This window comes from Myroides guanonis, from assembly GCF_900114085.1.
Classification (GTDB): domain Bacteria; phylum Bacteroidota; class Bacteroidia; order Flavobacteriales; family Flavobacteriaceae; genus Flavobacterium; species Flavobacterium guanonis.
In genome coordinates, this window is the sequence record NZ_FORU01000008.1 from 57672 (window position 1) to 115342 (window position 57671).

Sequence of the window (57671 nt, forward strand, 5' to 3'; positions counted from 1 at the left end):
TTGAAAAGTTCACACAACTCTCACAACCTTTCCAAAAAGTTTCATCTGTAGTTAGTTCAGAATATGGAACAGGTTCATAACCTAATTCGGAATTGATTTTCATAACAGCAAAACCCGTTGTTAAACCGAATATTTTTGCCTGAGGATATTTAGCTCTAGAAAGCTCGAAAACACTTTTCTTTATTCTTTTTGCTAACCCTTCTTTTCTATAAATAGGATTAACAATTAGACCAGAATTAGCTACATAAGAACCATGACTCCAAGTTTCAATATAGCAGAAACCAGCCCATGTACCATCTTGATTTAAAGCAATTATTGCTTTACCTTCTAGCATCTTGTTAGCTATATATTCGGGAGTTCTTTTGGCAATACCAGTTCCTCTAGCTAATGCTGAAGCAGCCATTTCATTGCAGATTTGATCTGCATACTCAATATGTAATTCACTCGCGGGAAGCACATTAAAAACTTGTGTATTCATCTAGTAGTAGAGAATAAACCGATAGAAACCTCAGAGTAATTTAATACTCACAGTCCCAATTCGATGACGTTAAAAAATAATAAGATAACTGGAAACTGAAAAAGCACAGAAAGCCTTAACAGTTATAAAAGTGGGGAAATAAGATTATCCCCGGATCCGTAGTGTCCGCAAAACAACTGTAAAAATCCCCATAGAAAAGTCAGTAGAAGCATTTGCTCCACCAAAATAAGGGGTTATTTTTGACACATTGTTTTTCATCGTAGTTCGCTACTTTATTTTAAGTAGCATTGCAAATATTTGAAATAAATTTTCAAACCTCCAAATAAATTTGGAAATATTTATGATTACTTTTTTTCGATTACTTGTATTTCAACAAGCTTTTAACCTCATAACCTTCTAATTTTTCACGACCGTTAAGGAATGTAAGTTCCATTAAAAAATTGACTTGCAAAATAATACCTCCTAGCTTCTCTACAAGCTTACAAACGGCTTCCGCTGTGCCACCAGTAGCTAACACATCATCGTGAATCAAAACTCTGTCACCTGGTTGTATAGCATCTGAATGCATCTCTAGAGTATCAAAACCATATTCCAAACTATAAGGTTCAGAAATAGTATTAAATGGAAGTTTATTAGGTTTTCGTACTGGGATAAAACCAGCCCCCAATTTAGAAGCCAATAAGGTTGCGAAGAAAAACCCCCTACTCTCCATACCTACCACTTTATCTACTTGATGATTACCAACTAGATCAAATAATTGCCTTGTAGTTTCCTGCATTGCCGCATGGTCCATTAACAAAGGTGTTATATCTTTAAATACCACTCCTTGTTTTGGGAAATCGGAAATATCTCTTATATAATCGGCTAAGTTCATACTTGATTATTTTGAAGATAAGTTACAAAATATTATTTGGTTTCTTCATTAACCACTTCGACAATTTTATCCACTACTCTTAGAGGATCAATACTACGCATAGCGTTTTCATAACCCTCCACAACCTTGTTTCCATAAATAGAAGTAGGTAATAAAGGATATTGTTCACGGTCAGAAGTAATGCAATAGTCCATCGGTTGGTTGAAAGGCGCAAATCCAGCATAAGGATGTGTTGCACCCCATAAAGTGATTACTTTCTTACCATACATTGCAGCAATATGGGCGTTTCCAGAATCCATAGACAACATAAGATCTAAGTGCTGAATAAGATTTAATTCAGCATTTAACTTTACTTTTCCCGCAATCACCACTACATTGTAATTATCTCTTTTTAACTGATTTAGCATGGCAATTTCTTTCTCACCACCACCAAACAAAAAGATTTTAGATCGTTCGCGTTCAGACAATATATCGATTACCTCTTGCATTAAATCAAGTGGATATACTTTAGAATCATATTGTGCGAAGGGAGCAATACCTATCCAAAAACAGTCTTTCTCACCAGTATGCTTTTTCAATTCAGGCAACAAAGGTGGTACACTAGCAAAAGTCGGATTATCTAAAGATACATCAAACCCAAGTTTTCTTAAAGTGTTAAGATGATTCTCAACCATAGACTGTACAGGTTTAAAAACCTTATTCTCCACTCGTGTTAATTCTTTTTTTGCAGCTCTACCTTTATCAAGAACAGCTACAGGAGTTCCCCCTAATTTAAAGAAAGTTCTTACGATTTTTGATCGCAATACATTATGAAAATCAGCAAAATAATCTACATCCAATTTTTTCAAATCTTGGTATAAGCACCAGAGCCCAGCAAGACCTTTATGTCTCCTTTTTAAGTCGACCCCAAAGAAACTAACGTTTGGAATACCCTCGAAAAAAGGTTTGAAAAACGGTCTTGAAACAACAGTAACTTTAACATCTGAATGTTGAGAAACCAATGCTCTAATAACAGGAACAGTCATTGCGACATCTCCCATAGCTGACAATCTAAAAATTAGAATATGCTTACTTTTACTCACTAGTATTACAGTTTTAAAATATACCTAAAAAGGTACTTAAGTAAATACAAAACTACGCGTTTTATTCATATTATTCTCAGATAGCCCACATTGAAATACAAATATAAGAACAGTCATACTTTAACTATAATTAGTCAGATGACACCACTATTATTTCATGCTATTACAAACACCTAAAAACAAAAAAGCCATCTTATCGATGGCTTTTTAATATACTTATAAATAATACTTATTTCTTATTTTGATACAAAACTGGATTTAACTCCTCATCATTATACATTTTCATTTGCTTATACACTTTCATGTATTTATCACCTTGAGAAATATCATTTAATAAATCATCAATCGCCGTTGTCAAATCTTGCTTTTGCTCTAACAACACATTCAATTTCTCTTGACATTTTGCTCTATGATCCTCGGAAGCTTCTACTCTCGTTGCTTCTTCATTCATATGATAAATTTTTAAAGACAAGATAGAAAGGCGGTCTATAGCCCAAGCAGGACTTTCTGAATTAATTTTAGCACCTTCTTTTACAACTACATCCTTATACTTTTGCAAGAAATAACTGTCGATATACTCTACCATATCCGTACGTTCTTGATTCGATGCGTCAATACGTCTTTTCAATTTTAAAGCCTCAATCGGATCTATGTGCGGATCTCTAATGATATCTTCAAAATGCCATTGAACCGTATCAATCCAGTTTTTCAAATACAAAAGATGCTCAATTTGATCTTTTGGATATGGATTGCTAATTGGCTGGTCTACATTGTCATATTTATGGTAATCACGAATACTCTCTTCGAATATAGGGAATGCTATTTTTGAAAACATGCTAATAATTTTATTTACAAATATACTTTTTATACTTTTATCGTACTAATATTACTTCTATGAAAATTCATTACATCTCTAAAGAGAACAGTATACTCAATCACTTTTTAACACAATTACGCGACGTACATATTCAAAAAGACAGTATGCGTTTTCGAAAAAACATAGAGCGAATAGGTGAGATTATGGCCTATGAATTAAGCAAAACTCTATCTTACAAAGAACTTGATGTTCAAACCCCATTAGGCATTAAACGCACTACTTGCATTGAAGACAAAGTAGTCTTATGTTCTATTCTAAGAGCAGGTTTAGCTTTACACACTGGTTTTATGAATTTTTTTGATGACGCCGAAAATGGTTTTGTATCAGCATATCGCCGTCATGGTGAACCTGGTCAAGAAAGTGAAATACTAGTCGAATATCAAGCGGCTCCTTCATTTCAAGACAAAATAACGATTCTAATAGACCCTATGTTAGCTACAGGTCAATCTTTAGTAGCTGTATTTCAAAAACTAATGATGCATGAGACCCCAAAAGAGATTCATATTGCAGTAGTAATAGCAGCTCCAGAAGGAATAGCGTATTTAGAGAAACAACTACCGGACTATTGCCATCTATGGGTAGCAACACTTGATGAAGGTTTAAATGAAGACAACTATATATTGCCAGGACTTGGTGATGCAGGAGACCTCGCTTATGGTCAAAAATTATAAGATTAGTTGACTAACAAAAAAGAAAACAGCTATTCCGAAAACACTATAAACAATTGCTTCTTTCCTCCAGTTTTGTGGAACCATTTCAATATAATTTGACCCCAAAATTGCGAGAGGGAAGAAAGTAAATAGCAAACTGCCTTCGTTCTTACCATTAGAAACAATGTATATAGCCACTGCAATTATGAAGGACAGAATAACCTTCTTATAAGAGCTTTGCAAATTAAACTGTTTCTTTTTAAAATGGATTAATTCTGCAAAGAAGAACAATAGTGCAATAGAAGCAAAAACAGCTAATGCGAGATTTATAAAAAGATTATCAAATTGGGTGAAATCAAAACTTATTACTGTCTTGGTTTGTATCCACTCTAGATACGTTTCATCTACCAAAATAAGGTAAACACTTAAAAATATAAACACCACAAAAAGAGCGATAAAAGGAATCAGCCAATTTTTGTAATCTCTTGAAACATAAGATGCAACAGCATAAAATATCAACACAATATAAAAAACACTCCAGAAGTGAAATAAGGTAGCGATTAATATCCATAAAGAAGCATCAAAGAGTTTTTCTTGAGGATTTTTCAACGAGTGTAATGAATACAATCGCCTTAATGCTAATAATATAAAAAAGTTAGCAACAACCAACCTTGCATTAAGCATAATGTTGGGAAACATCAATATGAAGCTCAAAAATAATAAAGGAACGTAAGCATTATCCGAAACTAATCTATTCCTTAACACTATAAATTGAATCAAGAAAACGGTAAAAACCAGTATTCCTAAAACTCCAACAGTTTTCAATAAACTATAAACAGATGTGGCTTCCAAATGCATAAATTGGAACAAAACAAATGCTAATCCTAAAAGAACACTAACTAATATATAGTTAATTGGTTTTGTTTTACTAAAAAGACTTGCTAACATCTATATATTTTATATTTTTGTAGGTGATATTTTGTACCTTAACGCTATATAAGACGCTTCAGGTCGAATCATATTAAAACATAATTCTTAAAATAAAGTACAATGACTTCATTTTTTAATGGCATCGCTTTCCTTTTTGAGAAAATTCTTTTCGTTCCTATGAATTTCATTAGAACTTTAGAATTATCAAATTGGTGGACTGCAAACATCATCACATGGATCTTTATTATCATCTGTTCAGCTGCATTTGTTTACTGGTGCAAGCAAATGAAGATATTCAAAGACAATAAAGAAGACGACCAAGACACTACAGCCCACTCATTTTTGAAGTAGGTTTTAGAGATCGAATCCGATATCTTTTCTAAAATACATCTTGTCAAAAGATAATTTTTCTATATTTTGATAAGATGTATTTAATGCTTTATGGAAGTCCTCTCCGTAAGATGTTACCGCTAATACTCTACCACCATTCGTAACTACCTCTCCGTCCTTTAATGCAGTTCCTGCATGAAAGACAATCGATCCTTCTACTTGGTCAATACCCTTTATAACTTTACCTTTTTCGTAATCCTCTGGATATCCTCCAGAAACAAGCATAACAGTCGTAGCACTTCTACTGTCTAATTCTAGTTCTTCATTTTCTAGCGTTTCATTTGCAACCGCTTTGAATAAAGAAACCAAATCACTCTTAATTCTAGGTAATACCACTTCTGTTTCTGGATCTCCCAAGCGAACATTATATTCAATAACGAAAGGATCGTCACCAACTTTAATAAGTCCAATAAAAACGAATCCTTTAAAGTTTAACTCGTCTTTTTTAATACCCTCAATAGTTGGGATTATAACACGTTCTTCAATTTTTTTCATCAACGCTTCATCAGCAAATGGTACAGGTGAGATCGCACCCATTCCTCCAGTATTTAAACCTTTGTCTCCTTCTCCGATACGTTTATAATCTTTAGCTGTAGGTAATACTTTATAAGATTTACCATCCGTTAAAACGAAACAGCTCAACTCAATTCCATCTAAAAACTCTTCAATCACAACCTTAGAACTAGCATCTCCAAACTTAGCATCCACTAACATGTCTTCTAATTCAAGTTTTGCCTCTTCTAAACTATTTAAAATCACTACACCTTTACCAGCTGCAAGTCCATCTGCTTTTAAAACATAAGGAGCTTTCAAGGTTTCTAAAAACTGCTTTCCTTCAGAAACAGTATCTTTAGTAAAACTCTTATACGCCGCAGTTGGAATATTGTGTTTTTGCAAAAACTCTTTCGCAAAATCCTTGCTACCCTCTAACTGAGCTCCTTTCTTAGAAGGACCAATTACAGGTATATGACTAATTGTAGAATCGGATAGAAAAAAATCAACGATACCTTTCACTAACGGGTCTTCTGGCCCTACAATTACCATATCAATATGGTTCTCTATGACAGCAGCTTTTACCCCTTCAAAATCATTTGGATTAACTGTGGCTAAATTGGTAGCTATAGAAGCTGTTCCTGCATTACCAGGTCCAACAAATAATGCCTCACAACTTGGACTTTGCAATAATTTCCAAGCTATAGCATGCTCTCTTCCACCAGAGCCTAATAGTAAAATTTTCATGAATTGTGTTGTTTGTAATTTACAAGCTCAAAAGTAGTTATATTTTGGCTAAAAAAGAAAATATCCCAAGGCAATACAAGTATTGGAAAGTTTATATAATAGAATATTATATAAAAAAACAGTCTAGAATTCACTTGCAATCACATATTGACTCCGCATAAAAGATACTTACAGAGTCAAACAAAAGTTGTCTATAAAATATCTAGAGACATCAATAATTTAGGCAACTTAGTTAATATGCTTTCTCATCACCTTTAAACACATTATAAATGGTCAAGTAAATAATCTTTAGATCCAATGCAATTGACCAGTTTTCTAGATAAAATAAATCATATTTAAATCTATTTATCAAGTCTCTATCACTCTCTATCTCACCTCTATAACCATGTGTTTGGGCCATCCCTGTAATCCCAGGTTTCACCAAATGTCTCAACATAAACCTATTGACCTTTTTAGAATATAATTCAGTATGCTTAATCATATGAGGTCTAGGTCCTACAATAGACATATTTCCTAAGAAAACATTTATAAATTGGGGAAATTCATCCAAACTAGTCCTCCTAATAAATTTACCGATTTTAGTAATCCTATCATCAGAACGAGTAGCTTGCTTTAAATGTGAATCCTCATTTATACGCATAGAACGAAATTTATAACAAGTAAACTCAGTATCATTAAGCCCAGTTCTCTTCTGTTTAAATAAAACAGGACCTTTCGACTCTAGTTTAATCAAAATAGCCAACAAAGGAACTAACCAAGACATAATACAAACAATCACAACTATTGAAAAGACAATATCAAATATCCTCTTCAAAAACTTATTATAAGTTTTATCCAACGGAATCTTTCTTCTAGGGATTATAGGAATAACATCATAATAATCAGCCTTAGAATTGATATTCAACAACTCTTTCCTTGTTGGAACATATTTTAATAGAACCAAATTATTATCCGAAAAAGTCAATAGCTGATTTACATTTTTCTTATCGATATAACTATAACTCAGGTAAATTTCATCAATGTTTTTTTCCGTTATAAACGCTTCAATTTCATCAACATTATCTAATGAATCAAATACTTTTAGACAACGATACCCAAATTTTGTTTTCTCTTGAAATAACTGCTCTAAAGATCTTATCTCTGAACTATCTCCAATTAAAATAACATTTCTAAAATTACCCCCATGCTTTTCCCTAAAGTAAATAAGAGAAAAATATATCGACAGTTTAAGGAATGTTATGCTACTAAGAATCATTATTCCAAACAGAATAAAATCCTCCTTTTCCGCAAATCGTGGAAAAAAACCGTTGTATGCTATAACAAGTACAAAAATTGAAACAAACTGTTTGAAAATTTTCTCTAAAATCTTATAAATACCAGTATGTCTATAAACATCGTAAAACTCCGAAGCCCAAGCAACGAACAACCACGTAATTGTTGCAAAGATTAGAAAAACAATCTTACCTGAGAAATTAGGAAAAACAAGACTAGCCACCGTATTAATAACTAATAAATCGGCAACGATAGTAATGGGTCTTAAATATTTAGAAAATCTTCCTTGTTTGCTTGGTAACACTAATATATATATTTAGAAAAGTCTTTATGTTCTTCTTTCAACAACTCCTCGTTAGTAAAGTCTTTAAAATAATTATAGGTCTTCATCATCCCTTCGGCACGTCCCACTTTAGGCGTCCAATCTAATAACGTTTTAGCCCTATCAATATTGGGACAACGTTGCATTGGATCGTTCTCAGGCAACTCTTTAAAAACAATGTCCTTAGAAGCTCCACTCAGGGAAATTATTTCTTGTGCAAAATCTTTAATAGTTATCTCATCAGGATTTCCAATATTAACTGGCAAATGATAGTCTGACAACAATAACCTATAAATTCCTTCTACTTGATCATCTATATAGCAAAATGACCTAGTTTGATTACCGTCTCCAAAAATTGTGAGAGGTTCTCCTCTTAGTACTTGCCCTATAAAAGCAGGAATAACCCTCCCATCATTCAAACGCATACGGGGACCGTAAGTATTAAATATGCGTACAATTCTAGTTTCAAGATTATGAAAAGTATGGTAGGCCATAGTAAGAGATTCTTGAAAGCGCTTTGCTTCGTCATAAACTCCTCTTGGGCCAATTGTATTCACATTTCCATAATATTCCTCAGTTTGAGGGTGTACTAATGGATCTCCATAAACTTCTGATGTAGAAGCAATAAGTATCCTCGCATTCTTTACCCTTGCTAATCCTAGAAGGTTATGGGTACCTAAAGAACCAACTTTTAAAGTTTGAATAGGAATTTTTAAATAATCTATTGGGCTAGCAGGTGAAGCAAAATGTAGAATATAGTCTAACGATCCAGGAACAAATACGAACTTTGTTATATCATGGTGATAAAACTCAAAAAACTCATTCCCAAATAAATGTTGAATATTTTTTAAATCTCCAGTGATTAAGTTATCCATACCAATTACATGGTAACCTTCTGAGATAAATCGATCACAAAGATGTGAGCCGATAAAACCAGCTGCACCTGTAATTAGAATTCGTTTCATATTCACTTGAACTTTTCTTGCATTACCATAGCAATAAACTTGCCATTATCTATAAAACTTCTTTTCCACATCCTTTTTGGTTCCTGCAAAAATCTGTAAAACCATTCTAATCCAGCTTTTTGCATCCATTCAGGCGCTCTCTTCACCTTCCCAGAGATAACGTCGAAACTACCACCTACTCCCATTATAAATCCAACAGAACTCAACTCTTGCTTATAACGAGACAAAAAGATTTCTTTCTTAGGAGAACTCATTGCGACATATAAGTAAGTAGCTTTACTATCTACTATCTGTCTAACTAGTTTATCCTCATCTTCTTTAGAAAAATAGCCATGATGATAGCCAGCAATAATTCCTTCCCCAAAATCCCTTTTAAAAGTTTCTGCAACCTTATTCACCACCTTCTCTTCTGCTCCTAATAAAAAGATTGTTTCATTTCTTAACTGTGCATTCTTAACCAAATTCAAAAATAAGTCAATTCCAGACACTCTTTCCTTCAAAGGTTTACCTAACAATTTAGATGCCCACACAACCGCCATACCATCAGCATTCACCAAATCAGCATTCTTAATACTTTGAAACAACTCCTCGTCTCTTTTCATATGAACTAATTTTGCAGCATTGACAACAATATGCATAATAGGTTGTTTAGAATCAATTGATTTATTGATTATATCTATCGATTCTTGCATCGTTAAGTTGTCAACTCCTATCCCAAAAAGATCTCTTTTTTCTCCCACAAAACTTTAATTTATTTCTTTTTGATTAACGCTAAGCTTTATTAAGTAAAATATCCAACCTATATAAACCATAGATGAGAAATTAATAAATAATTGCCCCGCAAAAATACTAATAAATAAAACAATCAATATTGCAAAAGTTACGAAATACGAATCTTGTCTCTCCAAGAAGTGTAAAATGCATAAATAAAAAAAATAGAGGTAGAAAAGTAAACCAATAGCTCCAAAGAATACAAACATATCAATAAGTGACATCTCAAAAAGCCCTATTGCATCCATTTTACCACCAAAAAGATAATTCAAAACAGTCCAATTCTCCAGATAATAGCTTGCCTTCTCAATTAGGATTTGATCTCTAAAAGACATCAATGTTGTTAGAAATCCATGTTCATTGTACACATCGATTAAGACGTCAAAAGTTGTGAAAAACGCGGCCTTATTCAAGTAAGAAACAGTTATTACCAACAAGCTAACAAATAGAATAAGACTATAATATGATTTTTTTTTGTAAAGTCTGAATGTAAAAACATGGTAACCAAACAAACAAACTAAAAACAAATAAATAGCCTTAGTCCCCACTAAAAGTGCAGTTATGGTTATCAGCCAAAAAAACACCTTAGAATATGTTTTTTGAACAAAACTAATGTAGTACACATACAATATACTACTTACAAAAAAATAAGTTGCAACAATAGATTTATGTAACACCCCCATATAGCCAAAACGAAAGTGGTACGTTTTAAAAAAGGACAAATCAAAGATTGCACCTATTAAAACCGTACAACATATCAGTCCTATCAATATTAAAGTTACACTTGAAAATGTTTTGTATATATTTGTTTTTAAAGGAAGTATATTCAAAAAATAGAAATATAGATAACTTGCAAAATAAAGTCCTAGTTCTCTTATTTCATTTCTACTATCATAAAAATCTATCTCTTTCGTAAGCGCCAAACGCCCTATTATGAAAATTAGGAAGAGGAGAGAGAAATTCTTTAGTAAACCTATGTGCTGTTTCACTTTGAAAATGTAAAAAAATAAGCATCCACAAAAAAGTATCTTAATCAACTTCACAACAATAGTAAACGATTGTTGCTCTTCAAGTCCTATAAATCGTTTCAAAACGAAATCAAGACAAAATTGCAAACATATAAATACAAAAACGATCCAACCTACACTACTTCTTTCCTCCATGCCATATAAGTAAACAGGTTGAAGAAAAATGCAACAAATATAATTAGAGTATTTAAATACAAAATAGAATCAAACAAGCAACCTATAACAATAAACAAAACTAAAAAGAAATAAACGCGGTTTCTAGATTGCCATGCAAACTTAAACTGCGAATATAGAAAATACAAGAACAAAACTAAGCCAAACAAGCCATACTCAACGAATATGGATAAGTATTGATTATGTGGTCCATACTCTAATTTTCTTGCGTAGTGTAACTCATGTTTCTCGTAAGCAATCAATGAAATTCTATCCTCACTTCCTGATCCATATCCAAAAAAAGGTTTTTCCATGGCAACATCAACTATGGCCTTCCACCTCGTAAACCTACTGTCATTATTCATATCTCCTTCATAACTTGTTCCAGCATTTTCTGTTAACTCCCATTTTAGCTGATTCGTAAACCTCTCTTCCATATAAGTATTGTTCAGGGAATACAACAAAGCACTCAACAAAATACCTCCAAATAATGTAGCAGTAATTAACTTTTTGAAACTCCCTTTAGCAAGGGCTACTTCTCTAAATTTCAGAATATAACTAATTACAAAATATATAAAAAAGCAAAACAATGCACTTCTAGAATTTAAAAAAAGTAAACAAGCAACTAAAACAACAATTGCGGTATATCTAAAATATTTGTTGAAAAATTTAGGGAGTTCACGAATAATTAATATTGAAAACAAAATATAAATCCCTAACAAGGTTGGATGAAAACGAAGCAATTCAGTAAAAACATGATAAGTATAGTCGTAAGAAAACAAATCACTCTCAACAACAAACCCTCCTTTACTTTTAAAGTATCGTATAAAATTATAACTCATTAATATTAAACTACACAATACGCTTCCATAAACAAAAAAGCGCATAGCTTGCTTAAACATCCTATCCAATAAATCCTTACTAACAAATGAGAATAACAAAGGCAGCAATAAATAAGAAGAGTAGTTCTCATAATAGTGCATTGCAGACTTCAGGTTATCTGTAAAGAACAATCCAACAGTTAAAAGAATGATCATACTAGCTGTTGTAGCAAATAAAATTCTAACAACATTTTTCTGGGTTAGATTTAATTTGGGTCTTTGTTTTACTATGTAAAACAATAAGGATACCACTAAAAGTCCTATAGCAACATTTCCAAGCTTAGTGTAGATTGGCATTAAAAAGCAAAAAATTGCGGTGCAGATAACAACTAACCTTTGTTCCATGTAACTTCTTTAAAACTTAAAGCAAAAATAAAACCAATATAAATTCCAGAGAGACCTGAGTTAAAAATATGTCCTGACATACAAGACAAAACACTAAGAAGTATTAACATCAAAATACTAAGTCGTGCATAAGGAAAATTATTATTTTTTGAATTTCTCCTTATCTGTAAGTACAATAAAAGTAGTAAAATTATGAATACAAAAACTCCAAGATATCCATTACTAAAAAACAAGTCTAAAACATCAATTTCAATAATCTTACTAGCCAATTGCTCGTAGTGATAATTCCCAACACCAATAAGTTTATCAATTAGAGAATACTCTTGAGAAAAGATTACCAGCATCTCTTTAAAAAAAAGATTCCTACTCGATAACACAAAGGTCAATAGATCCATTTTGTGCCAAAAATAGGTATATCGCTCATAAATTGCAGAATTTCGAATAAAGAAAACAATCCCACCACTTATCAATATAAACACCCCGATTAGATACTTTATTACCCCCCTATGCTTTGAATTATTAAGTCTTAATTTCCCAGAACTCAATAATATAAGTATCTGGATTAAAAAAACACCTACCATACCCGTTTTTGAACTAATAAGAAAACCTAAAAGCAAACTACCAATCCCATAGAGAATGTAGATCAACACGCTGTTTTTTATTACAAGATAGTAATAACCTAAAAAACCAGATAGTATTAAGAGAAGAGCAGAAATCTCATTTCCGGCTATGAAATAGCCTTTAGATCCAATATTTCCAGTTTCGTACATAGGTGTACCCAACCCAACGAACTTCAAACAAAGATTAATCGCAACTATCCAAAACGAGACTTTAATCCAAAAAACATAATGATAAAACAACTCTTTCTTGGAAGTTTCAAATATCATTCTAAAATAATAAAAGGAAATTGCAAGAGTTAAATACTTGAATACCTTAATAATATCTTGAACAAAACCACCAATACCAATTCTTTCTACTGCGAATGAATGCAAGGAAGGCAAAATTAATAAAGCAAATATTATTGCTATGTATTTTAAATATCTTGGAGTAATTAATAATCTGAAAAGCAATAAAAAAACAACCCCCAACTTATAAATTTGACTTACAGAAATAGGCAATAAAATATCATTATAGTCAAGAATACCATTCAGTGTATCTACCAAAAGTAAAAACACTAGTAGTATCCATATAACTAAATCAATGTACTTTACTTTTACCACCATTCTTTCAATGTTATTTTTATAAAGATTGTAGAAGCTTCAGTTCCTTTTCTCCTTGCAACTTCCAGTTTATTTGTTGCATTGACTCTCTTGCATTTGCTGTTATATCATCAAATGCGGTCTTATCTTCACAAATAGCGATAATTCTATTTGCAAAGTCTTGAATACTCTCGTTCTCATTAAGCAACAAACCCGATGTACCATCACTGATAAACTCTGGTATAGCTGTTTTATTTGTACTTAGGACTAACATCATTGACGATAGGGCTTCACACATAATAACACCTTGGGTATCAGACCTTGAAAAAGCATTAAAAATTCCATAATTCTGAAATAATTTAGGCAATTCCTCTCTGTCAAAAAAACCATTAATGATCTGTACACGATCACTAAGCCCTAGATGTTCGATCAACTGTTTTATTCTTTCGTAATTCTCTCCTTCACCGTAGATATCCAATGTAAAAAATTCTGGAAGATAACTCATTAACCTCACACAATCTTCCACTGGATATTCACTATTCAGAGGTCTTATACAGAGCATTTTATATCTGTTTTTATACCCCCCACTGCTTTTGAAAAAATCTGTATCAATTCCATTAGGAATAACTTTGATAACTCCTTTTTCAATTCCATAAATAGCTTCGACTCTATTTGCTAACCATATAGAAGGTGTTAGAATAAGACTGTTAGTATTGAGCAGTTGGTTTAAGAAGCGAGACATATAATACTTTTTCCAAACATTAGTATATAGCACTTTTGATATCCCTTTTAAATTCCATTTAAAATCAAAGAATCCATTAGGATACGTCAATGTATCTGCTCCATGTAAATAAATAGCAGTCTTGTACTTTGCTTTAACTATTTCATTATAAATTTTAAATCCACCATCTATAAGTGGATATTGATTTAGTAAATGCAAATACAAAACATCATATCTAGACAGTATAGAAACAATCGAACTTGAAGAATCTTCAATAACTCTTATACCTTGAAAAGTATATGTTTCATTTTTTTTTGCAGGTACCAATATTGTAACATCTACCCCTTTAGATTGAAAATACAACGCTCTAACATGAACAAACATATGGTTATAAGGTTGTGTTTCTTTGGGGTATCTGGAGGTAATTATTGCTAACTTCATTTAAAAAACATCATTTAATCAAATAATAAAGAGACAAAAGAGTAAAAATTTGTTTCTCTCTATTATAACCAGCCTTATGTTCCTTAAAGACATTTAAAACTGCATTCTTATCAAAAACATCAAAATAACCACTTTTATTGTTGTTATTCAATAAATCAACGTAATAATCTCCCAAATCCTCCCTAAACCACTTTTCTGTTGGAGATAAAAACCCCTTCTTAGGACGATTAATTATTTCCTTCGGTAAAATTTCCTCAGCGAATGCTTTGTGAATTCTTTTCGTCTGGCCGTTTTGTATTTTGTAATCTACTGGAAGTGATTCTAAAAACTTTATCAATTCAATATCCAACATGGGAACCCTCGTTTCTATTGTAAAGTTCATGGAAACCTTGTCCGTATACATCAACAAATCATCAGCTAGATTCATTCTCATATCAACCGCCATCATACCCTCTACCCCTTTTTTATTCTTACAATCTAGCAAATCATAAAAATACTGGATTCTTTCCTTGCTTTGAACATCTTTAATATTCATCAAGGACATAATCTCTTTATCAGTAAACAAAGCATAAATATTTTCCCATCTACTAACAGGGTTAGCAATAGATAAAGATTGAGACGCTCGAATCCATCTTTCTTTCTTAGACAATTTAGCAATTGGCTTCATAAGATCGAAAAGAAAAGCAGGATACTTATTAGCCATCATTTCCCCTTGATAGCGAGTATATCCGCCCAAAGGCTCATCGGCACCTTGACCTGTCAAAACGACCTTTAGCTCTTTGCTAACAGCTTCATTTAAGTAATACATCGGCAATATAGAAGTAGTACCTATTGGTTCTTCTACAATTTTACAAGTCTCTTCAAAAACGCTTTTAAAATTCTGAGAAGAAATACAAATACTGCGATGATCTGTCTTTAAAAAGTCCGCAGTAATCTGGGCATCTGACAGCTCATTCGCAAAACCAATATCCTCAAAACCTACAGTATATGTTTTGATTTTTGAACTTAGATGCTTTTGTGCAAAATAAGTTACTAATGCAGAATCAATACCACCACTAAGTAAAGATCCAATTTCAACATCGGACATTAATTGTCTCTTAACAGCAGATTCAAATAGCTCTCCGTATTTTGTAACAGCTTTATTAAAAGAATAATCCCTGCTAATGTTGACTCTTTTAATATAACTTGATATTTCTATTTTATTTATAGAACTAGTAATATCACATTCTAAAATATGTCCTGGTTTAAGCTTCTTTATCTCTTTATATATAGTATCGGGAGCAGGATTATAGCGCAATTTTAATAACTCCGCAATATTTCCTTTATCCAAAGATAAATCACCATACAAATGGTGAATAGGACGAATCTCTGAAGAAAAAACCAACGTGTTATGCTCAACACCGTAGTAAAGAGGTTTAACACCAAAGGGATCTCTGATCAAATAAAGTTTTTCTCTTTCGATATCTAAAAATCCAATACTAAAAACCCCATTAAAATCAATAACCGCTTCTATTCCAAAAGCAGCCAAATAATACAAAATGGTTTCCGTATCAGAAGTTCCTCTAAAATCAATAGACGGTAACTTCTCTCTAAGTTCTAAGTGATTATATATTTCACCATTAAAAATGATAGCAAACTTGGAGTCACTAGTAAACATGGGTTGATGCCCCGTCTCCGTTAAATCTACAATTGCTAATCTTCTATGTCCGAAATAGACTTTGTTTCCTTGAATATTGAACTCTTCTATAGCACCACTATCAGGTCCTCTATGAAAAATGGTATCTAAAGATACTTGGTTGATCTTTAAATTTATACTCCCTAAGATGCCGCACATATACTAAGCTTTACTAACTTTCTTTAATTCCATTTCTCCAATAAACATAATAAACCCAAAAACGATAACCGATGATATAACATTTGTACTAATCGCTCCTATTAACCCATATTGGGGTAATAAGCAAAAAATAGTAATCAGATTCACAACAGCCCCAATGATCATAATATCTAAACGAAGCTTTTGTTTATCCAATGCAATAAGTAACATTTCATATCCTGAATAAATAAAACTTGACAAAATTATCAAACAAACTCCTACAAAGGCGACCTTAGTAGTATCATTTAACGGAAGTTTGGCAACATACTGTAATACTATGGCTTTAAAAACATACAAACCAACTAGAACCGTAATTAACAATGGAACCATAATTCGTTGTAGTAAATGGAAAACCTTTCCAATTTGCTCTTTGCTCTTATCCTTAATCTGACTCAATAGAACTTGTGAAAAAGCAACATTCAAAAGAGAAAATGGTGCGACAATCAATAACATTCCTCTATACATTCCATATACATCATCTAGAATTAACAAAGGCAATAATAACATACCACCTTGAACAAAAGATGCAGTAACGATATCTTGTAACCCAAAGTATTTTCTTTGTTGAAAAACAGCACCCAAATTCTGTTTCGAAAAATCAATATGCTTCAGGATATCTCTGTAGTTTAAATATCTCGAAAAATATATAGCTAAAAACGTTGTAATGAGATTAAAGATTATTAACAAGTATAGAATGGCTTCAACCTCTAAACTTCCATAAAGATATAGGAATCCTATCAAGCCAAATACAAGAATAGAGAACACTCCATTTATCTTCAACTCAAAACCAAAATCACCAACGCCTTTCAAATAGGAGAATAGTATATTATTAAAACTAAATACAACCCCTAAAACTAATCCTAAGTACAATAAACTTCCATAATCATTTTCGAACAATAGATTTAAAATGAAAATCAAGACTCCAACAATTCCCGTCAAAAACAATAAGAACACAATAGACTTTGACAACTCTTTTTCATTGCTCTTGTCAACTTGTACCTCTTTAATCAAATAAAATTGACTCCCAAAAGGTAAAACAGAAACCAATATATTGGCAATAGAATAAATAAACGAAAACACTCCAAATGACCTCAATCCAAACATGGCCAATAGAGAAATACTCAATAGCCACCTCGAACCAAACTGAAGTCCTAAGGACAAATTATTCAGTATTATATTTTTTATAAAAAGCTTATTCATCAATCAATATCAGCTTAGACAATAGGTTTTAAGTAACAGTCTAAAAAGAATAATTTATTTTATTAAATATCTCTTAGAGCTCTCAGAAATCATTTCTAATTCATGAGTTCTATCAAACAATATATTACACTCTCTCAATGTTATAGCATCCCCACTTCCCAAAGAATTAAATACAACTTTTAATTTAGTACCTTCTGTACTGTTTGGAAAATAATTTGTAACAATGAAAGTTTCATAACTATCAGTTTTATACCAATTTGAATCCTTTTTATATATTTCTTTACTATTACAAACTTTTATCCATTCATTTTTAAACACATAGATATCATAATCAACCGGTAAAGTATTATTAGAAGTGGAATAGAAAACGATTCCTTCAATATCCTTCGTTTCTCCCCAAAATTCAAAAACAAGCTCAGAACCTACCTTATTAGTACTCCAGTAGTTACCCCAAGACCATAACTCATCATTTACGTGATTTACGCCAAACTTGTCACTGTCAATACTATGAGAAGCACTGATTGATTTATACTTGTTTTGATTATAGAAATCAGTTACCTCACCTGTATCAGACTTTAAAAACTTATGGGCATACTCTTTAAAAACTTCTTCACCAGTCCAATTAAACAATGTTAGAAGTTGATAAACAACTAATTCATGATAGTGATCTGGGTCATCCCCAATCGCAGATGCATATTTTGCAACTCCCCCTTCAATCAACATGTTATAATAGGATGTAAAACTCGCATCATACCTATTAATCTTCGCTTTTAAGCTATTAATTCCTTGTTCAAACAATCGATACGCATCTTGGTTCCCAGTTGTTTGATAACTGTAATATAATCCTCCTAAAGAAAATATAAAACCGTTTAGAACATGTGATTTTGGATCTGCATACTCTTCATAAAAAGGAAAGCCATCCCAATTCGATTGTACACCACCTTCTTCAATACTATAGTCAAATGATCTCACCATTCGTTCTGATAGTCTTAAATACTTTTCATCTTTGGTTACAAAATAAGCTTGAATCATGACTCCAATTCCAAAGCCTTGTGACATTGCCGAAGCCCAATCTTTATTTAAAGAGTAATTATTCACCAATATTGGTGTGGTTAAAACACTAAAGTCTTTTTTGTTGACAATATTGTTTTCAATGAAACCAACTATCTCTAGAAATTGCTTTTTAGATTTCGGATTTTTAGTCTCAATATAGTTTTGATAATTGCTCAGAGCTGCACGAGTATATGTTATTGGATAATAATCAACAACCGTCTCGTATTTCAACATGGGGATACCTTTAGCGTCCTTTGGATATGAATCAAAAATGTTCAGATTCGCATTTGAAAAAGGGAAAATAGGAAGTGAATCTCTGTACTTGTCTTTTAACTCATACATTTTATTCTCTTCTAAATTTTTAGCCTTCTCTACAACAACACCATCCTTATCATCATATTTCTTTTCGTATTCAACGATCGAAAGTGTCGAATTATCATTATTCTTATTACAACCAACCGCAATTAATACGACAAGACCAACTACATAATATTTTCTCATATACTATTCTCTAAATTTTTTATCCCAACACACTGTACCTAGGACGTTTCACCTTAGATGAATACTCCTCAGAAGATATTGGATGAACCTTTATTGTTATATTTTCTTCTTTAAATATAGAAACTGCAAAATCATACCAGGAGCAAATCCTATCTCCTCGAAAATGATACAGTCCAAAAACGTGTTTATCAATCAATGACATGATAAAATAACAAACATCTACGGCATTCGTTGGGCATCCTATCTGATCGTCAACAACGCTAATTTCAGACTTCGTTTCACTCAATCTCAACATCGTATTTTTAAAATTATGACCAAAATTAGAGTACACCCAAGAAGTTCTTACTATGTAATAATTAGTCATTAGCTCCTGAATATAGTGCTCACCTTTTAATTTTGATGCTCCATAAACGTTAATAGGATTAGGCGAATCAGTTATCAGATATGGCTCTTTCTTCTCTCCATCAAACACAAAGTCAGTAGAAAGATGTACCAAAGAAACATCAAATTTCAAACAAGTCTTTGCTATATTTTTACATCCCAATGCATTTACTCCAAAAGCTATTTCTTCTTCATCTTCTGCCTTTTCTACATTCGTATAAGCGGCGAAATTAAAACAAATATCTGGACTATTTTTAACAAATGCATTGTCACAACTTTCCAGACTTGTCACATCTAATTCTTGGCTCGATAAGAAAATAAATTCGAAAGTTGGGAATTCAGAAGATATAGATCTTAGCGCTTGTCCCATCTGTCCATTTGCCCCAGTAACTAATATCTTTATCATAGTGGACTTACATCTTTAAACTTAGGAAGAACAAGGTCTTTTTCTGAAATTAAAAAATCCTCATCACGCAGCATCCAATCAATTCCTAAACTCTCATCATTATAGATTATTCCTCCTTCAGACTCTCTGTTATAATAATTGTCACACTTATAACTAAAAATAGCAGTTTCACTTAAAACCAAAAAACCATGTGCAAAACCTCTTGGTATAAATACTTGTTTTTGATTCGTATCAGAAAGTATTTCTTTAATATGCTTGCCGTAAGTTTTCGAGTCCTTTCTAAGATCAACAACAACATCTAGTACCTCGCCTTGTATAACTCTAACTAGCTTTGCTTGTTGATGAACTCCGGTCTGGAAATGCAGTCCTCTTAATACTCCCTTACTAGAAAATGACTGATTATCTTGAACAAAATGAACTAATAATCCTGTTTTATCTCGAAAAATAGCTTCATTAAAACTTTCAAAAAAATAACCTCTCTCATCTTCAAATTTCTGAGGTTTAAGTATAAAACAATCTTCAATTTCTGTTTTTGTCACCTCCATTTTTACTGCTTTTCTCTAATTTTATATTTCTTAATAATCGTAGATAAACCTAATATAATTACAGTTAAAACAGAAAAAAGAACAACGTACTTTAAGATACTAACTAATAAAGATTTACTTTTTTTATTGTTTCCTGCACTGCTCACATCATTACTCTTAAAATAAGTAGCAACGAAAAACACTTCATTAGCTTCTAAGATTTCAACCGCATTCTTCTCAATTTGGTCCAATAAATTCTTCTTAGCTTCTAAGGCACTTTGCAGATCAACGACCTCTAAAGCATTCGTACTCCCCGTTCCTATTTTCTCCAAATATCTATTCGCATTCGATAAGTCCTTCTGAAATTCTTCTTTCTTAAGTAATAAGTTCTCAATCCCAATTCTCTTTCTTTCCTTAAAATAATCAATCGAAGACATATATTTATGTAGCTCCTCAATAAACAAATCTACATTGAAATTAGAATCGCCTTCAAGGCTTAACTCTTGAAAATGATAATTTTTAGCAGTGGCTGGATAATGAAGTCCTTCTTCTGATTTCGCGAATTTCGCATTGAGATTACCGAAAATAGCAGCTTTTACAGGGTCCTCCCCAATAAAGCCATAAATATCCTCAATACTTTTTAAGCTACTATTGTATAACTGTTGACTATTAAAGGTGTTTTCAAAGTTTGTATCAACCAATCGATTTAAATAATCAACACTCTCATATTTGGGAGCTATAATTATAGTATATACCGTTGTTTCTTCAGCAATAACCTCTTGTCTCTGCTCTACAAAATATCCAAAAACAACTCCAATAATAATTGCGATTAGAAAGTAATACCACTTTTTCAATATACTTTTCATCAATTTATAAATTGTATAACCAAGATTATCTAGAAAAGAAAAAACAGACTCCTTTAAATATTTTAAATCTATTTCTTCAAATTGTTCCTCATTGTTCGTTTTTCCGCTCCTCATTAATTCCTTTAAATTATTTTAACTTTAATATTTGTTCTAGTATCTTAATTGTAATCAGATAGGTTGGTTTCACTCCCGTTGTCCCTAACCCTCCAGAAGCCAAGGTACTCCCTGTTTCTAATGGATTATCTGAAGCATAATAAGCATAGCGTACCTTAACATCAGGATTAATACTCTTTCTAATTTTGGAAGCCGATTGAATAGCCTTCTGATAATGAGATCCCTCCATTTCTAAACCAATTACTCCCCAAGTAGAATCATGAAAAAACTTGAGTAAATCTTTATTCTGTAAAGAAGTTCCTAAAACGGTTACCATAGTTCCTTCCACTACCGGTATTTTATTACCTTTAAACATCTCAGCAGTCAATTCATTCTCAAATGGATAGTTATCCCCTGTTCCTTCATTAATATGAGCAAATGGAATCATAATATCTCCCTTTCCTCCAGTTAAAATACCCGCCTTTCCCATGATAGAGACCGACTCGACATTTAAAAAAGTATCCTTCTTATACGGCTTTAACAATTCGTCGATTGTTTCATAAGCCTGCTCACCAAATGCGTAATCCATTACAATAATAACGGGAAACTCCCCCTCTACTTTCTGTTTTGCAAAAGGAGTCTGGTCAAATTTAATTCGTGCTGTATCAAATAATTGAACATCTATATTAGTACCAGATTCATCAGCTAAAAACATCATTCCCTCTGCCTCTGCTCTTTCACGAACAGTTCTTCTCAACTCTCCATTTTCAGGCTTACTCAACTCTTCATAGAGCTCTAACTCAGAATCAAAATCTAAAATATCTTTTAAAGCAGAACTAGCAAATATTGAATTCATAACACTGTGCATATTAGCACTAATCACATGAATTGGTCTATCTAACAATTTCTTGCTTTTTAAAACCTCTTTGATCCTATCAGACCAAATTTCACCATAAATATGGTGACCTAATCGCTCTCTTAATATTGGGCTAAACGTAATAGTTCTTTTATTGTTATCTATCACTTCCTCGATTGCTAATTTCCCCAACCAATAAATTACATCTAGAAAGCGATCTGGATTTTCGGGAATTGCGAATTTTTCATATATAGAAAGCACCTCCGAAAAAGTTCTTCCCAATACATTACACAAATGTGAAATCGCAATTTCTTTTTGTTCTAAATCTAAAGTATCCTGATTGTATACCGCTTGTTGAATTTTATGCCAATCACGTGTAACTTTACCAGAATCATCAATCAATACTTTGTCTTTTATCTTATGCGACTCTACAAAAATAAAAGTCAAATGTGTCAAAACATCATATATATCCGAACGACCACGTGTAATTTCAATATTCATTTGTTCTTCATCAATGCGATAACAATTTCTTCTACGCTTTGGAGGAACTAATGGTGTAAAATGAGAAAAAGCATAGCCTTCATCAGAAGTAAGGTTTATATATCTACATTCTTCTATTCCAATTGGCAATCGTTCAATAACATATAAAAGTCCGTTTAACTCAACCTTCTCTTCAGCAATAGTTCCATAAATTTCAGGTCTTAATTCCAAAAGTGCCTCTCTTAAAGTATCACCAGAAACCCCCATTGGTTTATAAAACCCTCTATTAAACAAGTGTCGCATAGTAATATACATACGCTCAATAGCTGCAGATGAAACCTGAGCCCGTGTTCTTGATATATCTTTTATCTCTTTCATAATCTCTATTTTTATTTAACTAATTTCAATTGAGAAACAATATTTCTATCGTTGCTCAACCTTGGAAGTTTATTCTGTCCTCCCAATTTTCCTATACTCTTCATATAGTCTTCAAAACCGTGATTTTCAACCACTCTTATGACCAATGTTCTCAATACATTACCCGTAATTAAATCGTCATAATATACATTTTGCTTTCGCATTGCATAATCGATTTTTAAAGCAAAGGCATCCATATCCTCAGGTTTATTTTCAAAATCGATAAACCATTCGTGATAAGGCAATCCAGTATCTGGTGTTATTTGTGGTGCGACAGTAAATTCATTTACAGAAATAGTAGTTCCAAGCATTGCTTCTCCCAAAGCTTTTTCAACTTCTTTACCGATAACGTGTTCTCCAAAAGCAGAAATAAAATGTTTTATCCTACCCGAAACCACTATACGATAAGGTTTTATACTCGTAAACCGAACAGTATCCCCTATATCATAAGCCCACAAACCAGCATTAGTTGAAATAATCAAAGCATAATTAACACCCAATTCAACTTCTCCTATAGTAAGTCGTCTACAATCTGGTTTACCGTAGTCTTTCACATCTATAAACTCATAAAAAATTCCTCCATCTAAAAGCAACAACATCCCTTCTTCTACTTGAGAATCTTGATAAGCGAAAAAACCTTCAGACGCTGGAAATAATTCAATAGATGGAACCTTTCGTCCTATTAATTGTTCAAATTTCGATTTATAGGGTTCATAATTAACGCCTCCATAAATAAACAATTCGAAATTTTTAAAAACTTCACCTACAGGTTTTCCAGTACGTTGTTTGATTCTTTCAAAATACATTTGAACCCAACTTGGTATTCCAGAGATCACAGTCATATCTTCATGTACTGTTTCGTCAATAATGGCTTCCACTTTTGTCTCCCAATCTTCGATACAATTGGTTTCCCAACTTGGCATTCTATTTTTTTGCAGATAATTAGGAACATAATGAGCTACAATTCCTGATAACCTTCCAAATTTAATTTTATTCTTCTCTTCTAATATAGGACTACCTTGTAAAAAAATCATCTTACCATCTACAAAATCAGCCTTTCCAGTTTCATGGACATAAGCTAAAATCGCATTTCTTGCGGCCTTTATATGATAAGGCATCGATTCTTTCGTTAATGGGATATATTTGGCCCCTGAGGTCGTTCCAGAAGTTTTAGCAAAATATACTGGTCTACCTTTCCACAATACATTTTCCTCTCCTTCAACAATTCTCTCAATATATTTCTTAAGCCCCTCATAATCTCGAACAGGAACCTGATTTGAGAAATCAATGACAGTTTCTATACCCTGAAAATTATGATCCTTACCAAAAGCTGTAATGCTCGCCTCTTTCACCAATGATTTCAAAACTTTTTGCTGTGTTTCAACAGGATTTTGAACCCATTTTTGATTTTGAGTATGAACAATCTGAGCGAATATTTTTGAAGCAAATGATTTTAAAGACATATAATATATTATTGGAAATCTATAAATAGTGTTGGGTCTAAAGGGTTTGAGTCTTTCCAAAGTTCAAAGTGAAAATGCGATGAATCTTCAATACCTCCACCGGTCAAAGCAATTACCTCACCACTTTTAACCTGATCTCCTTGTGATTTTGTTAAACTACTAGCGTGTTTATAAACAGAAATTAATCCTTCTTCATGTAATAAGATAATACTATACCCATCTTTAGGAGTCCAATCGGAAAATAAAACCATCCCTTTTGTAATAGCTTTGATAGGAGTATTTATTGGAGAAGCAATATCCAAAGCATAATGTTTATTAGCCACATCATACTTCTTAACTATACTTCCTTTTAATGGCGCAAAAAGAACACTATTAACTTTAGGACTAGCTTCTTTGAAAACATTGTATTTATCCTCTAATCGCACCAACTCCCTCAATTTCAAGTCTTTCTCACTTGGCTTAATTTGCTCTAATTGCTCTTCTAAATCCTGAACTTTATTAAGAGAATCAATAGCACTTTTTGAAACAGCAACGTCTCCTGTTAATACCTTTTGAAGTGAAGCTAAATATCTCTCATTCTTAGAGATAACTTGTTCTAAAGAATCTACTTTAAATGAAAGTTCAATCGCATTTTCTTTTAATTCGGTTGAGGAATATCCAGGAATAAATTCCTTCATTGGTGTAAATACCATTAAAATTACGGTTGAAACAATCAACATAAAAAATAGAGTGAGTGTTCCTCCAACTACATTTAATAGATTCAATTTAAAAGAAAGGATTTCTTCAAAAGTATTCTCATTCAACAAAACGAGGCGATTCTTATTGAGAAATCTTTTTTTCAAATGCTGTCTTTTGAGCCTTTTCTCAGACATAATTTTGAAGATTTACTTCACAAATATAGCAATAAAATTAGCTATCATATTCCGTTTTGAGCTATTATTCACAGTATTTAGTGTTCTCTATGTTAATCTTTTTACAATTCAAAAACATTTTAGTCACACAATGGATCGAGTCCCATTTTTATCTTTATCTTTGTTCCAATATAATAATATAATCAACCAAAGATGAACGCATTATTTGTAATATTAGGAATCGTTGGACCATGGCAAATCATTTTAATTATAGCTATAGTTCTATTGTTATTTGGAGGTAAAAAAATCCCTGAATTAATGAGAGGTCTAGGCTCTGGAATTAAAGAATTTAAGGACGCTACCAAAGAAGAGAACACAAATACCAATTCTAAGAATACTTCAAAAGACGAAACGAATACTAATCAATAGTACCATTCCGCTTTTATAACATATGCACCAATTTCATTGGTGCTTTTTTTTTGCAAAAAAAAACGCCCATCTGTGTCAGATGGGCATCTTTCCTTATAAAACATAATAAAAACACTACTTACTTACGGTTTTATACAACTATGAATTGTAATAAACGCAAACTTGCAACTTAAATTAAGCAATAGTAGTGCCAACAAATATTTTTTTCAAAATACGCTTTACAAACCAGCACTCAAAAACACATAACCAATTGAACTACAACAGATAGAGTAGGTAAGTGGTGTTTGTTTTATTATACAACAAATTATATAATTGCCTTTACATTATGTAGATTCAAAAGAGATTCCACACCACTTATGGAGATATTCCACACTTTAATTCAATATCATAGACAGTTGAATACGCTTTTTTGATTCATCTACCTCCAAAACTTTCACCATTACATGTTGATGTAACTTTACAATCTCATTCACATCAGACACAAAACCTTCTCTTAATTGAGAAATATGAACCAAACCACTTTCTTTAATTCCTATATCTACAAAGCACCCAAAATTAGTAATGTTATTTACGATTCCAGGCAATACTTTTCCAACCGATATGTCCCGTATTGTTTTCACAGAAGCATCAAACTCAAATACTTTTGCTGATTTTCTTGGATCTAGACCTGGTTTTTCCAATTCTTTCAAAATATCATTTAAGGTCATTATTCCCAGAGTGTCTGTTACGTAATTCTCAACCTTTATTGACTCAATCATTTTCTTATTAGAAATCAATTCATCCATCGAAATTTTTAAGTCCTTAGCCATTTTTTCAACAATAGCATATGCCTCTGGATGCACCGCCGAATTATCTAAAGGATTAACTCCTCCAACAACTCTAACAAATGCTGCCGCTTGTTGAAACGCTTTATCACCAAGTCTAGGAACTTTTTTCAACTCACTTCTACTTTCAAAAGCTCCATTTTCAGCACGATAAGCTAAAATATTCTCAGCTAATTTTTCGCCAATACCAGAAACATAATTCAACAAAGACTTACTAGCAGTATTTAAATTCACTCCAACTGCATTAACACTATGCATTACCACAGTATCTAATTCATTTTTAAGTAAATTTTGATCTACATCATGTTGATACTGTCCAACTCCGATAGACTTTGGATCTATCTTCACCAATTCTGCCAATGGATCGGCCAATCTTCTTCCAATTGACACAGCACCTCGAACAGTGACATCATAGTTAGGAAACTCTTCTCGAGCTATTTTCGACGCAGAATAAACAGATGCCCCAGCTTCATTGACAATAAAAACCTGAAGAGGTTTATCAAAAGCAATTTTCTTAATAAAAAACTCCGTTTCACGAGAAGCGGTACCATTTCCAATAGCAATAGCATCAATCTTATATGAATTTACCATAGAACGAATCTTCTTCATTGCCATAGCACTATCTTTCTGAGGAGGATGAGGAAATATAGTTTCATTGTATAAAAGTCCGCCGTTCTCATCTAAACACACTATTTTACAACCCGAACGATAACCCGGGTCAATTGCCAATATTCTCTTTTCTCCCAAGGGAGCCCCTAATAGCAATTGAGAAAGATTATTAGCAAATACTTTAATAGAACCCTTATCTGCTTTTAATTTAGCTTCTTGCAAAGCCTCATTGGACAAGGCAGGTTCTAGTAATCGTTTATAGGAATCCTTAATGGCAATATTGATCTGTTCCGCACAATTACCATCGGTTTTTACAATTGTTCGTTCTATTGAATCCAGCGCATCCTCTTTATCAATTTCAACCTTTACTCTTACAAACCCCTCATTCTCTGCTCTTAATAACGCTAACAATCTATGAGATGCAATTCTTGACAATGACTCTGACCAATCAAAATATTGTTCAAACTTCTTAGCCTCTTCATCCTTTTCTTTAGATTTTATTACCTTACTAGAAACAATGGCTTTCTGTTCAAATTTTCTTCTAAGCAATTTTCTAATAAATCCATTTTCATTGATCCATTCAGCTATGATATCACGAGCACCTTCAAGAGCAAGTTCTTCACTTTCTATAATTCCCTTACAATATTTGGAAGCAATAGAGGAGAGGTCCTCCGATCTTTGTGCCATTATAATTTTAGCTAAAGGTTCTAAGCCATTTTCACGAGCTATGCTAGCTTTTGTCTTACGTTTCTTTTTAAAAGGTAAATACAAATCTTCTAATTCTACTAAATCAAAGCTTTTAGAAATGTTTTGCTTGAGCGTTTCTGTTAAAAAACCTTGTTCATCAATAGCAGCTAGTATACTTTCTTTACGCTTTATTAAAACATCATACGATTGCATTGCTTTTGCAATATTCTCAATAGCTACTTCGTCTAAATTACCTGTTTGGTCTTTCCTATAACGAGAGATAAATGGAATCGTGCAATCATCTTGTAATAATCCTATAGTTTTTTCAATATTTCTAGAAGTCGTATCCACCGATTGTTGGATAAATTCAATAAGAGTCATAATCCATGCTTTTAGATAGCTAAAATACTACCTTTGCAAGAATTTATATACGATATGAAGTTTTTATTCGCTTATCTAATCATCATCAACTACATCAGTTTTTCAATGTTCGCTTATGACAAAGAGCAAGCTAAAAAACAGGGCAGGAGAGTGGCAGAAAAAAATCTGCTAACACTGTGTTTCATTGGCGGCAGTCTAGGTGGTTGGATTGGGATGAATAAACTCAGACACAAATCTTCGAAATCTTCGTTCAAACTCAAATTATTAGGAATAACACTTTTTCAACTACTAATATTATTGACACTTTTTAGAAGGTAGTTCCACATTCAATTATTTTACTTCTTCTATTACTTTCACAATTGATTGATTCAAAAACATTGTAGAACACTTCTTTTCGAAAGTACAAAACCTCCAAATTCTTATAATTCAACAGTTCTCAGGATGATGTTTTTAAGTAAGTGCATCTATACTCGATCTATAGTGTATCTATACTCAATCTATAGAATAAGCTGTTTTTATAGATGGAGTATAGATACGGTATAAATTGGTTGTAGATAAACACAACAGTAGACTGAATGTATTTTATTCAAAAAAGAAGAACTGAAAAAATCCAATTATATCTTATGAACTTAAAGTTTAAAAAGATCCAAGTTCAAAAAGTGAGTCCGATAAGAAATAATTCCATTTTAAAAGCAGTATCTGCTAATCCTAGTAATAGTAAGCCTTCCTCCCTAGTAGATAAGCTATACAAACGACATTCATCCGATACATATATGCTCTCACCTCGGTCAGACCTCGTTCGGAACACGGCACTTCTACGCTCAAGAGTAGAAGCATCCATACTTGAGCTATACTTCATCCCTACAGTAACTAAGAACAGAACCATAAGGCAACCTTTATTTGAAGAGCATTACAATTTCACACCGCATGTAATTATGCATTTGATAAAAAAGCGCTTTTAGAAAGAGTTTAAAAGGCTATGAATCAGGTTCTAAGCCACAAGGAATGATTTGTTTTTTTAGTTCTCAAGAAAACTATAAATATTAAAAACAAAAAAGCCAACCTGATTTAGGTTGGCTTTTGTAGAGGCATCGAGCGGATTCGAACCGCTGTAGACGGTTTTGCAGACCGCTTCCTAGCCACTCGGACACGATGCCTTATCCGTTATGGTTGGCAAACTTAATACTATTTTTTGAAAATAAAAACGAAAATTGCAATGTTTTCAATTTTTACTTTGTACAAATTACCTAGTTCTTTGCAACTCAACCGTTACCGAGGCTACATCACCACCAATTGGAGGATTAATTTTTGAAACACCTACACGAATCTCTGTAATCATAGGGATTTCAATCAAAATTCTATTTATAATACGCCTGCAAACATGCTCTAAAAGTTTAGAACGTATATCCATTTCTTCGACTACTATTTTATTCAAATGAACATAATCAACCGTATCAACCAAATTATCTGAAAGAGAAGCTTCCGTGAAATCTGCCTTAGCTTCTAGATCTATTCTGTAATCTGAACCTATTTTTGCCTCCTCATTCATACATCCGTGAAACGAATATGTACGAATATTATTTAATTTTATAATTCCCATATCACTATACTTTAAACTAAAAAGTAGTTAAAACTACGAATAATTTATGTAACTTTAAATCTTTCAGCCCTTATAAATTGAAACAGAATTGCAAGGGTTTCGCTAACTTTTTGATACATTTGTATCTATAATTTTATATCCATGTCTACAAAAGAAAAATCATTGAATTTCATAGAACAAATCATTGAAGAAGATTTAAAAAATGGTTTGTCAACAAATAAGCTTCGTTTCCGTTTTCCACCAGAGCCTAATGGGTATTTACACATTGGACACGCTAGTTCAATATGCTTAAATTTTGGTTTAGGAATCGATTACAAAGCGCCGGTAAACCTTCGTTTTGACGATACAAATCCCACAAAAGAAGAGCAGGAATTTGTCGATGCAATCAAACACGATGTTACTTGGTTGGGATATGAATGGGATCAAGAGGTATATGCATCTGACTATTTTCAACAATTATACGATTGGGCTATTCAACTTATAAAAGATGGCAAAGCGTATGTAGATAGTCAAACTTCTGAAGAAATGGCTATTCAAAAAGGAACACCTACTCAAGCAGGTGTTGACAGTCCATTTAGAAATAGAACAGTAGAGGAGAACCTAGATTTATTTGAAAGAATGAAACAAGGAGAATTCTCAGAAGGAGAGCATATATTAAGAGCTAAAATAGATATGGCTTCAACAAATATGTTGATGCGCGATCCAATAATGTATCGAATTCTGAAAGCTTCTCACCATAGAACAGGCAATGATTGGTGTATCTATCCAATGTATGATTGGGCTCATGGAGAAAGTGACTATTTAGAACAAATTTCACACTCTTTCTGTACGTTAGAATTTTTACCTCACAGAGAGTTATACGATTGGTTCTTAGACCAAATCATAGACCCAACTTTGGTTCGTCCTAAACAACGAGAATTTGCACGAAGAAATTTATCTCATACTGTAGTAAGTAAACGTAAATTGGCGCAATTGGTTCAAGAAGGACATGTTACAGGCTGGGACGACCCAAGAATGTCTACAATTTCAGGAATGAGACGAAGAGGTTATACTCCAACAGCTATTAAAAACTTTGCCAATACTATTGGAATTGCTAAAAGAGATAATCTTATAGACGTTTCTTTATTGGAGTTTTGCGTTAGAGAAGACCTTAACAAAATAGCTCCAAGAGTTATGGCTGTTTTAGATCCTGTCAAACTAATCATCACTAACTATCCAGAAGGGCAGGAGGAATGGCTTGATGCAGAAAACAATCCGGAAGAAGAGGTAATGACTTATAGAAAGGTACCTTTCTCAAAAGAACTTTATATTGAAAGAGATGATTTCATGGAAGCGGCTAATAGTAAATATTTCCGATTAACTTTAGGTAAAGAAGTACGTTTAAAAAACGCTTATATCATTAAAGGAGAGGGTGTTGTTAAAGACGAAAATGGAAATATCACAGAGATTCATGCTACATATGATGCTGACAGTAGAAGTGGTAGTGGTTCTGAGGCAAGTAAGCGCAAGGTTAAGGGAACTATTCATTGGGTTTCTGTTCCGCACGCTGTAGAAGCTGATATTTACAATTACGATCGTTTATTTACACACGAAAATCCTGATGGAAACAAAGAGATTGATTTCAAAGAATACATCAACCCTGATTCATTATCTATAACAAAAGGATATTTAGAACCTAGTTTAACAACAGCTGAGTCGGGTGATAAATTTCAGTTTCAACGTATTGGTTATTTCTGTGTAGACAAAAATTCTACTAAAGAAAACCTAATATTTAATAAGACTGTTGGGCTGCGCGATACTTGGGCTAAGTTAGATTCTAAATAATTAATTTTGTCAAAAAAACTGATTTTTCTTACAAATAATTTAATATTAACAATCGCTTAACGGTTTAAAGGGCGTTTTTTTGTAACTTTATTACATTATTAATCAAAAAATCAATTGTTATGTCAAACAACTTAGGAAGCACAGCTATGGCTGTATTAGCAGGAGTAGTAGTAGGTGCAGGATTAGGAATACTTTTTGCTCCTGAAGAAGGAAAGAAAGTAAGAAACAAAATAAAAAAAGGTTTTGATCAATCAAAAGATGAGTTGACTGATAAAATCGATGAGTTAAAGAAACAAGTTAAAAATGTAGTTGAGAGAAAGAAAAATGACTTTGAATCTGGATTTGAAGAACTTGTATCAACTACTGGAAAAAAATCGGAAGACGTAATCGAAGCTTTAGAAAAAAAATTAGCTCATTTGAAAAGTGAAGCTGAAAAACAAGTAGCTGCGGCTAAGAAATAAATCTGATTATGGCATTTGAAGAAGTAAAAGAAGATTTTAAAGATTTAAAGGATTACACCAAAAACTACATCGATAGCAATATCAAGTATTATCAGCTTTGGGGATTAAAAGTAAGTTCCGAGGCAATGACCTATATATTGATTCGATTTATCATAGGCTTTTTTGCAATGATAAGTTTTATGTTTCTTTCTTTTGCTGCTGCTTTTGCTATTGGAATTGCATTAAAAAACAACTCTTTAGGCTTTTTGATAGTGGGCGTTTTTTATATTTTAGTAATAGGTGTTATTATCTATTTTAGAAATGTTTTAATTACTAAACCCATTATCAAAAAGTTTTCTACTATTTTTTATAGTGAAAACGACTAAATCTCTGCACATGAAACCAAAATATTCTTCATATGAAGAGATTAATAGAGATCTCAAAATTTTAAAAGTTGAAAAAGAACTCGATTTTCATAGAGTATTTCAGTCTTTCGATCAACTTAAAGATGGTTTTACACCCTATAAACTAGCAACAAATACATTCGGAGCCGTTTCATCCGTTATTAAAGGTTCTGGAGGTATTCAAGCTTTTCTTATTACTAGTGTGTTAAAAATTATCTTCAAAAGATTTTTTAAATAGTTACGCTTGTATTAAAACAGAAAAGGGACGCAATTGCGTCCCTTTTCTGTTTTTAAATGCCTTTTTAAACACTTTCTGTATAATCGTGGTCTGATTCTCCTTTAGATGGTTTCTTAGGCTTAGACTTCCCTGATTGAATCGATTCACCAATTTGACTGCTTGCTGCAAAAGAAGCAACCATACTAGACAACATATCAACACCTGCTTGAGGAGAGTTTGGCAATAATATCAGATTCGAATTAGTATCAGCTCCAATAGCTTGTAATGTATCGTAATGTTGTGTTACCACAATCAATGCAGAGGCTTCTTGCGAATTAATACCAACTTTATTTAATACATCAACACTTTCTACTAAACCTCTAGCAATTTCACGTCTCTGATCTGCTATACCCTGTCCTTGCAATCTTTTAGACTCTGCTTCTGCACGTGCCTTCGCAACAATTCTAATCTTACTTGCTTCTGCTTCATATTCAGCCGCTGTCTTCTCTCGATCCGCAGCATTGATACGATTCATCGCATTTTTAACTTGAATGTCTGGATCAATATCCGTTATTAAAGTATTGATTATATCATAGCCATACGTTGTCATCGCCTCATTTAACTCACGCTTTACAGCAATTGCGATATCATCCTTACGTTCAAAAACATCGTCTAATTTCAATTTTGGTACCTCAGCACGAACCACATCAAATACATATGAAGTAATTTGATCGTGCGGATATTCCAACTTATAGAATGCATCATACACTTTCTCTTTAATAACCTTAAACTGTACAGAGACCTTCATCTTAACAAAAACGTTATCCTTTGTTTTTGTCTCAATAATAACATCCAACTGTTGGATTCTTAGATTTAGAACTCCTGAAATCTTATCCACTATTGGAATTTTCAAATGTAAACCCGACTCACGAATACTGTGAAATTTTCCAAATCGCTCTACAATAGCTGACGATTGTTGTTTCACGGTAAAAAAACTCGTGAATAGCAATACTAAAACGAGTACTGCAATAATTCCTAATGTCATATTTTTTGGTTTTTAATTTCCTTAAAGTTAATCATTTTAAAAGAACTCAAAAAAAAATCCCTATTACTAGGGATTTTTTTTATTATTTCTTTAAAGATAACTCTATGACTGCTGATGCCAACAGAATTGGAGGTATGTTAGCATCTGGAAGAAATATTGGAATTAAATTCTCAAATTGCTTTCCATTACCTGAAACAACTAATGTTGTAGCTGTATTTTCAATTACTTTTACTTCAATGTTTGAACCTAATAAATTAAATTTCAACATATCTTTATCTTGACTCCACTTCTCTGTCTGTGATGTTGCCTTACATGCATCATCATGACTTGTAAATGTAGCATCCATTGTCTTTGCAAATACTAAAAAATCTTCGTCACAACCTGCTTTATGAGGATAAGGCAAATTAGCCATTTCATTCCCCATCGCTGTTACCTTTACATTAGAAGGTTTCCATTTTCCAATTAAAAGATTTGGTTCCTCTTCTTCATTATCTCCAGGAACCTCACCGCCATTTCCATCTCCGTTACCATTTCCATCACCTGGCAATTCTGTTTTCTTATCATCTCCAAACATACCAGAATTATCATCACTTGAACAAGACCCCATTAATAAAAAGACAAAAATAGACAGTGACATTAATATTTTCTTCATAGTTATTGTATTTTAAGTTAATATTTAGCTAAAATAACTATTTAGAAATACAAAAAAATAATTTAAATGTTTTTTACGGCAGTTTCAATTCTACTCACAGTTTCCTGAACTCCAAGCATTTCAATTATATCAAATAAGTCTGGACCTTTTAATGCTCCTACCAAGCTCAATCGCAAAGGTTGCATTACTTTACCCATTCCAATCTCCTTAGCGCTAATCCAGTCCTTGATTCTTGTTTCAATAAGTCTAGCTTCAAAAACTTCAATGCTTTGCAACTCTTTTGCAACTTCCATTAAAATATCTCCAGTATCCTCTTTCCAGTTTTTAAGTGCTTTAGCATCATATTCTGTTGGAGCTACAAAGAAAAAATCAGATAAATCATAAAAATCAGAAACAAAGGTAGCTCGCTCTTTAATAGAGCTAACCACTTTCTCTACATATTCGTCTGTAGCTTTAATTCCTTTCTCAACCAAGATTTTTTGGAAATCAACAGTTAAATCAGCATCAGATTGTAATTTTAAATAGTGTTGATTAAACCATTTGTTTTTTTCTGGGTCAAACTTAGCACCTGCTTTGTGAACGCGGTTTAAATCAAATCTCTCTACCAACTCTTCTAATGAAAAAAGCTCTTGCTCTGTCCCATCATTCCAACCTAACAATGCTAAGAAGTTAATAACCGCTTCAGGATAATATCCCTTTTCTCTATAACCAGATGATTTTTCATTTGTAATTGGGTCTTGCCAATCCAAAGGAAAAACAGGGAACCCTAATTTATCACCATCTCTTTTAGATAATTTTCCATTTCCAACTGGTTTCAAAATAAGAGGTAAGTGTGCAAACTTTGGCGCTTCCCATCCAAATGCCTTGTAAAGCAATTCATGAAGTGGGAGTGATGGCAACCATTCTTCTCCACGTATAACATGTGATGTTTCCATCAAATGGTCATCTACAATATTTGCTAAATGATACGTTGGCATCCCATCACTTTTGTACAGAACTTTATCGTCTAATAGATTCGTATCAAATTTCACTTCTCCTCTAATCATATCATTCAATACTAGAACCTCATTAACAGGAGTTTTGAATCGAATTACATAAGGAGTGTCACTGTTTAATAATGAATCCACTTCCTCTTTACTCAATTTCAAAGAAGTATTTAATTGTTCTCTAATACTGTGGTTATATATGAAAGTCTGTCCAGCTGTTTCAGCATTTTTGCGCAATTCATCCAATTCCTCAGAAGAGTCAAAAGCGTAATATGCCCAACCAGCTTCAATTAATTGGTCTGCATATTGTTTGTATAATTCCTTGCGTTCGCTTTGTCTATAAGGACCGAATTTCTCGTTTTTCCCAATGGTTTCATCAGGTGAAATACCCAACCATTTTAAAGCTTCAAAAATATATTCCTCAGCTCCTTCAACATATCTATTTTGATCAGTATCCTCTATACGGATATAGAACACTCCATTATTTTGTTTTGCAAACAAATAATTAAACAAGGCTGTTCTAACTCCTCCAATATGTAAAGGACCTGTTGGACTTGGTGCAAAACGCACGCGAACTTGATTAGTCATTACTATTTTATTTTTTACAAAGATACTATAACTCTAAACTTCTAAATCCTTTTATCAACAAAAGTAATAGGCTTTCTGCTGTTTGGTTGGAAGACCTGCATTTGCAGTTGATCTAGGCTCTCCCATTCAATTTTAGGAGTAACTCTTAACTTAGCCCTAAAAGTGTCTTTAATAGTATTCATAAATTCGTCAGATTGTTCAGAAGAAGCTATTCGTATAACAATTTCATCTGTTCCAATTGCATTTGTCGACACCTCAACGGAGTGTAAATCTATTTGCTTAAAAGACGTCAAAATATCGTGTATAGCAGGAGGGTAAAATGTCGTCCCTTTGTACTTAATCATTTGCTTTTTTCTTCCTTCTACAGGTCCTAATCTATACGTATTTCTACCACAAGCACAGCCCTCACTGTGTTTGCGAACCATATCTCCCGTTTTAAAACGAATCAAAGGAACTCCTTCTACACCTAAAGTCGTTATTACCAATTCTCCCAATTCTCCATCAGCTACCAGTTGATTTTCATCATCTACTATTTCTGTTATAATTAAACTAGGAATGATATGTCCACCTTTATGAAACTCACATTCTGTAAAAGCCGCCCCCATCTCTGTTGAAGCATAAGTAGAAAAAAGGTCAATAGGCCATTTACTGCGTATTCTATTAGCTAGAATTGTCGGTTCCAAATCAGCTGTTCTCAAAGCTTCTCCAATACAGATTACTCCTTCAACACTACTATTTTTATAGTCTATACCTTCTTTTTCCGCATAGTCAATAAGCTTTAACAAGAAAGAAGGCACGCCGATTAAATATTTAGGTTTATACTTTAGAATAGAATCCCATTGAAGCTGCGGAACTCCAGCACCTACTCGAACCACTCCGGCCCCCAATTTTCTCAACCCTAAAAAGTAAGCAAGTCCTGCCATAAACCTTCTATCTATAGTTGTCATTAATTGCACAACATCTCCTTTTTGAATACCTGCACACGCAAAAGATGTTGCTTCGTTAAAAGCCAAACGGTCAAGATCTTTATCAGTTAACCCGAAAGTAACAGGGTCTCCTAAGGTTCCAGATGTAGTGGCATAATCAATAATCTGAGTTTTATCGACACAAAAGAAATCATCATTGCATTTCTGCAAATCATCTTTAGTTATCGTAGGCAGTTGTGCCAAATCTTCAAGTGTTTTAATTTGAGATATATCAATATTGAACTCCTTAAAAAAAGACTTGTAAAAAGGGGAGTTGCTTTCAGCGTATATCAAGGCATCTTTCATCAATGATTCTTGCTGCTTCTTAATCTCTTCTGTTGATTGATATTCTATAAACGATTTCCCTTCCATTTCTTACTTATTTTTTTGAGGTATTCTTCTATTTTAGTAACAGCTACCTTTGTAGTTACTTCCTTCTCTAACGCTATTTTAAATTGCTTTTCAGCTTCTTCGTATTGCTTATTATTATAAAAATAAACACCTGCTCTATAATACACCAACCAATATTCTGGATTTAAATACTGGTAGTCTTTTATAACCTCTGTGGATAAAACCTCTTCTTTGTTGATGGCACTTTCAATTATTCTGTCTTCCATTCTAAATTTTTCGTAATCCAAAAAAGCAGCTGTATAAAGAAAAGGAGATTTCTCAATAGAAAGGCTGTCTATTGAAAAAGAGAATGGCTCGTCAAAAGGTTTTTTAAATATCTCATTCAAATCATAGGCTACAAACGTTCCCAACTGATAAGGACTAGAGGAAACCCATACCATTCTTTTTTCTGGTTGAAATACAATCCCATGATGAGCTAAAAGTTGATTCAACGCTTTCTCATTGCCATAACCAATTTTCTTATTGTTCAAACCTTCTGTATTTCTAAGAATCTCAACCATTTTCTTGGGTGATAGTTTTTCTTCTTCTTCCAATAATTCATTCATCTTGTCCCAACGATACTTGCTATGACTTTCTTCTATGTGCTTTCTATTTCTCTTATCATCAGCAAACGCATCACTTTGAAAGTGATTAGAACAAATTAGAGAACTAGAGTTAGGCATCTCATAAACGCCCATTTTATGAGGTGCTATTTCAATTATTATTGCCTTTTTATCCTCTGCACTACCTATGAGCAAAGACTCAGAAACAAACACCTCTTTATCCTTAGCAATAGCGATAGCTTCTTCTATATTTGAAGCATATTGTAGAATTTCACGTGCAACGATTGAGATAGGTGTCTTTGCTTTTAGTGGAATCGTAGACTTACCTGCATTCAATGTAACTGTAAGTCCTTTTTCATTCATGCCCGAAACAACCCCAATCATTCCCGGCCAACTATACGACATAAAAGCATTTCCAATATCTGGTTTTACAAAAGAAACAACCTTGTTTTCTGCAAAAGCATCACCAGCATAAAAATCAAAATTTCTACCAATTAACAAACCTCCATCTTCTGAATTTTCTCCCCATACCGCTAAAGATGTACAGCCTACTAATGCCAGGTCTTGAAACGCATGTCCTATGTCATGAGCACCGTGCAAATACAAATTTCTATTAAAAGCATCCCCTAGATAATCAAACCTATTGGTAGCATATTTACTAATCCCTAAAATCTCCGTTTGGTATTCTTCAGGTATATATCGGTATAAATGTCGATTGTAAAACTTCAACATCTTAATTAACATCTTTTGTCGAAATCCACCAGGTACAATTTCTTCTACTTTAGAAAAGAAAACTGTTTCTTGTTTCTGATATAAATTCTGAGTTAATGCACCTGTTTTAAGTCCTATTTGATAAGGGTCACCTGCTACATAGAGTTCCCATAATTGCTGTTTATTTTTGAGTAGAAAAGCATTGTTACTCAAACTAGTACTATCTGTTAGCTTTATAACTCTAGGAGCTAAAGTATCATAAACCGAAACAGTGGGAAGAACTTTTAGACCTTTATTGACTCCACAGCTTAAACAAAGGAAAAAGATGAGGAAAAGAGAAAAAAACTTGTTATACGCTGACTTCATACTATCAAAGATTCCATTTTTTAATAAATTCCTCTTTATCCAACATTTCCATGCAGGTAACAAACGCTCCGATTGTAACTCCCATTATTCCGTGCATTCTAATATTTTGACCGCTGAAAAACAAATTGCTTATTTTAGACCTTGGTGATATGAATGTTTTCATAGGATTGTTTGCATCCTTTACAAAACCATACATATTTCCATTTTCAGCACCAATAAAGTCGCGGTAGGTTAGGGGAGTAGACGTATAAATGCGTTCAACAGTCTCCGAAATAGAAGGATAGACTGTCTCTAACCGTTTCATAATTCTAGCCACTTTGTCCTCTTTAAACTTCTCATAGGAATCACTTCTAAATTCTTCCTTCTTAATAGTTGAAACATTATAGGTTTCAGCCCAAGGTTCCACTTCTGAGAAATCCATATAGGTCATTACAGTTATTCCAGACGCCCATTTTTGATTGGGTTCATCCACATTCATAGAACTAACTACTAAATGTGGCCATCCTTCATCACATATTCCTTTTGTATCCCATATATCACCAACACTGTTGTAATGATATCTATTATAGTTTTGATAAGGTAAAGAGTCCTTTTTCAAAACAATATATGTTGAAAAGACAGAAGTTACCTCTTCAAGACTTTTTATTCTCTTTATAAATGGTTTAGAGAAATGTTGTTCCCCTACCATTTTAAGGGTTTGTTTTAAATTAAAATTAGAGATAAACTGTGTGCCCAAATAACGTTTGCCGGATTTAGTCTCACAACTCTTAATATGTGTTCCGTTATACTCAAAAGACACTACCTCAGCATTTTTGTAAACTTCCCCTCCGTATTTTTTCAATTCCTTTATCAATAGCTTACTTATCTGACTTCCCCCGTTAATACATCTCCAAGCACTTTGAATATAAGAATTAACGGTTAATGCATGAACATACAAAGGAGTCTTTTCCTTACTTGCTACATAGAGAAAGTTTGACCCCATTAACACTGCTTTTAGCTTTTCATCTGTTGTTATTTCATCTAAAAAATCACTTAACTTATAAGAGGTTACCTCGTCATTATAACCATTTCCAACCTCAAAGTTATACATGGGAAAACTATTGCAAATCTCTTGAATCTTATTACAATAAGTTCGTAAAGCGTTTTCTTCTTTAGGAAAATGAATCAACAACTGTTGAATGAAATTTTCATAGCCTTGAGCGTGTGGATATATGGTAGAATCTCCTCCAAAAGAAATCAAATCAAAACCATTTTCCTCCATTTTATGAAGCTTTAGTTCATCCATGATACCCAAAAAACTCAAATACTTATTTAAGTTTTGTTCTGTTCCTAAACCTCCAATATAATGAACTCCCGTATCAAATATTTTCTTGTCTCTTGAGAATGTTTGCAGATTCCCTCCAAATTGACTGTTCTTTTCAAGCACACAAACAGTTCGTCCCTCTTTGGCTAAAATCAAAGCAGAAACCAAACCACCCATTCCGCTTCCAACAATTACTACGTCGTATTCCTTTTCCATCCTTTTACAACTTCCAAATCTCTAAAAACTCATTCTCTAATACTCGCTCATAATCCGGCGCTAAGGAAAGAGAAACACCTTCCTTTTTCAACAAAATCACTTTGCTAAACTGCTTTATATACTCCAAAGGAATCACTTCATCCAAATTACTTATTAAAAGGGTTGCTGATGGAACTACTTCTAGAGAATCCCAATACACTAACTTTCTGATTTGATTCACATAAGTGTGTTGAGCAACTGATCTTCTTTCCTCATTAGAAATAAAACTAAATACTTTTCGCTTGCTCTGTTGTAGAACTAATAATAAATCTAGCTGACCTAAATCATTGCCAACGTGTACTATAGTATCTTTACTACCAAGTTGTTTATTCAGTTCATAATAATGATAACTGTATTTCTCAAAATCCTTTTTAACCTCTTTTACAATCTCAGGTTTCTTATATAGATAGGCTAAGAACAACTTCTTTTTAAAATAATTAACCCCTTCTAAATTTTCGCGTATAACAGCAAATTCCTTTTTAAAAGAACGCCCTATCAATTTGGTACGCTCAGAGTAGTTTTTTCCAAAGCTATCATCATCAAAAGCAATGCGCTTTCCAATGGTCGTTATGATATGTCCATCATATATAACAGTATCTCCTTTTGGAATTGTCTCTGAATTTCCGTGAATATAAACAGGAATAATATCTAGTTGTAATTGCTCTGCGAGAAAAAACGCACCTTTATGGAAACGCTGAATGTCATTTGTCCTAGAGCGTGTTCCTTCAGGGAAAACCATCAATGAAAAACCAAAATCCAATTGTTTTTTAAGATGATCTACACTACCGTCTATTCCTTCAGAAACAGGATAAAAACCTGCTGACTGTACAGCCTTTCCAAATACAGGAGAACGATATACCCAATCATTGACCAAGAATGCTACTTTGTTGTGTACCATACCACCCATAACTAAAGAGTCTAAAAACGAAGTGTGGTTTGCTATTAATATAGCAGGTTTTTCAAATCTTTCATCATATGGATTTTTAACTTGTTTCAATACAAAAGGATTCGAATATAAAACCGATTTCATATACATTCCCATTCCCTTTCTGAAAACAATCATCTTTCGCTTTTCAGACCAAGGCATAAGAATCATAACAAGTCTGATTACAAGAGAGTAAAAAGCTCCACAAAGTCCAAAATAGATAAAAGACAAACTACTGTGAAGTAACAATCGCAAGCTAATAGGAGACTTTCCTTTTCGTTGTCTATTCGTAAAACAGATTCTAAAAATATAAGGATATAACACAAATGAAATCAAAGCTGCTACACTCATCCCTATTATCGAAACCAAAGAAATAGATTTCAGAGCAGGATGTTTAGCAAAAACCAAAGTACCAATGGCAAGCAAAGTAGTCAATACCGCTAATAAAATAGAAGCTCTATAGAGAGGCATTTCATTCTTACCTGTGGTATATTCTTTTTGAAGAGCAGAGGTCATAAATATAGTGAAGTCAACACCTTGTCCAAAAATAAGCGTACAAACAATCGTGCTAAAAATGGTGAATTCAATATTAAACATCCCCATTAATCCAGCTGTAATAAACCCAGTAATTACAATTGGTATCAAGCCTACCAAGGCAAGTTCAATTCTTCTATAAAAAAGCCACATGATTCCAAAAACAGCAATGATAGAATAGTTAACTAGGCTATTGAAATCCTTAACAATATTGCCCAAAAAAGCCTCATTGATTTCTTTGCGATCTATGACCATAAAGCGTTCTGTATTGGAAAACTCACTAATAAAATCCGCTCTCTTATCTTCAGATACTTTCACCAACGTGCTCACCGTGTAATGTCCTTCCTTTTCCGTATAGAACTCTTCTATGATCTGTGGGTTTAATGTCTTAAAAGCCATCATATTTAAAGGCTTATACTCTCTTGAAAGAATGTCATAAAAAGGTTGGTAAGCTTCTTTGTTAAACCCGAATGACTCTCCTTGTTTTTGAAAAGATTCTTCTATCGTTTTTCTATTTTTTCTATCCCAAAAGGCATTCCATCTCGCTATCTTTTCTTCTTGTTTTTTTTGAGAAACCACAAAATCTCCTAATGTGCTAAATTGATTAATGAGACCTTCTTCTTTTGCCTCCTTTAGACGAGCATATAAAACGCTATTTTCATCTAAAATCACATCTAAATCAGTACCGTAGCAAGTAAGATAAAGCGATTTACTCTCGCTGTTTAAAGACTGTTCAAGCTTTTGCTCTGCCTGTTTTAACTCTTCAGGAAAATAGTTAAGGGTTGAAAGGTCATTGTTGAAACCTACTTTATTTATGAAAAAAGCGCTGATTCCAAAAGTCAATAAACAAATTCCAAGTACCCATTTATTTGTGTCAAAAGGAAAATTAGCAATTCGATCCAATACCTTTATTCTAGAAGCCGAAGCAATTTCTTTTTCAGAAGGAGTATATAGCTGTGGTATTAATAACAATGAAAACACACCAGCTCCCATAACTGTTATGGCTGCAAAGATTCCCAAATCTCTAAGCGCTTCAGAATGCACAAACACCAAGCATAAAAATGCAATAGCAGTCGTAGTAGCACTCATCATAATTGGTTTTGTTATATCTTGATATAAGACCCTGATATCACCACTGTGTTTATAATGAGTTAAAATATGCAGAGCATAATCAATCGTAATTCCAATCAAAATGGCACCAATACTTAACGAAATAGCCGAAATAGCATCTTTGATAAAATAAAGTATAAACAATGCTATGATAGCACTTATAGCAGTTGGTACAAGGAGTAAAAAGGGAATGTGTATTCTCCTATAGAAAAGCATCAATAAAAGCATCAACACACTAATAGATATAACAACTGTCTTTTGAATATCCTGCTTGATTTGGTCTGCATTCGCAACCGCTACAAAAGAGGCTCCAAAATAATCAATACTTACCCTTTTAGCGTAATCTTGATTCAACTTCGCTTTTAGATTATTTAACTTTTGAATAAAAATGGAATTGTTCTTCGTTTCGCTTCCTGCATATACAGGATCAATAAACAAGAACAACTTAGTTTCATTCTTATCGAATAAAAAACCATCAATAATGTGAAAGTCACCTCCAACATTCAACTGTTGTAGTTTTTGAAGTGCTATAAACCCAATTCCGAAAGGGTCTTTTTGAATAAAATCTTTAGAAACCAAAGAAGTCGGAGATATTAAACTTCTATAGTTAGCAGCAACAGTTGGTGCAATACTATCTATATGAACCTTATTGTCCAATAACTTATAATCATTCTCCTCCAAGAAAAGAGGAAGGTGTTCATAAACAAAGGAAATCGTTTGCTGAATGCTTGAATCATCCACCGTTCCTTTTATATTCTTAACAAATCTTTTTTCTGATTGTAAACTATCGAGGAAACCCGTTGCAAGAGCAACCATCTCATCTGTAGAACCCTCTGATTCTCTTTCGATGATTACTGTGATTTTATCTGAGAACTTAAGTTGATCCAATAATTTTACAACGACATTGGATTCCTCGCTTTTTGGAAGAATCCGCGTAATATCTTCCTCAAACTTGGTGTTCCAAGCTCCCCAACCAGAAACTAGTAGTAAGAACAACATACAAGAATAAAACAAGAATTTATTCTTTTGTCCCCACTGATAAATCTTATAAAACCAATTTTCCATTTTTTATCGATTCTTATTCATTAAAACGAGTAAACCATAACTCAATGTTCCAAGTGTTGCACTCATTAAAAGCGCTAAACTAAAACTTCCCACTACATATTGCATCAAGTGATTGGATACGGTATGAAAATTAAAATCTGTGAACTCCGCTTTAGCTGCTGAATTTGGAATTATAAAATAGCCAATCTGCAAAGAGGAATAAATAATGATAGGAATCATAGGAGGAATACTGATATTAGAAAAAGCAAACGCAAGAGGTTTATTAAGCCGTAAACTAATAGCCAAAAACAAGGATAAAAAGCTATGCAAGCCCCATAGAGGAGTTAATCCAATAAAAGTACCCAATGCTATGGAAGACGCTTTAATAGCCGCAGAATCTCCACTTCCTAGAATATCTTCTTTTACAAAACTCTTAAAACTTTTTTTTTTAAAACCCTTTACAAAATTCCTAGGTATGATATAAGTTAATGTAATGATTACCAATACCGTATTCAATATGCTTATTCTAGTAAAATCCTTAAAAGGTCTAAAGTGTGATACTCTTTCAGAACTATCATACAACACGCTAACAGGTATGTTTTTTACTTTAACCCCGCGCCAAGCAGCACGAACAATTATTTCAATCTCAAACTCAAACTTAGTAGTAAAATACTTTTTGGCAAGTTTATTCAAAGGATACATTCTATATCCAGATTGGGTGTCCGTAAGGGAAATACCCGTTTCAAACCAGAACCAAAAATTAGAGAACTTATTTCCAAAACTACTCTTTTTTGGAATGCCCTCTTGATTCATATTTCTTGAACCAATTAACAACAAAGGTTCTTCTTCAACATGGTCTTTCAGCGCTTCTACAAAAACGGGAATATCACTTGGATAATGTTGACCATCGGAATCTATAGTAATTGCGTAAGAATAACCTTGAGTTCTTGCATATTCAAGCCCCAACCTCAACGCAACTCCTTTTCCTTTATTGGTTGGCTGATTTAAAATTGTTAGAGAATCTTTGTACTTAGACAAAATGGAACTAGTAGAATCTGTAGAACCATCATTTACAACTATTACGTGTGAAGTATATGCTAAAACTCCATCGAGAACTCTCTCTAAAGTTTTATCATTATTATACGTTGGGATAAGCACACAAATTCCCCTTTCATCAATTTCATTGGTTATCGCAATAAGGTTTTGTGTTCCCATTCTATTATTGTTTTATTGCAGCTTTGCACGATCACTCTCTGTAAAGCTTTTTGACTCTTTTGCATATTCCTTTATCCATTCTTTCAAGACTTTATTCTGATCTTTAAAATGGAGTACTATAAAATCCTTGTCTGATTTTATATTCTTATTATACTTGACAATTTTTGGTAGGTTCTCTTGAAGTATTAATCGAACCATCCTATATTCTACATTATTTGGTTGTTGCTCTATAGCTACTTCTAACTTTCCTGCTCCTTCTTGCATCAACTCTTTTTTCTTCTTTAACTGTTTTTCATATTTAGCTAAAGTGATTAAAGCGGCTCCTTCATATACTTCTCGTTGCGCTGAATTCTCTTTCAAACTCGTCGTCTTATTATGAAATTCTTTTGCAGACTCTACGTTCTCTCCAGCTCGTTGAAAACTTTTTATCAATGAATCTGAGGGTTGTTGAAAAACACTAACAAGACTAATAAACCAAAGAAATACTATATTCATCGCTTATTTTATTTTTCTAAATAACTACTATTCATCTTAAAAGCAGTTACTCCTTTGTGGGTTATACTACTCTTGACTTTAAATGTAGAATCCAATTCATTAACAGTAAAATCTAATCTGATACTGTTTGAATCAAAAGGATTTATCAACGACATAAATTTAACATTTGAAACTTGTTGCATAAAAAGCTGTTTCTCAAAAGTGTTTTCAACGATGTCCTTTACAATTTGCATCATACAAACACCAGGCATTACAGGGTTCTGTGGAAAATGTCCTTCAAAAATGGAGTGATTCTCATTTAGTAGAATCACAGCTGAATAAGAATCTCCTTCTTTTTCAAATTGTTCTACGCTATAAAACTCTTTCAACATCATATTTATATAGTTGTCATTCAGTTCACAAAACTAATTAAAAAAACGGTATGCTTAAATAAAATCCTAATACAGCGTACAACTCTTTGCTTTCATCATCAAAATTCTAAAATCTCAATATATTTTTTTGCTATAATATTGTTGTAGACAACGTTTTTTAGATAATTATATAAAAAAACCGCACTGAATGCGGTTTTCCAAAACTATTGTCTCCTCTAAAAATCAATGGGAATTAACTTTATGTTGAGTGGTAAATTGAGATGTTCTATTTCAATTATCCCTTTGACCTCCTCTCCAAACTTATATCGAACTTTTGGTTTGTAGGTTTTAGAATAAATCACTTCTCTTACCTCCTTATCCTTTGTATTTACAATTATAAAAGATTGTCCTTTCTTCTCTTTCGACTTATAAACGATTTGACTTTCATTCACTGCTTTTTCAATTGGTTGATATTGAGATCTTACCAAATAACCAAAGTCATGAGCCAACATATTTAGAACTATTTTCTTATTCAAATCAGGCATCACATAATTCGCCTTATAACCTTCTTTATAAATAGAAAAATCAAACAAAGTATTTCCAAAATCAGATGTCAACACTATGCGATGTTCTTCTTCGTTCATGCGCTTGACGATTAGCATACCGCTAAGTTCTTTTTTAAAAACTTTTACTTCTGCCCTGAAAACGTGTTCTTCTCCAATAGTCGCAAACACGGCGTTTTCTACGGTTTCATCATTAGAGTTGTAATCCTTTTTTGAATCTACCGGACCTTGATAAACGCTACAACTGGAAACTAAGATTATTAATAAACTAGTTAGAAAAACTTTTCTCATCGATCTTCGTGTTCAGCTTCTTATTTACAAAAACAATTCTAGTGTAATCAGCAGAGGGTTCAATCAATTTCACTTCACTAACTGTATTCTGTCCTTCGTCAAAATACAATACTATTTCACTGATATACTGACTTATCTCTTTGTTTATAGGTTTCATCTTTGCGATTCGTCGCTTTTTATCCATGAAATAACGGATAGAAAATTCCTTCTCATCAAACATCTGTCCGCTAACGCTTGATACGATTAGATTATTGATTTTTGCAAACTTTTTATTATTTCCTAAATCAATATTGTTCTTCTTGCCTTGGTCGTTGATACTTATTTTCTGATTGTTAAACAACACGCTATATGCAATAGGACTATTGTATTTCCACAGTAATTTATTGGGAATAGACAATAGCATTTTGCCTTTAGATTCAATCTCTTTAGACATAAAACTAATGTTTTTATACTGTATGAAATCGGTGTCTATCGTTTTTATTTCTTTGTTCTTATTGCTAACCTCCTTATTAAAAGTTTCTATTTGAAGTTTTGTCATAGGTACTTCTTGAGCATAACTTATTGCAATACTCATTACACACCATACTAACAAGGCATAAAATTTTTTCATATCTATTTATTTAATAATTCGTCTATAGTAACGAATCTATAATTATCTACACTCAATTGATTTAATAACAATTCTAATGCCAATACACTTTTTAAAGAAGTATCATGCATTAAAACAATGTCACCCGACTTCACTTTTTTATAAACACGTTCAAAGATAGCCTGCTCCGATTTTAAAACAGTATCCAAAGAACGATTGTTCCACCCTATAACTTTATAATCAAACCTCTTAAGGGCTTTTGCAATTTTTGGGTTTGTAACCCCAAAAGGTGGTCTATAATAGTCAGGTTTAAAGTTGAATTGTCTGAAAAAAACCTGCTCACAGCCTTCTATTTCAGAAGAAACTTCCTCTACAGACAGAAAACCCATCTTAGTAGGATGTGAATAACTGTGATTACCTAAGCAATGCCCTTCCTCGAAGATTCTTTGTGCGATTTCGGGGTGTTTTTCTAATTGAGTTCCAATGCAAAAGAAAGTAGCTTTCGCATTGTGTTTTTTTAATAAGTCTAAAACCTGAGGAGTAAAATTAGTAGGGCCATCATCAAAAGTTAACGCAATAGTGCGGTGCTTTGGATAAGGAGATTTTGAAATAATAGGCGTAAAAAAGCTTAGGCGAACATCAAATGAACCCCAAGATAAAACACCTATAAAAAGAAAAGAAAGAAGTGATAGCCACCAATAAAAGCTATTATAAAGCAGTAGTACTGCTAGTATAAAAAACAGTATATAGATGATTTTTCTCAGCATTTTTTTAATAATATCAAACTGTGGTCTTTGCCTTCAAACTGATTGTATAAAAGCGTGTACTTTTCATTGCACACTTGTTTTTGGGCATGTTCTGCTGCCAACAACAATCCAAATGCAGAAGCTGTATGATGATGTCCCACATATCTTTTATACAGTACTTTTTCTGCCGTTGGAAATAAGGATTCAAACGAAGAAAAGTATTCTTTATCAACGGCTAATTCACAAGAACCTAAAAAGAGAGATCCAACCTCTTGAATAGCTATGTTATTATCAGACAAAAACGTTTCTATTCGGTTTTTATCCATTGTATTTTCTATAGAGATATCTAGTATTTCTGCATAAGATTTCTCTGTTGCTTCTTTGTTTAAAAAAAAGAAAGTAGCCCCCTCAGCAGCATTTACACCTGATTCAAACAATTGCTCTTCTGTATTTATCTTTTCTGCAATTTGTAAATTCTTGTATGTAGAAGAACCAACCTCATCTATACCACCAACTAAGGCATTTTCTAATTCCGATCCTTTTATTTGTAAAAAAGCGTCCAACAAAGCCGATTCAAAAGAACTATTTTGATGAACATACGTAAAATTATATCCTTTACAGCCCATTTGCAATGCAATCTGTCCTCCAACTGTATTGTGTGTAGATTGAATAAAAGCAGTAGGTGTTAAGTGGTTTTCATCGTTTTCTAACAACAGTTCTAAAAACTTTTCAGAATCGATCAAACATCCTAAACCAGTTCCTGTTATTATAGCATCGGGAGTTTTAATATCGGATTCTTGCAATGCAATTTTTGCGGCATACATACCCATTTTTACTCCTTTACTCATTCTTCTAAGCGAAGCAGGAGGCATTAAATCCTTATAACTTGGTTGTTTGGCAAGATTTATACCTTGTTGTATTTCAAGCATAGTTGAAAGGTCGAAATTCCTCGACTGTTCTTGAATGCTAACAGAGCCCAAACCGTTAATATAGATAGTATTTTTACTCATAATTTCTATGCCTTTGAGAAAATTACAGTGGAACAATTTCCTCCGAACCCAAATGAATTAGACATTACATGTTGCAATGGCAAATCCAAAGTTTCTGTTTGAGGTTGTATGTTCAACTCTTCCATAGGTGTTTTGAAATTTAAATTTGCAAAGACTTTTTGATGTCCAATTGCCAACAAACTGTATACGGCTTCTATAGCACCCGCAGCTGCTAGTGTATGTCCTGTATAAGGTTTCGTTGAACTGAAATAAGGAACTTTATCAACAAAGATTCGCTCAATAGCTCTACCTTCTGACAAATCGTTATTAGGTGTTGCTGTACCATGTGCATTGATATAATCTATTTGATTTGATTCTAATCCTGCCATAGTCAAGGCTTTTTCCATAGCCAAATAAGCGCCTTCTCCGTTCTCAGAAGAGGCTGTTTGATGAAAGGCATCATTCGCATTGCCATATCCGCTTACAACGCCTAAAATGGCTCTGTTTGCGTTTCTAGCTATCGATTCTTTTTCAATTACTATATAGGCTGCTGCTTCTCCTAAATTCAATCCTTTTCGATCTTGGTCAAAGGGACTGTTTAATGAGTCTGACAAAATCATCAGTGTATTAAAACCGTTTATAGTGAATTTGGAAAGTGCATCTGTGCCTCCCACTATAACACGATCTAATTTACCTGATTTTATCATGCGGCATCCCATCATGATAGCATTGGCTGCTGAAGAACAGGCAGTACTAATTGTACTAACATATCCTTTAAGTCCTAAATAGTTTGCAATTTTGTCTGTTGAAGCACCTGCTTCTTGACTCGTGATGTATTTTACAACTTGAGGGTTTGTAGCAAATTCTGTATAATATCGCTCTATATAGTCCATACCTCCAACAGAGGTCGAAGATATTAATCCAGTTCTACAGTCGTTTATATCTTCTATGGAAGCATTTTCAACTGCTTGTTTTGCTGCATAAATTCCCAATAAAGTTGTGCGCGTATAGTTATCATTCAAATCCATTTGTAGGCTTTCTTCTAACTCCTTATCTGTTAGTTTGACTTCGCCAACTTGTATTTGATCTTTGTAAATAGAATCGAAAAGACTTAAACGCCCTAAACCAGATTCTCGTTTTAACAAAGCTTCTAAATTTTCTTCTACACTTGTTCCTATCGCAGATACGATCCCCATTCCTGTGATAACTATACGCTCTTGCATCTTTATTTTGTTCTATGAGCCGCAATATAAGCTGCCATGGTTTCTATTGATTGGAAAATCTCACGTCCTTCTTTTGGATCGCTCAATTTGATTCCATAATCTTTATCCATTAAAACTATCAATTCGAGTGCATCGATAGAATCTAATCCTAATCCATCACCAAATAAAGCATCTTGATCTCCTATTTCTGAAAGTTCAATGTCTTCTAAATTCAATACTTCAATAATCTTAACCTTTAATTCTTTCTTTAAATCTTCCATTTCAATTAAATATATTTTGTAATTCTTCTATTGTATGTTGTTTATTTCCTTGTTTTTCTACGAGGTAAAAAACGAGTTTATATCCTCCGTCTAAATAATCTACCCAACCGCATATTACGCGATTTACTCTATTTGTTTCAAACATATATTGGGTGTAATTCCACATGGTTTCGGCATCAAACTTTTCACTTATGAAAAAGGCGTTTTCTCCTTGCAAAGTATGTCGAATACTAATCTCCGCTAAGCATATGTTTGCCAATGTATATACAAAGACAGCGGGACTAGGATAAAAATTATCTTTATCGCTTATTGATTCACAGTGATTTTTATCAGATTCTAAACTTGAATTTGAATTGCTCAAAACCAATCCCACATCTAAGTTAGGTTTTTCCAATTCAATGTTCTCCAAAAGCACTTCTGAACCTATAAAAGCCAGTTTACTCAAGGTATCCATTTTAAAAAACTTAGGATATGATATGTTCTTTTCTCTGTAATAAGCTTTCAACAAATCATTCAATTCAATCTCTTCAGATTCCTTTGAAAAAAGAATTTCTCCATTTCTCTTTATCTCTCCAGCCTCAATTGAACACCAATGGCTGATATACACAGTACTAGTATTCATTTTCTAAAACTTTTTTAATTAAAAGTGCTGTGTTTGATCCACCAAATCCCGAAGCTGTTTTTAATCCAATTTTTAAATCTTGTTCAATAATACTGGTAGTAATATTTAAGGGAATAGAAACTCCAAGTTCTTCAAATCCTTTGGAAATGATTGTCTTATTATTCTTCAAACTCTCCATTAAAACGATTAGTTCCAACAAACCTGCTGCTCCTAATGTATGTCCAAAATAAGCTTTTAAACTGTGAACTGGTTTTTCTGCAAGTCCACTTCTATCAAAAGCAATGGCTTCCATCTCATCATTGTAAAGTGTAGCGGTTCCATGTGCTGAAACTACATCAATATTTTGAGAAGAAATCTCCGCTTCACGCAGAGCGCTTTGAATACTTAAATACAATCCTTCTCCCGTTCTTGAGGGTCCTGAAATATGATTGGCATCTGCAATGGACGCTTCTCCTAGTATCTCAAAACTATCTTTGTTTTTTATTTCTTTACTCACATATACAGCAGCTGCTGCTTCTCCCAAATTAATTCCCGTTCTTGATTTATCGAAAGGTTTACAAACTTCCTTACTCATCGCTTGAAAACTTGAGAATCCCGATACCACAAATGGAGTAATTTCATCTAATGCCAATACAAAAGCATCTTCAAATTGATTCATTTGAATTAAACGCTTTGCTGTTGCAACAGCCATTAAACCCGATACACATGCATTACAAATAATAATTGGTTGGTTCTTGAATCCAAAGTGTGTAGTAATTTTCGAAGCTAATAAAGAAATACTAGCCCCGTTTAAATTTCCCTTTTCTAGTTCTTGTATGTTTCCTTTGGTTGTAGCAATGACTAAAGCAGTTCGTGAACTTATTAATCCTTTCTCTACAATAGGGTTTAAGGTAATGAGTGCTAATTTCTCTAAGCGCGTATATGTATTGGAATCTAAATTTAAGTGTGCAAAGGTTTCTTCTATGATATTCTCTTTAAAGATTCCTGCGCAAAAATCTTCAATTTCTCCGAGTTTCTCTATTTTTCGAATACCAGAGTCTCCCTTCGAAATCGCATTCCAAGTATCATTTATACCAAATCCTAATGGACTAAAGCAATTTGCCTTATTTATATAAACCTTCTTCATACTATAAAGCTCCTAAATTCTCTTTCCATTCATCGTAAAATGGAGGAATAGCTAGCGACAAATTATTGTGTTTATCCAAAAAGACTTGAACTGTCTCTCCTGTACAAACCAGTTGATTTTCCTGATTTACAATTCTGTATTTAAAAATGATTTTAGCTGCTTTTGTCACTATATAAGTAGCGCAAATTTTTATTACATCTCCATATTTCAGAGTATGTTTATGACTGCAACTAGAAGATACTATTGGTGTCACATAACCCTCATTTAACATATCCAAGTAAGATATGCCATATTTTCTTCCAAAAGCTTCTCTTGCATCTTCAAAATAGGTAAGGTAATTCCCGTGCCACACTATACCCAAGGCATCTGTTTCATTGAATCGAACACGCGTTTCAACCTCAACTGTTAAACCTTCCATCTCTTTATAAAGATCTTTTTTTCTTATCATACCACAAAGCAATTGAGATCATTAATGAAGAAAACAAAAGTAGCAAAATAATCTCATACTTAATTTGCCATAAAGTACCCTGCCTTAGTAGAAGTGTATAGTAACCCTCCAATCCCCAATTCATAGGAGATAATTTTGCAATGTATTGCATTGCAATAGGCATTGCAAAAGTAGGTACCCAAACACCACTAACAGCAGCTAATATTACAACAAACGTAGCTCCAAAAGGTGAAGACTGTTCTTCTGTTTTAGCAAATGTTCCGAATAGTACTCCTATAGAAATAGCAGCTAATCCAACTGCAAGAGTTAAAATTGTCAAATTAAGCAATTGACCACCTATCATAAACGGCATTAAACCTATTAAAGGAAAGACATATCTACCTACTATTAAAATCAGATAAAACTGTAAAATACAAATCACTAAATAGGTTACTATTTTACCTGCCCAAAGAATAAATGTATTCGTAGGCATTGTATATAAACGCACTTTTGTTCCTTGGTTCTTTTCTTTGAGCAAATTCATTGCAAAAGGAACAATTATAAAAAATATAGCAAATAAAGACCAAGCAGGTACATTGTGTTGTACTGCATTTGGCAATACAATCAATTCCTTTTCTTGTGGAATGATTTCATTGAAAACCACTAAATTCTTTTGTTCTAAAAATTCGGAGTTTTCAGGTAAATCGAGTTGTTCTGCAAAAGCTTGGTAAATGAATTTATTTTCAATTCTACCAACAATTTTATCTATTGCACTCTTAATACCTTCTCTAAAAGCAATTTGCAATGCAGGATCAAAATAGAGACGAACTTCTTGTTCTGACTGCGATTCAACGGCTGTACTTGATTCTGAACTCTCTACTACCGCTTCCAAAACCTGCTCTACATTATTATCTATTTGCTTTTGAATATTAGATGTTAGGTTTGGTGGTATCACAATAGCTAGTTGATAATTTCCCTTTATTACTTCTTCTTGCAATCGATTTTCATCTAATTGTGTAACTCCATCAAGAGATTGAATAATCTCAAAACTACCAGATTGTGTAATTTCATCCAATACTTGTTGAGAAACTTTTTCCTTGTCATTATCAATGACTAAAACTTTCATCTTCTGATTGGTGATATTCTCATAAGTATTATTCTGTATAAGAGTAACGACAATAACAAGCACAACAGGCATTATGAACAAAACTGCCAATCCACCCAAATCTTTGAATAAAATCAAAAACTCTTTCCTTAGGGTCATGTAAAACTTATTCATGTTCCTTTAGGTTTACTCCAGTCAATGCTAAAAATGCGGCTTCTAGATTGGTTGTCTGTGTTTTTTCCATCAGCTCTTCACTAGACCCTAAAGCAAATATTTTTCCTTTGTCAATAATTGCAATGGTCTCACATAATTCTTGTACTTCATGTAGGTGATGAGAAGTATAAATAATGGTAGTTCCCTTTTTGTGTAGCTCTTTTAATAAATCGACTAAAATCAATCGAGACTGCAAATCAACTCCAACGGTTGGTTCATCTAAAAACAGGATAGAGGGGTTGTGTAATATACCTGCAATCAGGTTAACTCGCCTTTTCATTCCTCCTGAAAAAGATTGAATCGAACGATGTGCGTGTTCTTTTAAACCCAAATAATCGAGGTAATAATCAATGCTTTTCTTTAATTCTTTTCCTTTTAAACCATACATACTTCCAAAGTACAAAAGGTTTTCATAGGCAGATAGAGTAGGGTATAGGGCATATTCTTGTGGAACTACTCCAATATTTTGTTTTATCTGTTTTTCAAAGGATTCATAGTTTTTTCCTTCTATTAGTATTTTTCCTGTAGTGGGTTTAATCAATCCGCATAGCAAGGAAATCAAAGTTGTTTTACCAGCCCCATTAGGTCCTAATAATCCGAAAAATGCTCCTTTTTTAATTTGAAGATTAACATCCTCAACAGAGAAAAATTCGCTCTCTTTGTACTTTTTATAAATACCTTGTATGTCAATAATAGCATTCATTAAGTGATTGCTTTTTTAAGTTTCTTAAAAAACACTTCCTCTCTAGCTGCTAAATCGAATAATTCTTTAGATAGTTGTTCATAGACATCTTCTCCATTCTTTCTCTTTTTATAAACACGTGCTGCATTAACAGCAAAATCACGCCAAGAGTCCCCAATTTGAGTCATTTCTTTTGAAAAATCGTTTAATGAGGGCATGTTTAATTTCTGTGCGGCTTCTTGCAAAAATGCTGCATATATAAAGCGAAAACCTCCACCACCAGTACCAATTTCTTCTTGCATACGAACCATTTGAGCCAAGTAGTGATTCGCTTTGGGTACTCCATGTTTTTTAGGCCATTTTAAGATAGCTCTCGCAACCATTCGCATTCCTCTAACTCCAACGATAGGAACGGGTGCTAACATATCATTACAAGTTTTCTTAATAGCTTTTTTTATTGCTTTTTCCCAATCGATGTGATTGGGGATTTCAACTGGATAATAGATTTGACCTTTAGGTGCAAAAGCTCCTTGTGCAAATCGAACTTTCTCCAATTCTACTGCAGTTAACTTTGTTGTCGTTTCCATTACGGGATCACTTACCAAAAAATCACTACCGTTTTTTCCAAAAACCACTAGATTATGAGCGTTGAAATGGAATCGATATTCATCTGGAAAATAAGGCAGATGATAAACACCTACTTGTAAACCACATGGAATCCCGTTTTCAAGCGTATTTTCAAGTACTTGCTGTGCCTTTGTTTTATTTGAGAATTTTATGCGTTTTACTTTTAACCCCAAACGCTTTGCTAGTCTGTTAAAGATAAGACCTGGTAACGGTCTATAACTAATTGCAGGTGCATGGTTTACTTTTACAAAAGGTAGATAAACAAAAAACAATCCGGAACCAATTCCAAATGCCATAGGTTCACTGATTTCAATACCTTGATTGCTCAGTAAATTTGAAGCTACTCCATTTTCACAGTGGGCTGCTTGTCTATGTTTAAATTCTAATTCCATATTATCTCTTTCCAAATGTTTTTAATTCTTCTATAGTAATATTAAAAACAGTTGCATAACGCTCCAAAATAGAGCTGTTTAATTTATTGAATGTGGTTGGGTTAAAATGTCTTTTAACTCGCCATTTCCACAGTTTAACATAGGCTGCTAAAGTGGTTAAATCCATGCGTTGCAATTCCATATAATAAACAATTGGACTTACAATTCCTTGTTCTACTTGCTGCTTCGCTTCTTCTATTCTAACACTTATTGCATCTAAGGTTGCTTGTTGAACAATCGTTTTTGGTTCCCATCCCGCACTTAATGCCGTAACATATTCTCCTTTTTCATTAACTGCATAACAAAGCTCTTTTAGACTATTTTCACCTAAACTGCTAGTGTCTTGAGGTACTTCGGATTCTTTCATAACTATTGTTTTTGTAAAAAGAGATTCATCTCTGCTTCTAACAATTTTTCTTGATCTACATAACTACTAACTGCTATGACGCAAATTGAAAAACCTTCTCCATCCATCTTAGATATCAAAGTTCCTTCTGTTTGTATAGTTTGATCAACCTTTGGCAATTTGAAAACAGTGATTTTCTTTATTGAACTTATAAAACCAATCACATCAACATCTTGCCTTTCTTCTTGATTTTCATCAAAGAAAAAATTTTGACCTACAATAGCAGAACACGTTTGAGCTGCATTTTCAATCAATCCGCTTTCTGTTAATACTCCATCAACAATAAACAGATTATCCCTTTTTACTTCGAAATTAGTTGTAACGCTTTTCTGATTGATTTCAGTAATGATATCTACCATTAACATCGGACTGCGATGAGGCAAATAATTCTGTATTTCTATTACTTTATTATTGACTTTCATCTGTCTTAGCAATAACCGTTTTCATTTCACCAGCTGCGATTTTCTCTCCATTACAAAAGGTAGTGAGTTCTATTAAAGTCACTCCCAAGAATTCTTGAATAATTCTTCCGTGAGTAATAAGTTCTTCCCCAACTTTTGGAAGTCTATAAATGTCTATTTTCTTAATTGCTCCTATATAACCAGTAGGAGGTGTGAGCTTTTTTAGAAAATAATCATATCCCGTATGTAAAGCTACCGTTTGAGCCATATGTTCAATTATTCCGCTTTCGTGCATATAATTATTAACAACTCCAATATTGTTGCTAGAAACGCTTAATCCGGCTTCTATTTCTGTTTCATTAAAACTATAAAGAGCATCTACCATAACCAAAGGAGCTCTTTGTGGTATTAGCTCTAAAACTGTAGTTCGTTCAATTAATTCTTTCCTCATGATTAAACTACTTTTAAATAAGCAT

Annotated in this window: 59 protein-coding genes and 1 tRNA gene (2 of these 60 cut by a window edge); 8 read left to right on the forward strand and 52 right to left on the reverse strand. The window is 33.1% G+C overall.

The genetic code is table 11. The features are described 5' to 3' along the window. The 4 genes from BM024_RS08110 to BM024_RS08125 all read right to left on the reverse strand — a co-directional run. On the reverse strand, positions 1-478 hold the 5' portion of the coding sequence (locus BM024_RS08110; protein ID WP_090679091.1) for an N-acetyltransferase. Its footprint begins 230 nt before the window's first position; 478 of the gene's 708 nt are visible here — the first part of the coding sequence; its start codon is at positions 476-478; its stop codon lies off the left edge, out of view. A 358-nt stretch (positions 479-836) separates the two neighbouring features. After that, positions 837-1352, reverse strand: coding sequence for an adenine phosphoribosyltransferase (locus tag BM024_RS08115; RefSeq protein WP_090679093.1), 516 nt, complete (start codon positions 1350-1352; stop codon positions 837-839). A gap of 32 nt (positions 1353-1384) precedes the next feature. After that, positions 1385-2434 carry a glycosyltransferase family 9 protein gene (locus BM024_RS08120; protein WP_090679095.1) on the reverse strand — a complete coding sequence of 350 codons (1050 nt, stop codon included), beginning with the start codon at positions 2432-2434 and terminating at the stop codon, positions 1385-1387. A 229-nt stretch (positions 2435-2663) separates the two neighbouring features. Then, positions 2664-3269: a DUF4254 domain-containing protein gene (locus BM024_RS08125; protein WP_090679097.1), complete on the reverse strand. Its 606-nt coding sequence runs from the start codon at positions 3267-3269 to the stop codon at positions 2664-2666. A 59-nt stretch (positions 3270-3328) separates the two neighbouring features. Here BM024_RS08125 and upp point away from each other — a divergent pair, with 59 nt between their 5' ends. Then, the gene (gene upp / locus BM024_RS08130) at positions 3329-3982 is read left to right on the forward strand and encodes a uracil phosphoribosyltransferase (RefSeq protein WP_090679099.1); all 654 of its coding nucleotides are present in this window, start codon (positions 3329-3331) and stop codon (positions 3980-3982) included. On the opposite strand, the gene BM024_RS08135 is transcribed toward upp, so the two are convergent. Then, positions 3977-4909, reverse strand: coding sequence for a DUF6427 family protein (locus BM024_RS08135; RefSeq protein WP_090679100.1), 933 nt, complete (start codon positions 4907-4909; stop codon positions 3977-3979). The two genes, upp and BM024_RS08135, sit on opposite strands and share 6 nt — an antisense overlap. Positions 4910-5011: 102 nt before the next feature. Between BM024_RS08135 and BM024_RS08140 the strand changes: the two genes are divergently transcribed. Continuing rightward, the gene (locus tag BM024_RS08140; RefSeq protein WP_090679103.1) at positions 5012-5242 is read left to right on the forward strand and encodes a DUF6341 family protein; all 231 of its coding nucleotides are present in this window, start codon (positions 5012-5014) and stop codon (positions 5240-5242) included. 3 nt (positions 5243-5245) lie between these two features. Here the strand turns inward: BM024_RS08140 and purD are convergent, their stop codons facing one another. The 17 genes from purD to BM024_RS08225 form a co-directional block, all read right to left on the reverse strand. Continuing rightward, entirely contained in the window at positions 5246-6520 is a 1275-nt protein-coding gene (purD, locus tag BM024_RS08145) for a phosphoribosylamine--glycine ligase (RefSeq protein WP_090679105.1), read from the reverse strand. A gap of 232 nt (positions 6521-6752) precedes the next feature. Then, positions 6753-8096, reverse strand: coding sequence for an exopolysaccharide biosynthesis polyprenyl glycosylphosphotransferase (locus tag BM024_RS08150; RefSeq protein WP_090679107.1), 1344 nt, complete (start codon positions 8094-8096; stop codon positions 6753-6755). After that, a complete protein-coding gene (locus tag BM024_RS08155; RefSeq protein ID WP_090679109.1) occupies positions 8096-9079 on the reverse strand; it encodes a UDP-glucuronic acid decarboxylase family protein in 984 nt (327 codons plus the stop codon). Before BM024_RS08155 ends, BM024_RS08150 begins: the two co-directional genes overlap by 1 nt. Positions 9080-9081: 2 nt before the next feature. Continuing rightward, the gene (locus tag BM024_RS08160; protein ID WP_245753877.1) at positions 9082-9819 is read right to left on the reverse strand and encodes a WecB/TagA/CpsF family glycosyltransferase; all 738 of its coding nucleotides are present in this window, start codon (positions 9817-9819) and stop codon (positions 9082-9084) included. Between the two features lie 6 nt (positions 9820-9825). Next, complete coding sequence (locus BM024_RS08165; protein ID WP_143077742.1) at positions 9826-10773, reverse strand: hypothetical protein; 948 nt, start codon at positions 10771-10773, stop codon at positions 9826-9828. A gap of 218 nt (positions 10774-10991) precedes the next feature. Continuing rightward, complete coding sequence (locus BM024_RS08170) at positions 10992-12257, reverse strand: O-antigen ligase family protein (RefSeq protein ID WP_090679113.1); 1266 nt, start codon at positions 12255-12257, stop codon at positions 10992-10994. Next, the gene (locus BM024_RS08175; RefSeq protein WP_090679115.1) at positions 12242-13480 is read right to left on the reverse strand and encodes an O-antigen ligase family protein; all 1239 of its coding nucleotides are present in this window, start codon (positions 13478-13480) and stop codon (positions 12242-12244) included. Before BM024_RS08175 ends, BM024_RS08170 begins: the two co-directional genes overlap by 16 nt. Positions 13481-13496: 16 nt before the next feature. Then, positions 13497-14618, reverse strand: a complete 1122-nt coding sequence (locus tag BM024_RS08180) for a glycosyltransferase family 4 protein (protein WP_090679117.1) — start codon at positions 14616-14618, stop codon at positions 13497-13499. Positions 14619-14628: 10 nt separating this feature from the next. Beyond that, positions 14629-16452, reverse strand: a complete 1824-nt coding sequence (gene asnB, locus BM024_RS08185; RefSeq protein ID WP_090679119.1) for an asparagine synthase (glutamine-hydrolyzing) — start codon at positions 16450-16452, stop codon at positions 14629-14631. A gap of 3 nt (positions 16453-16455) precedes the next feature. After that, positions 16456-17652: an MATE family efflux transporter gene (locus BM024_RS08190; protein ID WP_245753878.1), complete on the reverse strand. Its 1197-nt coding sequence runs from the start codon at positions 17650-17652 to the stop codon at positions 16456-16458. A 93-nt stretch (positions 17653-17745) separates the two neighbouring features. Then, positions 17746-19245 (reverse strand): D-glucuronyl C5-epimerase family protein, encoded by a 1500-nt coding sequence (locus tag BM024_RS08195; RefSeq protein ID WP_090679123.1) that lies wholly within the window; start codon positions 19243-19245, stop codon positions 17746-17748. Between the two features lie 19 nt (positions 19246-19264). Next, complete coding sequence (gene rfbD / locus BM024_RS08200) at positions 19265-20032, reverse strand: dTDP-4-dehydrorhamnose reductase (protein ID WP_090679124.1); 768 nt, start codon at positions 20030-20032, stop codon at positions 19265-19267. Next, complete coding sequence (gene rfbC / locus BM024_RS08205; RefSeq protein WP_090679126.1) at positions 20029-20577, reverse strand: dTDP-4-dehydrorhamnose 3,5-epimerase; 549 nt, start codon at positions 20575-20577, stop codon at positions 20029-20031. Before rfbC ends, rfbD begins: the two co-directional genes overlap by 4 nt. A 2-nt stretch (positions 20578-20579) precedes the next feature. Beyond that, positions 20580-21536 (reverse strand): hypothetical protein, encoded by a 957-nt coding sequence (locus tag BM024_RS08210; protein ID WP_090679128.1) that lies wholly within the window; start codon positions 21534-21536, stop codon positions 20580-20582. Between the two features lie 13 nt (positions 21537-21549). After that, entirely contained in the window at positions 21550-23229 is a 1680-nt protein-coding gene (locus BM024_RS08215) for a DUF6909 family protein (protein WP_090679129.1), read from the reverse strand. Positions 23230-23240: 11 nt separating this feature from the next. Then, positions 23241-24731, reverse strand: a complete 1491-nt coding sequence (locus tag BM024_RS08220) for a GH3 auxin-responsive promoter family protein (RefSeq protein ID WP_090679130.1) — start codon at positions 24729-24731, stop codon at positions 23241-23243. Between the two features lie 8 nt (positions 24732-24739). Then, a complete protein-coding gene (locus BM024_RS08225) occupies positions 24740-25573 on the reverse strand; it encodes a murein hydrolase activator EnvC family protein (protein WP_317040017.1) in 834 nt (277 codons plus the stop codon). 222 nt (positions 25574-25795) lie between these two features. On the opposite strand from BM024_RS08225, the gene BM024_RS08230 reads away from it, so the two are divergent. Beyond that, the gene (locus tag BM024_RS08230; protein ID WP_090679134.1) at positions 25796-26011 is read left to right on the forward strand and encodes a twin-arginine translocase TatA/TatE family subunit; all 216 of its coding nucleotides are present in this window, start codon (positions 25796-25798) and stop codon (positions 26009-26011) included. A gap of 374 nt (positions 26012-26385) precedes the next feature. Here BM024_RS08230 and BM024_RS08235 read toward each other — a convergent pair whose 3' ends face one another. Further along, positions 26386-28512 carry a Tex family protein gene (locus tag BM024_RS08235; protein ID WP_090679136.1) on the reverse strand — a complete coding sequence of 709 codons (2127 nt, stop codon included), beginning with the start codon at positions 28510-28512 and terminating at the stop codon, positions 26386-26388. A gap of 54 nt (positions 28513-28566) precedes the next feature. On the opposite strand from BM024_RS08235, the gene BM024_RS08240 reads away from it, so the two are divergent. Further along, positions 28567-28830: a DUF1294 domain-containing protein gene (locus BM024_RS08240; RefSeq protein ID WP_090679138.1), complete on the forward strand. Its 264-nt coding sequence runs from the start codon at positions 28567-28569 to the stop codon at positions 28828-28830. Positions 28831-29164: 334 nt separating this feature from the next. Here BM024_RS08240 and BM024_RS08245 read toward each other — a convergent pair whose 3' ends face one another. From BM024_RS08245 to folB, 3 genes are all read right to left on the reverse strand, one after another. Then, complete coding sequence (locus tag BM024_RS08245) at positions 29165-29398, reverse strand: hypothetical protein (RefSeq protein ID WP_090679141.1); 234 nt, start codon at positions 29396-29398, stop codon at positions 29165-29167. A 200-nt stretch (positions 29399-29598) separates the two neighbouring features. Next, positions 29599-29669 (reverse strand) — tRNA-Cys (locus BM024_RS08250). 86 nt (positions 29670-29755) lie between these two features. Beyond that, positions 29756-30112: a dihydroneopterin aldolase gene (gene folB / locus BM024_RS08255; RefSeq protein ID WP_090679143.1), complete on the reverse strand. Its 357-nt coding sequence runs from the start codon at positions 30110-30112 to the stop codon at positions 29756-29758. A 141-nt stretch (positions 30113-30253) separates the two neighbouring features. Between folB and BM024_RS08260 the strand changes: the two genes are divergently transcribed. From BM024_RS08260 to BM024_RS08275, 4 genes are all read left to right on the forward strand, one after another. Continuing rightward, positions 30254-31936, forward strand: a complete 1683-nt coding sequence (locus tag BM024_RS08260; protein WP_090679146.1) for a glutamine--tRNA ligase/YqeY domain fusion protein — start codon at positions 30254-30256, stop codon at positions 31934-31936. Between the two features lie 119 nt (positions 31937-32055). Next, positions 32056-32397, forward strand: coding sequence for a YtxH domain-containing protein (locus BM024_RS08265; protein WP_090679149.1), 342 nt, complete (start codon positions 32056-32058; stop codon positions 32395-32397). A gap of 8 nt (positions 32398-32405) precedes the next feature. Further along, positions 32406-32762 (forward strand): phage holin family protein, encoded by a 357-nt coding sequence (locus BM024_RS08270; RefSeq protein ID WP_090679151.1) that lies wholly within the window; start codon positions 32406-32408, stop codon positions 32760-32762. A 10-nt stretch (positions 32763-32772) separates the two neighbouring features. Then, entirely contained in the window at positions 32773-33018 is a 246-nt protein-coding gene (locus BM024_RS08275; RefSeq protein ID WP_090679155.1) for a DUF6327 family protein, read from the forward strand. 64 nt (positions 33019-33082) lie between these two features. Here BM024_RS08275 and BM024_RS08280 read toward each other — a convergent pair whose 3' ends face one another. The 26 genes from BM024_RS08280 to BM024_RS08405 all read right to left on the reverse strand — a co-directional run. Beyond that, on the reverse strand, positions 33083-34042 hold the full coding sequence (locus BM024_RS08280; protein ID WP_090679157.1) for an SPFH domain-containing protein: 960 nt from the start codon (positions 34040-34042) through the stop codon (positions 33083-33085). Between the two features lie 82 nt (positions 34043-34124). Further along, the gene (locus BM024_RS08285) at positions 34125-34694 is read right to left on the reverse strand and encodes a hypothetical protein (protein WP_143077743.1); all 570 of its coding nucleotides are present in this window, start codon (positions 34692-34694) and stop codon (positions 34125-34127) included. 62 nt (positions 34695-34756) lie between these two features. Beyond that, positions 34757-36268: a glutamate--tRNA ligase gene (gene gltX / locus BM024_RS08290; protein WP_090679162.1), complete on the reverse strand. Its 1512-nt coding sequence runs from the start codon at positions 36266-36268 to the stop codon at positions 34757-34759. 41 nt (positions 36269-36309) lie between these two features. After that, positions 36310-37605: a flexirubin biosynthesis putative acyl-CoA ligase FlxY gene (locus BM024_RS08295; protein ID WP_090679164.1), complete on the reverse strand. Its 1296-nt coding sequence runs from the start codon at positions 37603-37605 to the stop codon at positions 36310-36312. Continuing rightward, positions 37584-39263 (reverse strand): C45 family autoproteolytic acyltransferase/hydrolase, encoded by a 1680-nt coding sequence (locus BM024_RS08300; protein WP_090679165.1) that lies wholly within the window; start codon positions 39261-39263, stop codon positions 37584-37586. The genes BM024_RS08295 and BM024_RS08300 overlap by 22 nt, the downstream gene beginning before the upstream one ends. 4 nt (positions 39264-39267) lie before the next feature. Continuing rightward, positions 39268-40782, reverse strand: a complete 1515-nt coding sequence (locus BM024_RS08305) for a phytoene desaturase family protein (RefSeq protein WP_090679167.1) — start codon at positions 40780-40782, stop codon at positions 39268-39270. A 4-nt stretch (positions 40783-40786) separates the two neighbouring features. Beyond that, a complete protein-coding gene (locus BM024_RS08310) occupies positions 40787-44455 on the reverse strand; it encodes a 1-acyl-sn-glycerol-3-phosphate acyltransferase (protein ID WP_090679169.1) in 3669 nt (1222 codons plus the stop codon). Between the two features lie 3 nt (positions 44456-44458). Next, positions 44459-45649 (reverse strand): DUF2062 domain-containing protein, encoded by a 1191-nt coding sequence (locus BM024_RS08315; RefSeq protein ID WP_090679171.1) that lies wholly within the window; start codon positions 45647-45649, stop codon positions 44459-44461. Between the two features lie 12 nt (positions 45650-45661). Further along, entirely contained in the window at positions 45662-46144 is a 483-nt protein-coding gene (locus tag BM024_RS08320) for a hypothetical protein (protein WP_090679173.1), read from the reverse strand. A gap of 8 nt (positions 46145-46152) precedes the next feature. Further along, complete coding sequence (locus tag BM024_RS08325; RefSeq protein ID WP_090679175.1) at positions 46153-46518, reverse strand: ApeI family dehydratase; 366 nt, start codon at positions 46516-46518, stop codon at positions 46153-46155. 212 nt (positions 46519-46730) lie between these two features. Beyond that, on the reverse strand, positions 46731-47348 hold the full coding sequence (locus BM024_RS08330; protein ID WP_090679177.1) for a flexirubin biosynthesis protein LolB2: 618 nt from the start codon (positions 47346-47348) through the stop codon (positions 46731-46733). Continuing rightward, complete coding sequence (locus tag BM024_RS08335) at positions 47326-47958, reverse strand: flexirubin biosynthesis/transport protein LolA2 (RefSeq protein WP_090679179.1); 633 nt, start codon at positions 47956-47958, stop codon at positions 47326-47328. The genes BM024_RS08330 and BM024_RS08335 overlap by 23 nt, the downstream gene beginning before the upstream one ends. A 2-nt stretch (positions 47959-47960) precedes the next feature. Beyond that, positions 47961-48704 (reverse strand): polysaccharide deacetylase family protein, encoded by a 744-nt coding sequence (locus BM024_RS08340; protein WP_090679181.1) that lies wholly within the window; start codon positions 48702-48704, stop codon positions 47961-47963. Continuing rightward, positions 48698-49693, reverse strand: coding sequence for a beta-ketoacyl synthase N-terminal-like domain-containing protein (locus BM024_RS08345; protein ID WP_090679183.1), 996 nt, complete (start codon positions 49691-49693; stop codon positions 48698-48700). Before BM024_RS08345 ends, BM024_RS08340 begins: the two co-directional genes overlap by 7 nt. 5 nt (positions 49694-49698) lie before the next feature. Further along, entirely contained in the window at positions 49699-50895 is a 1197-nt protein-coding gene (locus BM024_RS08350) for a beta-ketoacyl-[acyl-carrier-protein] synthase family protein (protein ID WP_090679185.1), read from the reverse strand. 2 nt (positions 50896-50897) lie between these two features. Then, positions 50898-51155 carry a phosphopantetheine-binding protein gene (locus tag BM024_RS08355; RefSeq protein ID WP_090679187.1) on the reverse strand — a complete coding sequence of 86 codons (258 nt, stop codon included), beginning with the start codon at positions 51153-51155 and terminating at the stop codon, positions 50898-50900. A gap of 1 nt (position 51156) precedes the next feature. Continuing rightward, positions 51157-51777, reverse strand: a complete 621-nt coding sequence (locus BM024_RS08360; RefSeq protein WP_090679188.1) for a 3-oxoacyl-ACP synthase — start codon at positions 51775-51777, stop codon at positions 51157-51159. Continuing rightward, positions 51767-52903 carry a beta-ketoacyl-[acyl-carrier-protein] synthase family protein gene (locus BM024_RS08365; RefSeq protein ID WP_090679190.1) on the reverse strand — a complete coding sequence of 379 codons (1137 nt, stop codon included), beginning with the start codon at positions 52901-52903 and terminating at the stop codon, positions 51767-51769. Before BM024_RS08365 ends, BM024_RS08360 begins: the two co-directional genes overlap by 11 nt. 1 nt (position 52904) lies before the next feature. Then, positions 52905-53351: an acyl-CoA thioesterase gene (locus BM024_RS08370; RefSeq protein WP_090679192.1), complete on the reverse strand. Its 447-nt coding sequence runs from the start codon at positions 53349-53351 to the stop codon at positions 52905-52907. After that, positions 53326-54609 (reverse strand): ABC transporter permease, encoded by a 1284-nt coding sequence (locus BM024_RS08375; RefSeq protein ID WP_090679194.1) that lies wholly within the window; start codon positions 54607-54609, stop codon positions 53326-53328. The genes BM024_RS08370 and BM024_RS08375 overlap by 26 nt, the downstream gene beginning before the upstream one ends. Continuing rightward, positions 54602-55351 (reverse strand): ABC transporter ATP-binding protein, encoded by a 750-nt coding sequence (locus tag BM024_RS08380; RefSeq protein WP_090679196.1) that lies wholly within the window; start codon positions 55349-55351, stop codon positions 54602-54604. Before BM024_RS08380 ends, BM024_RS08375 begins: the two co-directional genes overlap by 8 nt. After that, entirely contained in the window at positions 55351-56349 is a 999-nt protein-coding gene (locus BM024_RS08385; protein WP_090679198.1) for a BtrH-related acyltransferase DarH, read from the reverse strand. Before BM024_RS08385 ends, BM024_RS08380 begins: the two co-directional genes overlap by 1 nt. Position 56350: 1 nt before the next feature. Beyond that, positions 56351-56755 carry a flexirubin biosynthesis protein DarG gene (locus tag BM024_RS08390; RefSeq protein ID WP_090679200.1) on the reverse strand — a complete coding sequence of 135 codons (405 nt, stop codon included), beginning with the start codon at positions 56753-56755 and terminating at the stop codon, positions 56351-56353. 2 nt (positions 56756-56757) lie between these two features. Continuing rightward, positions 56758-57216: a hotdog family protein gene (locus tag BM024_RS08395; RefSeq protein WP_090679202.1), complete on the reverse strand. Its 459-nt coding sequence runs from the start codon at positions 57214-57216 to the stop codon at positions 56758-56760. Continuing rightward, positions 57203-57646, reverse strand: coding sequence for a hotdog family protein (locus BM024_RS08400; RefSeq protein WP_090679204.1), 444 nt, complete (start codon positions 57644-57646; stop codon positions 57203-57205). The genes BM024_RS08395 and BM024_RS08400 overlap by 14 nt, the downstream gene beginning before the upstream one ends. A 2-nt stretch (positions 57647-57648) precedes the next feature. Beyond that, positions 57649-57671: the 3' portion of a dialkylresorcinol biosynthesis protein DarB gene (locus BM024_RS08405; protein ID WP_090679205.1), read on the reverse strand. The gene runs 1111 nt beyond the window's last position; only the last 23 of its 1134 coding nucleotides appear in the window; its start codon lies off the right edge, out of view; it ends in the stop codon at positions 57649-57651.

Coding starts and splice junctions, on each gene's coding strand:
- BM024_RS08115 (WP_090679093.1), bottom strand. CDS start 1,352: ATGAACTTAGCCGATTATATAAGAGATATTTCCGATTTCCCAAAACAA.
- BM024_RS08125 (WP_090679097.1), bottom strand. CDS start 3,269: ATGTTTTCAAAAATAGCATTCCCTATATTCGAAGAGAGTATTCGTGAT.
- upp (WP_090679099.1), top strand. CDS start 3,329: ATGAAAATTCATTACATCTCTAAAGAGAACAGTATACTCAATCACTTT.
- BM024_RS08135 (WP_090679100.1), bottom strand. CDS start 4,909: ATGTTAGCAAGTCTTTTTAGTAAAACAAAACCAATTAACTATATATTA.
- BM024_RS08140 (WP_090679103.1), top strand. CDS start 5,012: ATGACTTCATTTTTTAATGGCATCGCTTTCCTTTTTGAGAAAATTCTT.
- purD (WP_090679105.1), bottom strand. CDS start 6,520: ATGAAAATTTTACTATTAGGCTCTGGTGGAAGAGAGCATGCTATAGCT.
- BM024_RS08155 (WP_090679109.1), bottom strand. CDS start 9,079: ATGAAACGAATTCTAATTACAGGTGCAGCTGGTTTTATCGGCTCACAT.
- BM024_RS08170 (WP_090679113.1), bottom strand. CDS start 12,257: ATGGAACAAAGGTTAGTTGTTATCTGCACCGCAATTTTTTGCTTTTTA.
- BM024_RS08175 (WP_090679115.1), bottom strand. CDS start 13,480: ATGGTGGTAAAAGTAAAGTACATTGATTTAGTTATATGGATACTACTA.
- BM024_RS08180 (WP_090679117.1), bottom strand. CDS start 14,618: ATGAAGTTAGCAATAATTACCTCCAGATACCCCAAAGAAACACAACCT.
- asnB (WP_090679119.1), bottom strand. CDS start 16,452: ATGTGCGGCATCTTAGGGAGTATAAATTTAAAGATCAACCAAGTATCT.
- BM024_RS08195 (WP_090679123.1), bottom strand. CDS start 19,245: ATGAGAAAATATTATGTAGTTGGTCTTGTCGTATTAATTGCGGTTGGT.
- rfbD (WP_090679124.1), bottom strand. CDS start 20,032: ATGATAAAGATATTAGTTACTGGGGCAAATGGACAGATGGGACAAGCG.
- rfbC (WP_090679126.1), bottom strand. CDS start 20,577: ATGGAGGTGACAAAAACAGAAATTGAAGATTGTTTTATACTTAAACCT.
- BM024_RS08210 (WP_090679128.1), bottom strand. CDS start 21,536: ATGAGGAGCGGAAAAACGAACAATGAGGAACAATTTGAAGAAATAGAT.
- BM024_RS08215 (WP_090679129.1), bottom strand. CDS start 23,229: ATGAAAGAGATAAAAGATATATCAAGAACACGGGCTCAGGTTTCATCT.
- BM024_RS08220 (WP_090679130.1), bottom strand. CDS start 24,731: ATGTCTTTAAAATCATTTGCTTCAAAAATATTCGCTCAGATTGTTCAT.
- BM024_RS08230 (WP_090679134.1), top strand. CDS start 25,796: ATGAACGCATTATTTGTAATATTAGGAATCGTTGGACCATGGCAAATC.
- BM024_RS08235 (WP_090679136.1), bottom strand. CDS start 28,512: ATGACTCTTATTGAATTTATCCAACAATCGGTGGATACGACTTCTAGA.
- BM024_RS08240 (WP_090679138.1), top strand. CDS start 28,567: ATGAAGTTTTTATTCGCTTATCTAATCATCATCAACTACATCAGTTTT.
- BM024_RS08245 (WP_090679141.1), bottom strand. CDS start 29,398: ATGGTTCTGTTCTTAGTTACTGTAGGGATGAAGTATAGCTCAAGTATG.
- folB (WP_090679143.1), bottom strand. CDS start 30,112: ATGGGAATTATAAAATTAAATAATATTCGTACATATTCGTTTCACGGA.
- BM024_RS08260 (WP_090679146.1), top strand. CDS start 30,254: ATGTCTACAAAAGAAAAATCATTGAATTTCATAGAACAAATCATTGAA.
- BM024_RS08265 (WP_090679149.1), top strand. CDS start 32,056: ATGTCAAACAACTTAGGAAGCACAGCTATGGCTGTATTAGCAGGAGTA.
- BM024_RS08270 (WP_090679151.1), top strand. CDS start 32,406: ATGGCATTTGAAGAAGTAAAAGAAGATTTTAAAGATTTAAAGGATTAC.
- BM024_RS08275 (WP_090679155.1), top strand. CDS start 32,773: ATGAAACCAAAATATTCTTCATATGAAGAGATTAATAGAGATCTCAAA.
- BM024_RS08280 (WP_090679157.1), bottom strand. CDS start 34,042: ATGACATTAGGAATTATTGCAGTACTCGTTTTAGTATTGCTATTCACG.
- BM024_RS08285 (WP_143077743.1), bottom strand. CDS start 34,694: ATGAAGAAAATATTAATGTCACTGTCTATTTTTGTCTTTTTATTAATG.
- gltX (WP_090679162.1), bottom strand. CDS start 36,268: ATGACTAATCAAGTTCGCGTGCGTTTTGCACCAAGTCCAACAGGTCCT.
- BM024_RS08295 (WP_090679164.1), bottom strand. CDS start 37,605: ATGGAAGGGAAATCGTTTATAGAATATCAATCAACAGAAGAGATTAAG.
- BM024_RS08300 (WP_090679165.1), bottom strand. CDS start 39,263: ATGAAGTCAGCGTATAACAAGTTTTTTTCTCTTTTCCTCATCTTTTTC.
- BM024_RS08305 (WP_090679167.1), bottom strand. CDS start 40,782: ATGGAAAAGGAATACGACGTAGTAATTGTTGGAAGCGGAATGGGTGGT.
- BM024_RS08310 (WP_090679169.1), bottom strand. CDS start 44,455: ATGGAAAATTGGTTTTATAAGATTTATCAGTGGGGACAAAAGAATAAA.
- BM024_RS08315 (WP_090679171.1), bottom strand. CDS start 45,649: ATGGGAACACAAAACCTTATTGCGATAACCAATGAAATTGATGAAAGG.
- BM024_RS08320 (WP_090679173.1), bottom strand. CDS start 46,144: ATGAATATAGTATTTCTTTGGTTTATTAGTCTTGTTAGTGTTTTTCAA.
- BM024_RS08325 (WP_090679175.1), bottom strand. CDS start 46,518: ATGATGTTGAAAGAGTTTTATAGCGTAGAACAATTTGAAAAAGAAGGA.
- BM024_RS08330 (WP_090679177.1), bottom strand. CDS start 47,348: ATGAGAAAAGTTTTTCTAACTAGTTTATTAATAATCTTAGTTTCCAGT.
- BM024_RS08335 (WP_090679179.1), bottom strand. CDS start 47,958: ATGAAAAAATTTTATGCCTTGTTAGTATGGTGTGTAATGAGTATTGCA.
- BM024_RS08340 (WP_090679181.1), bottom strand. CDS start 48,704: ATGCTGAGAAAAATCATCTATATACTGTTTTTTATACTAGCAGTACTA.
- BM024_RS08345 (WP_090679183.1), bottom strand. CDS start 49,693: ATGAGTAAAAATACTATCTATATTAACGGTTTGGGCTCTGTTAGCATT.
- BM024_RS08350 (WP_090679185.1), bottom strand. CDS start 50,895: ATGCAAGAGCGTATAGTTATCACAGGAATGGGGATCGTATCTGCGATA.
- BM024_RS08355 (WP_090679187.1), bottom strand. CDS start 51,155: ATGGAAGATTTAAAGAAAGAATTAAAGGTTAAGATTATTGAAGTATTG.
- BM024_RS08360 (WP_090679188.1), bottom strand. CDS start 51,777: ATGAATACTAGTACTGTGTATATCAGCCATTGGTGTTCAATTGAGGCT.
- BM024_RS08365 (WP_090679190.1), bottom strand. CDS start 52,903: ATGAAGAAGGTTTATATAAATAAGGCAAATTGCTTTAGTCCATTAGGA.
- BM024_RS08370 (WP_090679192.1), bottom strand. CDS start 53,351: ATGATAAGAAAAAAAGATCTTTATAAAGAGATGGAAGGTTTAACAGTT.
- BM024_RS08375 (WP_090679194.1), bottom strand. CDS start 54,609: ATGAATAAGTTTTACATGACCCTAAGGAAAGAGTTTTTGATTTTATTC.
- BM024_RS08380 (WP_090679196.1), bottom strand. CDS start 55,351: ATGAATGCTATTATTGACATACAAGGTATTTATAAAAAGTACAAAGAG.
- BM024_RS08385 (WP_090679198.1), bottom strand. CDS start 56,349: ATGGAATTAGAATTTAAACATAGACAAGCAGCCCACTGTGAAAATGGA.
- BM024_RS08390 (WP_090679200.1), bottom strand. CDS start 56,755: ATGAAAGAATCCGAAGTACCTCAAGACACTAGCAGTTTAGGTGAAAAT.
- BM024_RS08395 (WP_090679202.1), bottom strand. CDS start 57,216: ATGAAAGTCAATAATAAAGTAATAGAAATACAGAATTATTTGCCTCAT.
- BM024_RS08400 (WP_090679204.1), bottom strand. CDS start 57,646: ATGAGGAAAGAATTAATTGAACGAACTACAGTTTTAGAGCTAATACCA.